The 57,671-nt window shown below is 32.4% G+C and carries 60 protein-coding genes and 1 tRNA gene (1 of these 61 running past the window's edge); 19 read left to right on the top strand and 42 right to left on the bottom strand.

Features of this window, described 5'->3' with window-relative positions:
• Positions 1-258, bottom strand: the 5' portion of a protein-coding gene (locus ACWNT5_RS03165) for a helix-turn-helix domain-containing protein (protein WP_456516578.1). 1,470 nt of this gene lie to the left of the window's left edge; only the first 258 of its 1,728 coding nucleotides appear in the window; its start codon is at positions 256-258; the stop codon falls past the left edge of the window.
• 186 nt (positions 259-444) lie between these two features.
• On the opposite strand from ACWNT5_RS03165, the gene ACWNT5_RS03160 reads away from it, so the two are divergent.
• Positions 445-876, top strand: coding sequence for a tellurite resistance TerB family protein (locus tag ACWNT5_RS03160; protein WP_299894478.1), 432 nt, complete (start codon positions 445-447; stop codon positions 874-876).
• A gap of 53 nt (positions 877-929) precedes the next feature.
• On the opposite strand, the gene ACWNT5_RS03155 is transcribed toward ACWNT5_RS03160, so the two are convergent.
• The 5 genes from ACWNT5_RS03155 to fbp all read right to left on the bottom strand — a co-directional run bounded on the left by ACWNT5_RS03155 (position 930) and on the right by fbp (position 5,426).
• Entirely contained in the window at positions 930-2,468 is a 1,539-nt protein-coding gene (locus ACWNT5_RS03155; protein WP_299894481.1) for an ATP-binding response regulator, read from the bottom strand.
• A 4-nt stretch (positions 2,469-2,472) separates the two neighbouring features.
• The gene (locus ACWNT5_RS03150; protein WP_299604300.1) at positions 2,473-2,964 is read right to left on the bottom strand and encodes a Rab family GTPase; all 492 of its coding nucleotides are present in this window, start codon (positions 2,962-2,964) and stop codon (positions 2,473-2,475) included.
• A complete protein-coding gene (locus ACWNT5_RS03145; protein WP_299604298.1) occupies positions 2,951-3,775 on the bottom strand; it encodes a cell envelope biogenesis protein OmpA in 825 nt (274 codons plus the stop codon). The genes ACWNT5_RS03150 and ACWNT5_RS03145 overlap by 14 nt, the downstream gene beginning before the upstream one ends.
• 17 nt (positions 3,776-3,792) lie before the next feature.
• Positions 3,793-4,143, bottom strand: coding sequence for a fructose 1,6-bisphosphatase (locus ACWNT5_RS03140; RefSeq protein WP_299604297.1), 351 nt, complete (start codon positions 4,141-4,143; stop codon positions 3,793-3,795).
• Between the two features lie 269 nt (positions 4,144-4,412).
• Complete coding sequence (gene fbp / locus ACWNT5_RS03135; RefSeq protein ID WP_299604295.1) at positions 4,413-5,426, bottom strand: class 1 fructose-bisphosphatase; 1,014 nt, start codon at positions 5,424-5,426, stop codon at positions 4,413-4,415.
• Between the two features lie 177 nt (positions 5,427-5,603).
• Here fbp and ACWNT5_RS03130 point away from each other — a divergent pair, with 177 nt between their 5' ends.
• From ACWNT5_RS03130 to ACWNT5_RS03115, 4 genes are all read left to right on the top strand, one after another.
• A complete protein-coding gene (locus ACWNT5_RS03130) occupies positions 5,604-6,086 on the top strand; it encodes a GNAT family N-acetyltransferase (protein ID WP_299604293.1) in 483 nt (160 codons plus the stop codon).
• A 41-nt stretch (positions 6,087-6,127) separates the two neighbouring features.
• Positions 6,128-7,381, top strand: a complete 1,254-nt coding sequence (locus ACWNT5_RS03125) for an aspartate kinase (protein WP_299604291.1) — start codon at positions 6,128-6,130, stop codon at positions 7,379-7,381.
• A gap of 53 nt (positions 7,382-7,434) precedes the next feature.
• Positions 7,435-9,243, top strand: a complete 1,809-nt coding sequence (locus ACWNT5_RS03120) for a lysophospholipid acyltransferase family protein (RefSeq protein ID WP_299604289.1) — start codon at positions 7,435-7,437, stop codon at positions 9,241-9,243.
• A 111-nt stretch (positions 9,244-9,354) separates the two neighbouring features.
• Positions 9,355-10,566 carry a mechanosensitive ion channel family protein gene (locus ACWNT5_RS03115; protein WP_299604287.1) on the top strand — a complete coding sequence of 404 codons (1,212 nt, stop codon included), beginning with the start codon at positions 9,355-9,357 and terminating at the stop codon, positions 10,564-10,566.
• 15 nt (positions 10,567-10,581) lie between these two features.
• Here ACWNT5_RS03115 and ACWNT5_RS03110 read toward each other — a convergent pair whose 3' ends face one another.
• The 12 genes from ACWNT5_RS03110 to ACWNT5_RS03055 form a co-directional block, all read right to left on the bottom strand.
• Entirely contained in the window at positions 10,582-11,004 is a 423-nt protein-coding gene (locus ACWNT5_RS03110) for an arsenate reductase ArsC (protein WP_299604284.1), read from the bottom strand.
• Positions 11,005-11,021: 17 nt separating this feature from the next.
• Entirely contained in the window at positions 11,022-11,519 is a 498-nt protein-coding gene (locus ACWNT5_RS03105; protein WP_299604282.1) for a GNAT family N-acetyltransferase, read from the bottom strand.
• A 5-nt stretch (positions 11,520-11,524) separates the two neighbouring features.
• Positions 11,525-12,007, bottom strand: coding sequence for a DUF6428 family protein (locus tag ACWNT5_RS03100; RefSeq protein ID WP_299604279.1), 483 nt, complete (start codon positions 12,005-12,007; stop codon positions 11,525-11,527).
• Between the two features lie 15 nt (positions 12,008-12,022).
• Positions 12,023-12,346, bottom strand: coding sequence for an ArsR/SmtB family transcription factor (locus tag ACWNT5_RS03095; RefSeq protein ID WP_299604276.1), 324 nt, complete (start codon positions 12,344-12,346; stop codon positions 12,023-12,025).
• Positions 12,347-12,430: 84 nt separating this feature from the next.
• Positions 12,431-12,874: an NINE protein gene (locus tag ACWNT5_RS03090; protein WP_299604273.1), complete on the bottom strand. Its 444-nt coding sequence runs from the start codon at positions 12,872-12,874 to the stop codon at positions 12,431-12,433.
• A 64-nt stretch (positions 12,875-12,938) separates the two neighbouring features.
• Positions 12,939-13,322 carry a VOC family protein gene (locus tag ACWNT5_RS03085; RefSeq protein WP_299604271.1) on the bottom strand — a complete coding sequence of 128 codons (384 nt, stop codon included), beginning with the start codon at positions 13,320-13,322 and terminating at the stop codon, positions 12,939-12,941.
• A 57-nt stretch (positions 13,323-13,379) separates the two neighbouring features.
• Positions 13,380-13,838 (bottom strand): DUF1801 domain-containing protein, encoded by a 459-nt coding sequence (locus tag ACWNT5_RS03080; RefSeq protein WP_299604268.1) that lies wholly within the window; start codon positions 13,836-13,838, stop codon positions 13,380-13,382.
• Between the two features lie 14 nt (positions 13,839-13,852).
• Complete coding sequence (locus tag ACWNT5_RS03075) at positions 13,853-14,374, bottom strand: DUF4199 domain-containing protein (protein ID WP_299604265.1); 522 nt, start codon at positions 14,372-14,374, stop codon at positions 13,853-13,855.
• Between the two features lie 144 nt (positions 14,375-14,518).
• On the bottom strand, positions 14,519-14,935 hold the full coding sequence (locus tag ACWNT5_RS03070; protein WP_299604262.1) for a response regulator transcription factor: 417 nt from the start codon (positions 14,933-14,935) through the stop codon (positions 14,519-14,521).
• 56 nt (positions 14,936-14,991) lie between these two features.
• On the bottom strand, positions 14,992-15,531 hold the full coding sequence (locus ACWNT5_RS03065) for an HD domain-containing protein (protein ID WP_456516577.1): 540 nt from the start codon (positions 15,529-15,531) through the stop codon (positions 14,992-14,994).
• A gap of 75 nt (positions 15,532-15,606) precedes the next feature.
• Positions 15,607-16,548 (bottom strand): 2-hydroxyacid dehydrogenase, encoded by a 942-nt coding sequence (locus tag ACWNT5_RS03060; RefSeq protein WP_299604258.1) that lies wholly within the window; start codon positions 16,546-16,548, stop codon positions 15,607-15,609.
• Between the two features lie 182 nt (positions 16,549-16,730).
• Entirely contained in the window at positions 16,731-17,501 is a 771-nt protein-coding gene (locus tag ACWNT5_RS03055) for a hypothetical protein (RefSeq protein ID WP_456516576.1), read from the bottom strand.
• A 529-nt stretch (positions 17,502-18,030) separates the two neighbouring features.
• Here ACWNT5_RS03055 and ACWNT5_RS03050 point away from each other — a divergent pair.
• Positions 18,031-18,465 (top strand): hypothetical protein, encoded by a 435-nt coding sequence (locus tag ACWNT5_RS03050; RefSeq protein WP_299604254.1) that lies wholly within the window; start codon positions 18,031-18,033, stop codon positions 18,463-18,465.
• Between the two features lie 59 nt (positions 18,466-18,524).
• On the opposite strand, the gene ACWNT5_RS03045 is transcribed toward ACWNT5_RS03050, so the two are convergent.
• From ACWNT5_RS03045 to serS, 9 genes are all read right to left on the bottom strand, one after another.
• Positions 18,525-19,613 (bottom strand): Gfo/Idh/MocA family protein, encoded by a 1,089-nt coding sequence (locus ACWNT5_RS03045; RefSeq protein WP_456516575.1) that lies wholly within the window; start codon positions 19,611-19,613, stop codon positions 18,525-18,527.
• Between the two features lie 55 nt (positions 19,614-19,668).
• On the bottom strand, positions 19,669-20,034 hold the full coding sequence (locus tag ACWNT5_RS03040) for a cupin domain-containing protein (RefSeq protein ID WP_299604250.1): 366 nt from the start codon (positions 20,032-20,034) through the stop codon (positions 19,669-19,671).
• A gap of 16 nt (positions 20,035-20,050) precedes the next feature.
• Positions 20,051-20,452, bottom strand: a complete 402-nt coding sequence (locus ACWNT5_RS03035; RefSeq protein WP_299604248.1) for an acyl-CoA thioesterase — start codon at positions 20,450-20,452, stop codon at positions 20,051-20,053.
• Between the two features lie 59 nt (positions 20,453-20,511).
• Positions 20,512-21,867, bottom strand: a complete 1,356-nt coding sequence (gene mgtE, locus ACWNT5_RS03030) for a magnesium transporter (RefSeq protein ID WP_299604246.1) — start codon at positions 21,865-21,867, stop codon at positions 20,512-20,514.
• 86 nt (positions 21,868-21,953) lie between these two features.
• Positions 21,954-22,820: a 16S rRNA (adenine(1518)-N(6)/adenine(1519)-N(6))-dimethyltransferase RsmA gene (rsmA, locus tag ACWNT5_RS03025; protein ID WP_456516574.1), complete on the bottom strand. Its 867-nt coding sequence runs from the start codon at positions 22,818-22,820 to the stop codon at positions 21,954-21,956.
• A 1-nt stretch (position 22,821) separates the two neighbouring features.
• A complete protein-coding gene (locus tag ACWNT5_RS03020; protein WP_299604242.1) occupies positions 22,822-23,238 on the bottom strand; it encodes a hypothetical protein in 417 nt (138 codons plus the stop codon).
• Positions 23,239-23,270: 32 nt separating this feature from the next.
• On the bottom strand, positions 23,271-23,579 hold the full coding sequence (locus tag ACWNT5_RS03015) for a DUF4286 family protein (RefSeq protein WP_299604239.1): 309 nt from the start codon (positions 23,577-23,579) through the stop codon (positions 23,271-23,273).
• A 125-nt stretch (positions 23,580-23,704) separates the two neighbouring features.
• Positions 23,705-25,492: a tetratricopeptide repeat protein gene (locus ACWNT5_RS03010; protein WP_456516573.1), complete on the bottom strand. Its 1,788-nt coding sequence runs from the start codon at positions 25,490-25,492 to the stop codon at positions 23,705-23,707.
• A 95-nt stretch (positions 25,493-25,587) separates the two neighbouring features.
• Positions 25,588-26,859, bottom strand: coding sequence for a serine--tRNA ligase (gene serS / locus ACWNT5_RS03005; protein ID WP_299604235.1), 1,272 nt, complete (start codon positions 26,857-26,859; stop codon positions 25,588-25,590).
• Between the two features lie 381 nt (positions 26,860-27,240).
• Here serS and ACWNT5_RS03000 point away from each other — a divergent pair, with 381 nt between their 5' ends.
• Positions 27,241-27,618 carry a hypothetical protein gene (locus tag ACWNT5_RS03000; protein WP_299604232.1) on the top strand — a complete coding sequence of 126 codons (378 nt, stop codon included), beginning with the start codon at positions 27,241-27,243 and terminating at the stop codon, positions 27,616-27,618.
• 279 nt (positions 27,619-27,897) lie between these two features.
• A complete protein-coding gene (locus ACWNT5_RS02995; RefSeq protein WP_456516572.1) occupies positions 27,898-30,948 on the top strand; it encodes a CHAT domain-containing protein in 3,051 nt (1,016 codons plus the stop codon).
• Here the strand turns inward: ACWNT5_RS02995 and ACWNT5_RS02990 are convergent.
• Positions 30,937-31,686 (bottom strand): hypothetical protein, encoded by a 750-nt coding sequence (locus ACWNT5_RS02990; RefSeq protein WP_456516571.1) that lies wholly within the window; start codon positions 31,684-31,686, stop codon positions 30,937-30,939. The genes ACWNT5_RS02995 and ACWNT5_RS02990 overlap by 12 nt on opposite strands.
• Before the next feature lies 1 nt (position 31,687).
• Positions 31,688-32,290 (bottom strand): RNA polymerase sigma factor, encoded by a 603-nt coding sequence (locus ACWNT5_RS02985; RefSeq protein WP_299894531.1) that lies wholly within the window; start codon positions 32,288-32,290, stop codon positions 31,688-31,690.
• Positions 32,291-32,562: 272 nt separating this feature from the next.
• On the opposite strand from ACWNT5_RS02985, the gene ACWNT5_RS02980 reads away from it, so the two are divergent.
• From ACWNT5_RS02980 to ACWNT5_RS02955, 6 genes are all read left to right on the top strand, one after another.
• A complete protein-coding gene (locus ACWNT5_RS02980) occupies positions 32,563-32,784 on the top strand; it encodes a hypothetical protein (protein ID WP_299604220.1) in 222 nt (73 codons plus the stop codon).
• Between the two features lie 25 nt (positions 32,785-32,809).
• Positions 32,810-33,046, top strand: coding sequence for a hypothetical protein (locus ACWNT5_RS02975; protein ID WP_299604217.1), 237 nt, complete (start codon positions 32,810-32,812; stop codon positions 33,044-33,046).
• A gap of 41 nt (positions 33,047-33,087) precedes the next feature.
• Positions 33,088-33,246 (top strand): hypothetical protein, encoded by a 159-nt coding sequence (locus ACWNT5_RS02970; protein WP_299604214.1) that lies wholly within the window; start codon positions 33,088-33,090, stop codon positions 33,244-33,246.
• A gap of 459 nt (positions 33,247-33,705) precedes the next feature.
• Positions 33,706-33,939, top strand: a complete 234-nt coding sequence (locus ACWNT5_RS02965; protein WP_299604211.1) for a hypothetical protein — start codon at positions 33,706-33,708, stop codon at positions 33,937-33,939.
• Between the two features lie 100 nt (positions 33,940-34,039).
• Positions 34,040-34,222: a hypothetical protein gene (locus tag ACWNT5_RS02960; protein ID WP_299604209.1), complete on the top strand. Its 183-nt coding sequence runs from the start codon at positions 34,040-34,042 to the stop codon at positions 34,220-34,222.
• Between the two features lie 63 nt (positions 34,223-34,285).
• Positions 34,286-34,462, top strand: a complete 177-nt coding sequence (locus tag ACWNT5_RS02955; RefSeq protein WP_299894543.1) for a hypothetical protein — start codon at positions 34,286-34,288, stop codon at positions 34,460-34,462.
• A 99-nt stretch (positions 34,463-34,561) separates the two neighbouring features.
• Here ACWNT5_RS02955 and ACWNT5_RS02950 read toward each other — a convergent pair whose 3' ends face one another.
• Positions 34,562-35,254: a helix-turn-helix domain-containing protein gene (locus tag ACWNT5_RS02950; RefSeq protein ID WP_299604206.1), complete on the bottom strand. Its 693-nt coding sequence runs from the start codon at positions 35,252-35,254 to the stop codon at positions 34,562-34,564.
• A gap of 823 nt (positions 35,255-36,077) precedes the next feature.
• Here ACWNT5_RS02950 and ACWNT5_RS02945 point away from each other — a divergent pair.
• Positions 36,078-36,629: a M23 family metallopeptidase gene (locus ACWNT5_RS02945; RefSeq protein ID WP_299604204.1), complete on the top strand. Its 552-nt coding sequence runs from the start codon at positions 36,078-36,080 to the stop codon at positions 36,627-36,629.
• Between the two features lie 332 nt (positions 36,630-36,961).
• On the opposite strand, the gene ACWNT5_RS02940 is transcribed toward ACWNT5_RS02945, so the two are convergent.
• The 6 genes from ACWNT5_RS02940 to ACWNT5_RS02915 form a co-directional block, all read right to left on the bottom strand.
• Positions 36,962-38,860: a histidine kinase gene (locus ACWNT5_RS02940; RefSeq protein ID WP_456516570.1), complete on the bottom strand. Its 1,899-nt coding sequence runs from the start codon at positions 38,858-38,860 to the stop codon at positions 36,962-36,964.
• 35 nt (positions 38,861-38,895) lie between these two features.
• On the bottom strand, positions 38,896-40,215 hold the full coding sequence (locus ACWNT5_RS02935) for an HTTM domain-containing protein (protein ID WP_456516569.1): 1,320 nt from the start codon (positions 40,213-40,215) through the stop codon (positions 38,896-38,898).
• Positions 40,212-41,144, bottom strand: a complete 933-nt coding sequence (locus ACWNT5_RS02930) for a bifunctional riboflavin kinase/FAD synthetase (protein ID WP_456516568.1) — start codon at positions 41,142-41,144, stop codon at positions 40,212-40,214. The genes ACWNT5_RS02935 and ACWNT5_RS02930 overlap by 4 nt, the downstream gene beginning before the upstream one ends.
• A 199-nt stretch (positions 41,145-41,343) precedes the next feature.
• Positions 41,344-41,970, bottom strand: a complete 627-nt coding sequence (pth, locus tag ACWNT5_RS02925; RefSeq protein ID WP_456516567.1) for an aminoacyl-tRNA hydrolase — start codon at positions 41,968-41,970, stop codon at positions 41,344-41,346.
• Between the two features lie 231 nt (positions 41,971-42,201).
• The gene (locus ACWNT5_RS02920; RefSeq protein ID WP_456516566.1) at positions 42,202-42,804 is read right to left on the bottom strand and encodes a 50S ribosomal protein L25/general stress protein Ctc; all 603 of its coding nucleotides are present in this window, start codon (positions 42,802-42,804) and stop codon (positions 42,202-42,204) included.
• Positions 42,805-42,829: 25 nt separating this feature from the next.
• Positions 42,830-43,771 carry a ribose-phosphate pyrophosphokinase gene (locus tag ACWNT5_RS02915; protein WP_299604191.1) on the bottom strand — a complete coding sequence of 314 codons (942 nt, stop codon included), beginning with the start codon at positions 43,769-43,771 and terminating at the stop codon, positions 42,830-42,832.
• Positions 43,772-43,927: 156 nt separating this feature from the next.
• Between ACWNT5_RS02915 and ACWNT5_RS02910 the strand changes: the two genes are divergently transcribed.
• Positions 43,928-44,009: transfer RNA gene (locus ACWNT5_RS02910), tRNA-Leu, on the top strand.
• A 94-nt stretch (positions 44,010-44,103) separates the two neighbouring features.
• On the opposite strand, the gene ACWNT5_RS02905 is transcribed toward ACWNT5_RS02910, so the two are convergent.
• The 4 genes from ACWNT5_RS02905 to ACWNT5_RS02890 all read right to left on the bottom strand — a co-directional run bounded on the left by ACWNT5_RS02905 (position 44,104) and on the right by ACWNT5_RS02890 (position 45,807).
• Positions 44,104-44,643 carry a DUF427 domain-containing protein gene (locus ACWNT5_RS02905; RefSeq protein ID WP_456516565.1) on the bottom strand — a complete coding sequence of 180 codons (540 nt, stop codon included), beginning with the start codon at positions 44,641-44,643 and terminating at the stop codon, positions 44,104-44,106.
• Between the two features lie 63 nt (positions 44,644-44,706).
• Positions 44,707-44,931 (bottom strand): DUF7660 family protein, encoded by a 225-nt coding sequence (locus ACWNT5_RS02900; protein WP_456516564.1) that lies wholly within the window; start codon positions 44,929-44,931, stop codon positions 44,707-44,709.
• 54 nt (positions 44,932-44,985) lie between these two features.
• Positions 44,986-45,237 carry a hypothetical protein gene (locus ACWNT5_RS02895; RefSeq protein ID WP_456516563.1) on the bottom strand — a complete coding sequence of 84 codons (252 nt, stop codon included), beginning with the start codon at positions 45,235-45,237 and terminating at the stop codon, positions 44,986-44,988.
• A 93-nt stretch (positions 45,238-45,330) separates the two neighbouring features.
• Positions 45,331-45,807 (bottom strand): hypothetical protein, encoded by a 477-nt coding sequence (locus tag ACWNT5_RS02890; protein ID WP_456516562.1) that lies wholly within the window; start codon positions 45,805-45,807, stop codon positions 45,331-45,333.
• 351 nt (positions 45,808-46,158) lie between these two features.
• Here ACWNT5_RS02890 and ACWNT5_RS02885 point away from each other — a divergent pair, with 351 nt between their 5' ends.
• Entirely contained in the window at positions 46,159-47,598 is a 1,440-nt protein-coding gene (locus tag ACWNT5_RS02885) for a T9SS type A sorting domain-containing protein (RefSeq protein WP_456516561.1), read from the top strand.
• Positions 47,599-47,688: 90 nt separating this feature from the next.
• Here ACWNT5_RS02885 and ACWNT5_RS02880 read toward each other — a convergent pair whose 3' ends face one another.
• Complete coding sequence (locus tag ACWNT5_RS02880) at positions 47,689-47,982, bottom strand: hypothetical protein (protein WP_456516560.1); 294 nt, start codon at positions 47,980-47,982, stop codon at positions 47,689-47,691.
• 159 nt (positions 47,983-48,141) lie between these two features.
• Positions 48,142-49,656 carry an NADP-dependent isocitrate dehydrogenase gene (locus tag ACWNT5_RS02875; RefSeq protein ID WP_456516559.1) on the bottom strand — a complete coding sequence of 505 codons (1,515 nt, stop codon included), beginning with the start codon at positions 49,654-49,656 and terminating at the stop codon, positions 48,142-48,144.
• Between the two features lie 238 nt (positions 49,657-49,894).
• On the opposite strand from ACWNT5_RS02875, the gene ACWNT5_RS02870 reads away from it, so the two are divergent.
• Both ACWNT5_RS02870 and ACWNT5_RS02865 read left to right on the top strand, forming a co-directional pair.
• Positions 49,895-51,520: a tetratricopeptide repeat protein gene (locus tag ACWNT5_RS02870; protein WP_456516558.1), complete on the top strand. Its 1,626-nt coding sequence runs from the start codon at positions 49,895-49,897 to the stop codon at positions 51,518-51,520.
• A gap of 245 nt (positions 51,521-51,765) precedes the next feature.
• On the top strand, positions 51,766-57,671 hold a 5,906-nt coding region (locus tag ACWNT5_RS02865), incomplete at its 3' end, for a BspA family leucine-rich repeat surface protein (RefSeq protein WP_456516557.1).

Genomic DNA, 57,671 nt, shown 5'->3' with positions numbered 1-57,671 from the left:
GAAGGATACTTGAAAATAACCTTTTGCTAATCCTAGATTATCTTTTTTTAGTTTGGCTTTAGCTAATAATATTTCAGCATAAAATGTAACCTTGATAGAGTCTTTCACATTTTTTATTAGAAGATTTTCCAGTTCGTCTAATGTCTTGTTTTGTAAAGAATCAGGTATAGCAGTGTTTTGAGTGTATCCAGTAAGGGTGATGATGAGTATAAAGATCATAAGAATGATCTTTTGTTTTTTGATATGATGAGTTTGCATGTTCCAAAAGTATTAAATTCACTATGGAAACCAATATGCCGTTATTAAAATTATATTTCTATATATTTATTGAGCATCAACGTGTTGAATCCTTTAAATATTTTGTTAACCTTAAAAAAGGACATCTTTATATTTTAAAAGGAATTAAGTTTGGTTATATTTGCGGCAAAATAAACAAAATACATAATGTCAATATCTGATTTATTTGATAGTGGGTTTCAAAAGAGAAATCAAGACCATTTTGCTGCTATCGTAAGAGTAGCAATGAGTGATGGAGTTATTACAGACGAAGAAAGAGCGTTCTTAGATAGATTGGCTCGTAATCTTGATATTTCTGAAAATGATTACAAAGAAATTTCTAAGAATTATGCTGCTCATCCTATCAATCCTCCGACTAGTTATGATGCAAGATTAGAAAGGTTATTTGATTTAGCGAGGATGGTATATGCAGATAACATCAAAGGAGATGATCAGGTAGTTTTATTAGAAAAATTATGTATCGGATTAGGTTTTAAATCTGATAATGCAAAGTATGTTGTGGATAAAGCCTTAACATTAGTAGATCAGGATGTGGATGGAGATACTTTTGCCGAAGAGATTAAAAATATGAACAGATAATTTTCTTTATTTACAAAGAAAATACATCCAACCAAAAATGACAAAAGCCGCTTCTATGAAGCGGCTTTTTTAGCTATTTGTTTAACTATTTTATATAGTAAATCTTCTTGTTCAAAGGGCTTGGCAATAAAATCATCCATTCCAGATCTCAGGCATTTATCTCGTTCTGCTTCGGTAGCTCTGGCAGTAAAACCAATAATTGGCACCTCTGCTATGGCTTTATCTCCATAATTTTTGCGTATCATATGAGTGGCCTTATAGCCATCTATTTTAGATAATTCTAGATCCATAAGAACTAAGTCGTAATTTCTTCGTTCCATATAGCTAATGGCCTGTTCTCCATTCATAGCAACATCTACAAAGAAACTACCGTGACTAATAAGTATTTTCATAATTAAGAATTGCGTAGACTCTTCGTCTTCCACAACTAAAATTCTGAATTTCTTTTTTGATTCGGGTAAACTATATTTTTTCTTTTTCTTTTCTGGCTTAGCTTTCGAAATTTCAAACTTAAATGGTAGTTTAATATCAAAAGTAGTCCCTTTATCCGGTTCGCTAGTTACTTTAATTTCACCATTCAGGAGGTCTACCAAATCTTTTACAATAGCTAGTCCTAATCCTGTTCCCGAAATCTGTTTGTCTCTATTAAAACGGGTAAATCTATCAAAGATATTTTCGAGGTCTTCTTCATGTATTCCTAATCCGGTATCTTCAATTTTGAAACTAACACTTAACTTATTGGTTCGTTGAAAGTTTTTAGTCACAGAAAGGCTTACTTTACCTTCTTCAGTAAATTTGAAGGCATTATTGAGCACATTATTAATAATTTGGAATACTCTTGTTCTATCTCCAATTAAATACTCCTGAATATTAGGATCAATATACGTTTCAAATGCTAATCCTCTATCTTCAGCTAATTTCGAATAGGTTTCTTGGAAACCTTCCATGAGATTTACAAACAAAAAGCGCTCTTCTACAATTTTTATTTTACCAGACTCTATTTTCGAAATATCTACCATATCCTCTATTAAAGAGTTAAGATGTAGACTTTGTCTTTTAATAATTCTAGCTAATTCTTCTTGTTCAAAATTTAAGTTGGTCTTTTGCAATACCTCTATAAATCCCAAAATACTGGTTAAAGGAGTTCTGATTTCATGATTGATATTAGCAATAAAACTGTTTTTAAACTTCTCTTTATCAATAAGAAATTTATTTTTGAGCTCTAATTCTTTAGCTCTAAGAACAGATTCATTTTTTTGTTGTGCTATTTTATTTAACTCGTGATATTTAGACGAGTAATCGAATAAAAGAATAACTACTTCTTTTGTGTTGATTTTAATAGTTACGTCGCATATCTTCTCTAGTTTTCCTTCTTCTAAGTGAATACAAGGAAAATTATAGGTGGTTTCTTCCTGTTCAAATATTTCTAGGAATCCCTTTATGATCTCAAAAAAAGGATGTGCATCATAAATAGAAGTACTGACTTTCCAACTAAAAATATTTGCATCGGTTTCCTTAATCACACCATCATGGCCTGTAATTGTGCATTGCATTTGTTGATCAAAAAACAACTTTTCTTCTTGGTAAGTCATAGGGCTATGATGTTATTTCGATAGAAAGATCAGTAAAGAAATTCTGAACATTTTTGTTTGTTTTAGCACTTGTTAAACAATCTACAGTAATGTTTAACTCATCAAATTTCTTTTGGATTTCTTTTTCGCTTACTAAATCTAACTTATTACCAATTGTTTTGATAATCACTTTTGGGTGATTTTTGGCGAGGTATTCTAAATCTTTAGTAAGATCTTTATAGGTGTCTATTCTTGTAAGGTCAAATACGTAAATAAAAGCGTTAGAGCCAAGAAGATACGATTTTCGCGTGTCTTCTATATCGGTATGACCTTCGGTATCCCAAATGATCATAGAAAGTTCTCTGCCATCTGGCATTTCAACAACTTTCTTTTTTATCTGAACTCCTAATGTTACTTTATAATCTTCAGAAAATTCGTTGTCAACAAAACGTCTAAATAATGATGTTTTCCCAACTCCAAAGTGTCCTAAAAGCACTACTTTTTTAGACAATGTCATCTTCAAAATGTTTTTTTAATTTATTTGTAAAAAGCTCATTATTTTCTAGATCCCTTCTGGAAATATGATTCTTAGCAAATTCAATAATTTGATCTTCCAATACTTCTTTAAACATAATGTTGTAGGCACCCGAAATAACAGCTGCTATATAATAAGAATAAAAATTTTGTATATGTATAGTATATAGTTCGTATTCTATTGTTTCTAGATTTTGATTACCGCCCTGAAAAGCATCTTCGACAAATCCTTTTATAGCGGTAAGCATTCCAGCGACCATATCTTTATCAATAGTACCATCAGAAAGAGGACTATAATCAGCAATAAGTAATCCAGAATCTTTTTCAACGACAAACATTTGGATTAATCTGGGTTTGGCGTAATCCGAAATTGCCAAATCACCGTCACTAATACCTTGTGCTTTTGCTTTGGTTCTTTTAAACCAATTTTTAAAAGAGAAAGCTTGTTTGGTTTTTTTGTTAATATTGTCGCTTAAGAGTTTCATTTCATGAGCGATGTAGCGCTTAATCATCTTTCCAATAATTGGAAATAAAGCTTCTACAACGGCATCCTGAGAATTCTTAATTTCTTCTTTTAGCGTTTGTGTAATCGTTGGGCCTAGTGTTTTAGGAATTTCTTCAACAAATTCTTCTAATTTGTCATCAATAATAGGATCTACTTTCTCAGAAAGCTCTTGCTTCTGATAAACTATTTTACTAAGCTCTTCAACTTTTTTAGCAATGGAATCTGCATACTCCTTCTCATCTGTAAGAAGAAGTTCTTTAAGAATTTTAAATTTGTCCTGCTCTTCCATAATCTTGGATAGGCAGATTACTTATTAATTTTCTCACCCATGGCAATCAAAAGATCACCTAACGTTTTTCTGTCGACTTTTTTATCATCTAACATGGAAACTTTGTCTGCTAAATTATCTTCTAATTCAGTGATTCTAATATTGATATCAGTACTTAAATTATCAATCGCTTGATGTAGCTCTTTTCTAGTGTCTTCAATAAAATCTTCTAGTTCTTTCTTTTTAGAAGAAATGTCTTTTTTTACGGCGTCAAATTCAGAGTTATAAGCCGCAATATTTTCTCCAAAAATTAAATTTTTTATTGCTTCTATCTTTGAAGAAGGATCGTTAGCAACCTGTTCTTGGACAGCTTTAGTTTCTTTAGCCATTATCGGTCAATTTATGTTTATTCTATGAGCTAAAAGTAAATTTAATATAAAAACATTAAAAAATACAGTCAATGAGTAATAATGTTAATCATTATTTCCTTTCAACTCCATTAAAAATATAATCCATCTAATCTATAGTCAAAGGGAAGAGTGAGGGGTAGGCCTACAGACAGATATATTTATTATGCAAGAATACTAAAAAAAAAGCAGTATCCAATTTAAATACAGATCATTGTATTATTATTACTATGTGAGATTAGAAGAATATATTATTTCGCACTCTCCTTTTGCATAAAAGATTCTACTTTCTTGACCATGTTTTTGCTTCCGCAGATAAACGGTGTTCTTTCGTGTAATTCAGTAGGTTTAATTTCTAGTATTCTTCTAAAACCATCACTAGCAAATCCACCAGCTTGTTCTGCTAAAAATGCCATAGGATTACATTCATATAACAATCGTAGTTTTCCATTAGGAGATTTGGAAGTACTAGGATACATATAAATCCCACCTTTTATCATATTTCTATGAATATCACTTACTAATGATCCGATATATCTAGATGTATAAGGACGATCATCTTTTTCTTCCTGGCAGTATTTTATGTAATCTTTAATTCCTTGAGGGAAATGAATATAGTTTCCTTCATTTACAGAATAAATTCTACCATCCTCGGGGAATGTCATATTAGGATGCGAAAGATAATAGGTTCCCAGAGCTGGGTTTAATGTAAAACCATTTACTCCATTTCCGGTTGTGTATACCAACATTGTGGAGGTTCCGTAAATAATGTATCCTGCTGCTACCTGCAAATTTCCAGGTTGTAAAAAATCTTCAATGGTTACGGGTGTTCCTGTTGGAGTAATTCTGCGATAAATAGAAAAGATAGTTCCTACTGAGACATTAACATCGATATTAGAGCTGCCATCTAAAGGATCCATTAAAACTACATAATTATTCCTATGATCGCTTTTTTGACCTTTAATGGTAATGAAATTATCATTTTCCTCAGAGGCAATACCACAAACAATTTCTCTATTGGTTAAGGTATTGATGAACGTTTCATTAGCAAGTACATCTAATTTTTGTTGATCTTCACCTTGTATATTTGTTTCTCCAACAGCTCCAGTTATGTCTACTAAACCTGCCTTGTTTACTTCGTGATTTACCATTTTTGCAGCAAGGCGAATGGAATTGATCAGTCGTGAAAGTTCACCACTTGCATATGGAAAATCTTTTTGGTTTTCTATAATAAATTCTCCTAAGGTTTGGTTTTTTCTTGTCATGTTAGGTTGTGTTGGATTTGTGCAAAAATATTATTTTTTAGACAACTAAAACGTTTTCGTAAGGCTAATTTGTCAAACTTAAGTGAGTTTTGTAAAAACTAAAATTAGTTCTATATAAGATTATAAAATTATCTAGATTCTAACACATATTTTATAGTTTTGATAAACTTTTGACCTATGGACTATATTATACGAGAAGGAGTGGCAGGAGATATGCCACAAGCACTTCAATTAATCAAAGAATTAGCCGTTTTTGAAAAAGAACCCGATGCTGTAGAAGTTACTGTAGATGATTTAGTAAAAGAAGGGTTTGGAAATAAACCATTGTTTCATTGCTTTGTCGCTGAGACATCAGTAGGTGAAATCGTAGGTTTGGCATTAGTTTATTTTAGATTTTCTACTTGGAAAGGAAGAACGGTTCATTTAGAAGATTTGATTGTGAGAGAATCTATGAGAGGTTCAGGTATTGGAATGGCTCTTTATAAAAGAGTGATGCAATATGGAACAGAAAAAGGTGTAAAACGTGTAGAATGGAATGTTTTGGATTGGAATACACCAGCAGTAAATTTTTATCTAAAAAGTGGTGCTAAGATTTTAGAAGGTTGGCAGGTAGTACAAATGGATGAACAAGGGTTACAAGCATTTGTGTCTAAGAATTAAGCTGAATTGTAGTATCGCATATCAGGAAATTAGATAAATCAATGAAAGTTTTTAAGTTTGGAGGAGCATCGGTAAAAGATGCCGAAGGAGTTCAAAATGTAATCAAGGTATTACAAAAAGTTGGGCATGCGGATACAATTATTATTATATCTGCTATGGGTAAGATGACAAATGCACTAGAAACAGTAGTTGCGAATTATCTAAACAAAAATCCTGAATTTAATAATTCTCTAGAGTTTATTAGAACATATCATCATGGGATTTTAAAAGACCTTTTTCCGAATGCACAACATCCAGTTTTTGAAAAAGTTACCTCCTTGATTTCTGATATGGAAACTATGTTGAGAAGAAATAAATCCGTACAATATGATTATGTTTATGATCAGACGGTGAGTTATGGAGAATTAATTTCTACAACTATTGTTAGTGAGTATTTGTCTGAAAAAGGATATACGAATACATTGTTGGATGCTCGTGATGTAATAAAAACGAATGATGATTACAGAGATGCTACTGTAGATTGGAAGCTAACTCAACAATGTATTAATGATAAAGTTGCTAAAACAGGGTTAACAATTACTCAGGGTTTTATTGGTTCCGATAGTAATAACTTTACGACCACTCTAGGAAGGGAAGGTAGTGATTATACTGCGGGGATTTTTGCCTATTGTACCAATGCCGCCAATGTTACTATATGGAAAGATGTTCCTGGTGTTTTAAATGGAGACCCAAGAGTTTTTCAGAACACAGAATTACTTTCACAAATTTCTTACGAAGAAGCAATTGAATTAGCTTTTTATGGAGCGTCTGTAATTCATCCTAAAACATTACAACCTCTACAAAGAAAAGAGATACCTTTATTTGTAAAATCATTTCTTAATCCGGAAAATGAAGGAACATCCGTAAGAAAAGGACAGAGTTTAGTCCCATATATGCCTTGTTTTATTGTTAAAAAAGATCAGATATTGTTATCACTTTCGTCTTTGGATTTTTCTTTCATTGTAGAAGAAAATATCAGCGAAATATTCAGTCTCTTCCATCAATACCATCTAAAAGTAGATCTTATTCAAAACTCTGCTATAAGTTTTTCTGTTTGTTTAGATGATAAATTTCATAATTTTGACGAGCTGTTAATTCACTTAAAAGCAAAATTTCGCGTAATCTATGAAAAGCATGTTTCGTTATTCACGATTAGACATTTTACAAGCAATGCAATTGAGTTTTTAGAAGAAAACAAGGATATTTTACTAAAACAGAGTACAAAAGAAACCTATCAAATGGTTGCAAAACAATAAGATACTCTATTCAATGATTTTGTTATATTTGTAGTTAGCACAAAACTTATTTAATGGCGGTAGTCACCTCAAAAGAAGTAGCCAAAGGGCTCAAATTAGATAAACTTGGTTTTATTGGCACTTTTGTTGGCTGGATGATTTTAAAAATCACAAGGTTATCAAAAATTAATCGTCAATATGACCGAATAAGTCATTTGGGGGGCGAGGATTTTGTAAACACGGTATTGGAGATGTACGGTGTTACTTTTGAAATTCCTCCAGAAGATTTAAAAAGGTTACCCAAAAGCGGTGCATTTATTACCCTTTCTAATCATCCGCTTGGTGGGTTGGACGGAGTTTTATTGCTAAAATTAATGTTAGAACACCGTTCGGATTATAAAATTATAGCGAATTTTTTACTTCATAATTTTGTTCCTTTAAAGCAGTATATCATGCCTGTAAATCCTTTTGAAGGAAGGAAAGAAGCAAAATCAAGCCTTAAAGGAATTAAAGATGCTATTAGGCATCTTAAAGAAGGAAAACCTTTGGGGATTTTTCCTGCTGGAGAAGTTTCTACTATTAAAGAAGGTAAGCAGTATGTAGATAGACCTTGGGAGCCAGGAGCTATGCGATTGGTGAAAAAGGCAAAAGTACCTGTAATTCCGATTTATTTTCATGCCAGAAATAGCCGATTGTTTTATCAATTAGCGTCAATGAACGATACCCTTAGAACTGCTAAATTACCTAGTGAACTATTCTCACAAGAGAATAAGGTAATTAAGGTTAGAATTGGGAATCCTGTTTCTGTAAAAGATCAGGAGGAGTATGCTAATATTGAAGATTTTACCACATTTTTACGTAAAAAGACGTACATGTTGGCAAATCCTTATGAGAAGAAAACATTAAGGGAATCTATTCCACAAAATCTTAAACTTCCTAAATCTCCTAAGCAAATCGCTTTAGAAGGTAGTATCAGTGCCATAGAATTGGAATTGGAGTATTGTAGAGAAAATGATAAGCGTTTACTTGCGAGCAAAAATTATGAGGTTTTCCTGGCAAAAACGGAATGTATTCCAAACGTAGTGCATGAAATAGGAAGATTACGGGAAATTACTTTTAGAGAAATAGGTGAAGGAACAAATCAGTCTATAGATTTAGATCCATTTGATGATTACTATCACCACATGTTTTTATGGGATAAAAGTGCCAAAAAATTAGCTGGTGCCTATAGAATGGGAATGGGTACAGAGATTTATTCTAAATATGGGATAGATGGATTTTACCTGCAAGATCTTTTTAGATTTGAGCCAGAACTGCATAAAATGATGAGCCAATCTATAGAAATGGGAAGGGCTTTTATTATCAAAGAATATCAGCAAAGACCAATGCCATTGTTTTTACTTTGGAAAGGAATTGTTCATTGTACCCTTAGATTTCCTGAGCACAAATATCTAATAGGCGGCGTAAGTATCAGTAATAAGTTTAGTAGCTTCTCTAAATCGTTGATGATAGAATTTATGAAATCTCATTATTATGATCCGTATGTTGCTCAGTATGTACGACCGAAGAAAGAGTTTAAGGTAAAACTAAAAGACGCTGATAAAGATTTTGTTTTTGATGAAAGTAGGAGTGATCTGAATAAGTTTGATAAAATTATTGATGAAATAGAACCTGGAAGCCTTCGTATACCAGTTCTAATAAAGAAATATATCAAGCAGAATGCTAAAGTAGTAGCATTTAATGTGGATCCTCTTTTTAATAATGCTGTAGATGGTTTAATGTATATCAGAATTGCAGATCTTCCTGATAGTACGGTTAAACCAGTGATGGAAGAATTTCAAGCGGAACTGGAGCAGAAGTACTTTAAGAATGCCGACAAATAATGTTATTGTCGGTGGTTTTGTGTATTTGATCGTAATATTCCCTTTTTTTAATAACCTATTTCTTTCAGTTCCTGAGATATTTTCCTAATTTAAAGGTTAAAATATCTAACTGTGGTAGTACAATACATTTATTTTGCAATTGCGCTGTTGGGCGTTATACTTTTTCTATTTCTGAATAAAAAGTTTTTCAAATGGTTACAGAGCAAAATAAGTAAATTAGAAAACAATATTTTCTTCGGAAGAACAAAATTCTCTCAGTTTTTTAGATTCATTACACCTAGGAGAGAAAGGCATATATTAACTTTTATTCTTAGACTACTTAAGATTACTGTTGTTTTAATCTTTTTCGTTTTCTATCTCCCTTTCTTATTTAGTTTGGTGCCGCAAACTAAAGAATATGCAGATGTAGTACTTGGATATATAAAGAAACCATTGATATTTTTATATGAAGGTTTAATTGGATTTATACCCAATCTCTTTTTTATAATTGTAATTTTTTTAGTTACTAAATATCTAATAAGATTCTTAAAATATGTTACTACAGAATTAGAGAAGGAAGCAGTTAGATTAGATGGTTTTCATGCGGATTGGGCGAGACCTACATTTAATCTATTACGTGTTTTTATTATAGCTTTTGCATTGATTATTGTTTTTCCTTATATCCCTGGTTCGGATTCTCCAGCTTTTAAGGGGTTATCTATTTTCTTTGGAATATTATTTTCTTTAGGATCTACATCAGCTATCTCTAATATTGTTGCCGGTGTTGTCATTACCTATATGAGGCCTTTCAAAGTAGGAGATAGGGTGGAGATTGGTAATACTATCGGCGATGTCACGGAAAGAAGTTTATTGGTAACCAGAATTAGAACAATTAAGAATTTAGATGTTACCATTCCTAATTCTTCCATTCTAGGAAATCATATTATCAATTTCACAAAAAATGCATCAGAAGATGTGGGTGTTATTTTACATACTTCGGTAACCATAGGATATGATGTACCAAGTGATGATGTAATTGAAGCTCTTAAAAAAGGAGCAAAGAGTACAGATAGCATATTATCGGAACCTGTACCCTTTGTGTTGATTAAAAGTTTGGATGACTTTTATGTGCATTATGAATTAAATGTTTACACAAAAAATCCAGAAAAGTCATCTAAGATTTATTCTGTATTACACGAAAATATTAAAAATGAACTGCATCAGGCAGGAATTGAGATTTTATCTCCTCACTATCACGCTGTAAGAGATGGAAATTCTCTGACGGTACCTCCTTCTAATATTCCTGAGAATTATGCCAAACCAGGTTTCAAAATTGATCGATAGGGTATTGTTGCATATTTAGGAAGTCTGTAGCACATTTTTAGCTACAAAATCTTTACAATACTCCTTAATCTGATTTCTGGTTTTTGTAAAAGCAGTATGAATTTCTTCTTCTGTCCCTTCTACTTTTGATGGATCAAAGAAGTTATAATGCAAACGTTCAGCTTTTCCAGGAAAGAATGGACATCTTTCCTTAGCGTTGTCACAAACTGTAAGTATATAATCAAATTTAATATCTAAATATTCATCTAGGTTGTTTGATGTATGATTTGATATATCGATATTATCTTCTTTCATAATAGCAATAGCTCTTGGATTAACTCCATGAGTTTCTACTCCTGCACTATACACTGTTGCGTTATCTGTTACAAAGTGTTTTAGATACCCTTCTGCCATTTGACTTCTACAAGAGTTTCCTGTACATAAAACTAAAATATTCATTTTGTGGTGTTTTGCGGTTATATAATTTTTTTACTTCTTCTTTCTAAAATGGTATTGTCATACCAAATGTGATTTAACTTAGCTACTTTTTCTCTATACCCAATGATTCTAAAACCTGCATTGGTGTGTAGTTTGATGCTAGCATAATTTTTACTAAAGATACCAGCTTGTAATGTCCAAAACCCTTCTTTTTCACTTTCGATAATCAAATTGGTCAAAAGTAACTTTCCGATACCTAAATTTCGATGTTTTGATGTTATATAAATGCTAACTTCTGCAACACCTTTATAAACTTCTCTTTTTGATGTAGGTGCTAGTGCTGCCCAACCTACCGTTTCGGTATCTAGAACAGCTTTTAGCCTACAAGAATTAATATGTGATGTATCCCATTGTTCCCATGTTGGAACAGTAGTCTCGAAAGTTGCAATTCCAGTTTCAATACCTTCTTTATAGATTGTAGCGATAGTAGGCCAATCTTGTTTGGTAAAATAAGTTATTTCGACTTCGGTACTCATTATTTCTAGCAACACCCACTTCCAGGTGCACAAGCATTTGCGGTAGCGTTTGTTTCGGGAACGCCACAAGTTTCTTTTGCTTTGCAATCTGTTGGTTGTACTGATAATCGGATGATTAATTTTCCTTCTTGAGCACTAAAACCAGTAATGTGTAAATGAGCGGTATGAAACATAGTATTACCGTATTCAATTTTTACTACCGCATCCATATCATAAGTTGATATTTTTCCCACTTTTTGGAGAATGCCCAACGCTTTATAGGTGGTTAGATAATCTGTTTTTCCTAGTTCTAATGGACTTTCCCATAACTGTATGATAGTTTCTTTCCAAGAATCCTTTCCGGCACCACAGTCTACAGAATCAATAGTAACATGCTTAACTTCGGTAACGTGATAGTTTGCACCTACTAACATTCCTGGTGCATATTCGAAAAGTAACGACTTCTCCTGATGTTCTCCCAATAGAGAGATAAATTCTGATGTATTCATAATGTATTTTTTAGTTTAACAACAATTCTGTTTGGTGGTGTTAAAAAATGAGTTCAAATTTTGTTGTAATGCATTCCAACTGTCAATATCAATACAATAACACATGCTTTTTCCTTCGATCTCTCCTTTTAATAATCCAATACTCTTTAATTCCTTCAAATGTTGGGATATGGTAGCTTGCGCTAAACCTATTTCTTCTACCAGATCATTACATATACAAGCATTTTGTTTACTGATGTATTGTAGTATGGCAATTCTTGCTGGATGTCCAAGTATTTTAAAAAGTTGGGCCAATTCATTTTGCCTTTGATCAAATATTTGCGTTTTAGTAATACCCATATTTAAATTATAATATCGCAATATTACGATAATAAAATAAAACTAAAAAGCCAAAATTGTTTTTTTTGGCTTTTTATCCTATTTCTAGAACCAAGGTTTTCTGCCTACTTGATATGTTTGATAAAATTCGTCATCTGATTTTGTAAGATAAATGATACCTTCTATAATTCCTATAAGACCTCCAGCTCCACAAGTTACTACTGATATTACTAGTTGGATTAAGCCTTCTTTTGTATATCCTAATACGAATTTGTGAATGCCTAAAGAACCAAATAAAATCCCTAAAATACCTGCTAGAACCTTTTTATTGTCTCCAGTTACTTCATTAAAAGTTTCTTTGGCTTCTTTTGCAAACTCATTTGCCGTTTCTTTGGCATCTTCTGCAAAATCACTAATAGCATCTTTGGCATCATCTGCAAATTCACCTGCTTTTTCGGATGCCTTTTTAGCAGCATCTTTTGCACTATCAAAAGCTTCTTCAGCCCCTTTTTTTAGATCGTCACCAAGGTTTTTGTTTTCTTCGCTCATAAATAACAGTTATATAATTGATTAGTGAGTAGAAAGTTACAAAAAATATTTATCTCTTTTTGGCTTATAGAAATGCCTTGTCCACGGGTTCCCAGAGTTCAATTTTATTTCCTTCAGGATCTAGAATCCAACCAAATTTTCCATAGTCATACTCCTCAATTTCTCCTACTATTTGGACTCCTTCTTCCTTTAAGACCTTAAGAAGTTCTTCTAGGTTTTCTACCCTAAAATTCATCATAAACTGTTTTTTACTTGGTGTAAAATAGCTCGTATCTTCTTTAAAAGGACTCCATTGTGTAGAACAATCATTTCCTTCTTTATCTTTCCACCAAAAAGTACAGCCGTAGTCATCAACTGGTAATCCCAGATGTTTTCCATACCATTCTTTAGTAGCTTTTGGATCCTTTGTTTTAAAGAAAAATCCTCCTAATCCAGTTACTCTTTTCATATTTATATGTTTTTAGTAATTCCCTTGAAGAAGGGAATCTTATAAAATCGTTATTACTTACTTCTTTTTTACATTAGCTTCATATAATTCTATCCATTGTTTTGGAGTCATTTTAGAAGCAAGTTCTCCAATTAGTTGCATGGGAATTGTTTCAATTTTTTTAAATCGGACGCAACTTTTGCCCATATCTAGTTTTGTTTTTACATATTTAGGGTATTCTCCAACAAACCAATCCATTAAATTTTTATCCGCATAGATACCAGAATGATATACCGCAATAAAGTTCTTTTGAGATGCAATATTCATAAATGGTAAGGGTAATTTAGGATCACAATGATATCCGTTAGGGTATAGCTCATGAGGAACTACGTACCCTATCATTCCATAACTCATTACTTCTGAGAATCCATCTGGAAGATTCTCCAAAATCACTTTTCTAAGGGTTTGCATGACTTCTTTACGTTCTTCTGGGATGGCATTGATATACTCTTCTGGTGAGTTTGCTTTATACTGCATGATCTGGTTTTGTTTTAGTTATTGGCGGTTGATTTTCTTTGCAAAATGAGACCTGAAATTAACGAAATTATAAATCCTATGATAAGAACAGTAAATGACATTAATAAAAAATTCATGACCGGACTTGAGAACAACTCCTTTTCGGCTTCAAGTTCTGCAAGCTTTATTTTAAATTCTTCTTCAGGAAGCGTTGTTTTCATTTGCTCTACCATATGCCCATAATATTCTGCAGCAAAATCTGGATTTATATATAAAATATAGATGACATCGATAATCCCAAATGCCAATGCGGCAAATAAAGATATTAGCATTCCTATTAGGAGGGCTTTTCCAAAAGAAACAATGCCATTATTCTCATGATCTCTATAATGTTTGATCCCAAAAAAAACGAAAAGTAAAGAAACGACCATGCTTGTGTAGCCAATAACTTCTTGTGCGAAATAGGAAAGATTTCTACCTAAAGTAAGTGCTAATAGAAACAATATAGATATGGTGATAGCACCATAAATTCCATAACGAATAACTGTGTTTTTCATTTGTATATGTATTTATAAGGTTGAGTTCAAAAGTAAATTAGGTGCCCAAAAAACTACTCATACTAAAGTATGAAATCTTATTTTTAGCTAAAAGTGGTGATATTGTTTGTAGTGTACTTAGTAGTACTTTAGTGCTAAGTATTATTAAAAAGAAATGATTTTTAACTCTTTAGCAATTTGTATGGCTTGGGTTCTTCGTTTGGCGCCTAATTTAACTAGAATGTTTGATACGTGTGTTTTTATCGTACTTTCTGAAACAAAAAGTTTGTTGGCAATTTCTTTATTCGATAAACCTAAAGCTATTTCGCATAAAACTTCATACTCTCGTTTACTCAGTCCAAGCTGTGTGATTTTTTTATGATCAATTTCTTTACCAGAAGTTTTGTTTTTATGAAGTACCTTTCTGTTGATCATTACTCCAATAACAAAAAAGATAATTGCTATAGCAGCTAGAATAAATTCAATAGAGGTATTGCCTGAAACAAAACTGTATTTACTTAACTTAAATAGGGTAAGCAATGCCAGTACTAAAGCTCCAAAAATAAAAACGGTTTTCTTCACAATATAAATGTAACAAAACTAAAGTTTAATTGCCTCCAGAAATTACCTTGCTAATTTTATTTTGAAAGTATGACAATTTCCTTTTGAAGATTTTCTTTTGCTTGCCTTTCAAAATTATCAAAGAAATAATCGGTCTTAAAAATACGAGGCATTTTTAGGAAATGTTTTAGCACTTCAATTCTTCCTTTGTTGTAAATAAAATCTGGATAGTATTTGTACTCTTTTCTTACCTGTTTATAATAGGTTTCATAATTATGCCAACTACTTCCTAAAATTGAAAGATCAGCATCGGTAAAGTAATTAATATCATTGATTTCAGATATTTGATGTCCCTTTGTAGCGATGATAATTTCTTTACAGAGTTCAATTCTTTGTGGATCTATTCCTAATGATTCTAGAACTTCTTTTACCTTTAAAGCACTTTGTTCTTCATTATCTTTTTTGAGAACATTATAAATATAATCATGATAGAAAATGGAAAACAAAATCATATCCCAATCAGCTATTTTGTCTTGTACAACTAGTAATTTCTGATATACATTTTCTAGGTGTGATAAGTTATGATAATAGCGATTTTTCTTATTGTGTTTTTTCAATATTTGACTCCAAAGAGTCGTCTATGACTTGAGAGTCATCAGAATAAGTAGAAACAAGTGTTGTGAAAATTTCCTTTAGCAAAATTGGGCTTTGATTTTATCTACAATTGTTTGTGCTAATTTTTCTTTAGATTCAATAGTCCACCCTGCAATATGCGGACTTAAGATAACATTATCGAATTGCAATAATTTTTTTAGAGGCTCTGGCATTTCGTTTTCTGAGGTAAATAGGTTTTCGAATGAAGATTTTTCATATTCTAACACATCCAATCCTGCACCTAAAATTTTACCGGACTCCAAAGCATTCACTAAATCTTTAGTCACTACACTTTTTCCTCTTGCTGTATTAATGAGCCAAAATGGTTTTTTAAAGTTATCGATAAACGAAGCATTGACCATTTTATCGGTTAATGGAGTCCAAGGAGTGTGTAGACTTAATACATCCGTTTTCTCAAAGAGTTCTTCTAAGTCTACTTGTGTAGCATCACTATTTTCCACATCTTCTTTAATATCATAACAAATTACTTCTACATCAAATCCTCTTAGTTTGCGAGCAAATGCTCTTCCCATATTTCCATATCCTATGATACCAACTGTTTTTAGATCCAATTCAATTCCACGATTCTCTTCTCGATTCCAAGCTCCTTTTCTTACCTGTTGGTCTGCGGTGTTTAATTTATTAAAAAGAGACAATAACATTCCTAACGCATGTTCTCCAACAGCATTTCGATTTCCTTCAGGTGCTGAAAAAAGTTGAATCCCTTTTTTCTGAGCATACTCTATATCAATACTTTCTAAACCGGCTCCGACACGTCCTATGAATTTTAGATTTGTTGCCTTATCTATGAATGTTTTGTCAATTTTAAATCTACTTCGTATAATTACGCCATCATATCGATCTATTTTTTCTTCTATTTCAGATTTTATAGCTTGATAATCTTCATCATTTTGAAATCCTAACGCTTCTAATTGTTTAATAAGTAAGGGATGATTTTCATCTATATGTAATATTTTCATGAATAACTATTGGTTGACTTTTGATTTTGTAAAAAGACACTTCGATGCTCAAAAATACTTTTAGTCATACTCCAGCATCCACTTGGTCTACAAGATAAATTAATTCGTAAGGTATTCTTAAAAGGTCAAAAAATAGTTAATAAAAGATTAAAAGTATAACGAGTATTAATTTTGTTGTATTACTATGTAGCTGAGGGAATAAAAATCGTTTTTACCCTATCTATGATTCCTTGGAGAATACTAAAAATTGCATCCGAAGAAAATCCACCTATTAATGCTAATAAACTTTTATTAAATAGATTGATATTCTTACCATCTTCTTGGTAAAAGGAAATGATTTCTGACGAAATAATTCCAGCGATTATACCTAATATAATAAGGGCTGCATAATATATGGTGTCTTCAGGAACTAGAGTTCCGTTTTTAACTGCTGTACTTGCATTTTTTAGCAGATAAAAAAGTACTCCTAATCCTGATATGGATGTTAAAAAACCGAGGTTGAGCAATAAAGAAATACCTTGATTCTCCATGATGCCTTTGTCTAGCGAATCATTATTTACTTCAGGAGAAATTCCTGTAACAATAAATGCGACTAGAAAGATTAAAGATAACAGTACTAGGTTTCTTAGAATCGGTAATTTACTAAGGAAATTTTTCCCTTTACCTTGCTCTCTAATTTTTCTTATAAATTCAATAGATTTTGGAGTAGCAGGAGCAACGTTTTTGCATAATAAATTATGAGCATTAATAAGATCATCTACAGAGCTATTTTGGATTAGTGTGTTTACTTCCGTATTAATTGTAATACCATTAAAAATGGCGTAGGATAACATATTATTTATTTCATCGCTAAGAGTTTGAATGATGTTTTCCGATATTCCAGGAATTATTTTTGTTGTATTTGTCTTATTTGGTGTATTCGAAGTAGGATTTTTTTCAACTGTAGTGGTCATATTGTTTTGAATTTTGAGCGTAGGTTTTAATAAGGTTAAAACTATAAAATAAGAATGAGGGAAAATATCGTATTTATACGTGTTTTTAGCGTTATGAAGATTATGCTTTTGAATAATAAGTGGTTTATGAAAACAATAATAATAGAGAGTTTATTCAATAAGTAAAGGGTACATCAGAGATCTGAGTTCTGGAGCTTATTTTGTTAAATTAGGCATACCAAATAGTAAAAGATATATGTTGATTAAAAACTAAAGAAAACCACATTTTTGGTAAGTATAATTTTATCGATAGCACTATTAATGAACTAATAATTCCTAGCAAACCACTTAAATTTTTAGGTGGTTTACAGGTTTTTAAGATGAATTGATGAAGAAATTACTCTATTTTAACATATTATAAAAAAACACTACCTAAGTTATGTGAAACAAGTAATTTTATTTTGTAACTTGACCAAGATTTATAAAAAATAGCGGAAATTTTAGTTTTTTTTACTATACTTATAATGTACAAACCCAAAATTACTATACTATGAGAGTACTACTACTATTATCATTTGTTTTATCCCTACTTGTTTCTTGCAAGTCGCAACAGAAAAGCGAAGGCCTTACTGAAAATGAAGGCATCGAGTCGATAACTGAGGATGAACTACTTACTGGAAAAGTTCTAGGTAAGCGCAAGAAGAAAATGCAGTATGTTGCTGTAAAACTGGTCGTCGACGAGAATACTTGTATGAAAGCCTACACTGACGAAGATGGACTGTATGATTTTTTGGTAAATCCTAGTAAGTTAAATGAGAATAGTTATTTCGAATTTGTATACAAGGGATATGTAAAAAAGCAAGTTCCTTATAGCGAAATAGCAAAAAATGGAACGGTTACATTAAGTACAAAGGGAGAGGTCGTAACCACTACAGATTATAGACTTTTTTATGAAGCCGTAAGGTCTTGTAAAGAAGAGCTATAAATTCTATATCAATACTATCTTATTGATTTTAGGATCAGCATAATATGTGTGTTTACTTATTATGTTAAGGATATTTTATGCTTAGTTTTGGCGGATTTATAAATAGCTTCCACAATTCTAATATCTTTTATTCCTTCTTCTCCAGGAACAATCATATCAGTATTGTTTATGATAGAAAGTGCGTCATCATCCATCTGTTTGGCCTGCTGGTTAGCAATATAAGTATTCAGTTGTTTTCCATCACTTGTCGTTCCCTTTACGCCAGAATACATAGAAAATGGTTGCAATTGATACCAACCGTTGGCTGCATCAACATGAAGTCTATGCATATCATGACCTAAACTTGTTTTTCCGTATGCAATTGCGCCTGATGGAAATTCTAATGTAAAATGAGTAGTTTCATCAGTTTCTGTAAATATGTTTGGTCTAGTAGTCATTTGTTCAGCTACTACAGAAATAGGTTCTTCACCAGTGGCATATCGCGCAGCGTTTAAAGAATAAACTCCCAAGTCATACATTGTTCCACCACCTAATTTTGCGTCTAATCGCCAGCTTTTTTTGGGATTTCCTACGTAATAACCTATTTCGGCATGAACGGTTTTTATTTTACCGTAAGGTTTAGTCGATGCCCATTGTATAACTTTTTGAGTATTAGGTTCATGCTGCATACGATATCCAATAGCTAGTTTCACTTTATTCTTTTGACATGCATTTATAATGGATTGGCATTCTTCTTCGGTTTTCGCCATTGGTTTTTCACACCAAACGTGTTTTCCAGTATTAGCAGCTTTAATCGCATATTTAGCATGTAAACCTGTGGGTAAAACGATGTAAATAACATCTATATCTGGATTGTTCGCTATGCGATCCATCGTTTCGTAGTTGTAAACATTTTTGTCGGGTATGCCATATTTTTGTTGCCAAATAGGAATTTTAGAAGGCGTTCCAGTAACGATTCCAGTAAGTTTGCAATGCTTGGTTAATTGTAAAGCAGGTGCTAACACAGTAGTACTATAGTTTCCAAGCGCGACAAGACATACGCCTAACTTTTTTTCAGATGAATTAGCAAGTAAATATTGAGAAGGAATAAGACTATATCCAGCAGCTAAACCAATATTACGTATAAAAGTTCTTCTATTTAAACTCATAACTCCAATAATTTAAGATTCAAGATAGATGCTTTTTATAAATCAAAAGCGTTTTCTAAATGTCAATATATTCAGATACAGTTCGTTCGGAAATGGTTTCTCCAGTATGTTTAGTGCTTGCCTTTTCGAATAGCAATAGGTGTACTTCTTCATTATCTTTTGTCGTAGGACAATGTTCAACACCTTTTGGGACCACAATAATTTCACCAGCTTCAACCTTTACAGTTTTATCTCTAAATTTCATATAAAGAGTTCCTTTTACTACCTGAAAAAGTTCATCTTCATCATCGTGTTTATGCCATACGAAATCACCACATACTTTTGCTAGGTAAATTTGATTATCATCTACGGTAGCAATACGATGTGGATGCCATTGTTTATTAAATTGCGAAAGTTTGTCTTTTATGTTTATCGCTTCCATGTTTTCGATTGATAAATTATTGATACGAAAACAAGGTACTTATTTCTTCGGTGATTCTGGTGGGTCTTAACGTTTCTTTATGTAGCAAACACCAAGAGGTTTTGGCTGTTATAATTACCTTTTTGGTTACTTTATTTACGATTTTGGTATGTCGTTCGCTTTTTGCACCACGATGATGATCAATCCAGGTGGTTATGATCAATTTTTCATTTTCAAAAGATGGATGGTGATATTCTATGTAATGATTAAGAACAACCCAAACATAGGTGTTTCTTAATTCGTTACTCGTTTTGGCTTCCCAATGTTTTTTGGCAATATCTTGTACCCATTGAAGATAGGTTACGTTATTTACGTGATTCATATCATCAATTGCCGATGCAGGAACAGTAATATTATATTCAAATATTTCAGTATTCATATAAGAAGTAATGCATTGTTCTTCTGGAATAAGATACAATACTTAGTCGAATGTTATGGCTAAAATTCGAGGATTAATTTGGCAATATAAAAGAATAAGAAAATTCCAAAAATATCATTACTAGTGGTGATAAAAGGTCCGGTAGCAATGGCGGGATCTATTCCTCTTTTGTCTAAAATAATTGGTACGAAAGTGCCTATTAGAGCAGCTACAATAATTACGCTCATTAGCGAGATAGCAATGGTAAGACTAAAGGATATTTCGTATCCCATGATCATACCAAAAAGAATAATCAATAAAGCAAGAGCAGCACCGTTGATTAAGCTTAATCCAATTTCTTTTAATAAACGGTTCCAAAGACTTCCTTTTACGTTATCGTTGGCTAAACCTTGAACGATAATAGCAGAAGACTGAACGCCTACATTACCTGCCATAGCGGCAATAAGAGGTGTGTAAAAGAATAGGTCTCGTATTTGAGGGTTGTTCATGACATCTTCAAAATCTTGCATGATAAACACACTACCTAAACCACCAAAAAGTCCTAAAACTAACCATGGTAATCTTGCTCTTGTAAGCTCCCATACATTATCATCGGCTTCCACATCCTGAGAAATACCAGCTGCCATTTGATAATCTTTTTCAGCTTCATCTTTGATAAAATCAACCATATCATCAATGGTAATTCTACCTAATAAAACGGTCTCATTATCAACAACCGGAATTGCTTCCAAATCATATTTTTGCATAATCCTAGCAACTTCTTCTCCTTCAGTTGCTACATTTACATAATCTACTTTTGGAATATATACATCTTTAATATATGCCTTGGCAGAAGCAGTAAGTAAATCCTTTAGAGATAATCGTCCTTTAAGTCTACCTTCTTTATCAACTACATAAATAGAATGTACTCGGGTAACTTTTTCTGCTTGCCTACGCATTTCACGCACGCAACCCGCTACTGTCCAAGTTTCTTTTACCTTCACTAATTCTTTAGCCATTAATCCACCAGCAGTATCTTCTTCATATAACAGCAGTTCTTTAATATCTTCTGCATGTTTTTCATCTTCTATTTCGGCAATTACTTCTTCTGCACGATGATCAGGCAATTCGGCAATAATATCAGCGGCATCATCCGTATCCATTTCTTCTAACTCTTCCGCAATTTCTTTTACAGATAAGTTTTCTAAAATACGTTCACGAAAATCTTCTTCTAACTCCATAAGAGCCTCAGAAGTTTTTTCACTATCTAGTAGTTTTATAATGTAGGTTGCCTGATAAAGGTTGAGTTCGCCTATTATTTCTGCGATATCCGCAAAATGAATTTCTTCAAGCATTTCTTGCAAATGAACATTCCCTTCTGTTTCCACAAGGTGCTTCACTTGGTCAATAAATTTATCGGAAATCTCAAATGCCATAGGATATTCGTTTATAGGAATTCTTTACAAACGCTCACAAAGATAACCAAAGAAATGAATTGCACTTTACAATGATGTTAAATGAATTAATTCACCGTTTTTTCTATGAGTAAGGTAAGCTCTATAAATTGAGTGACATCTAATTGTTCAGGTCTTTTGGTGAACAAGTCCATTTCTTTAATATTATCGGGTAGTTGAAATGTTTTTAAACTATTTCTTAAGGTTTTTCTACGTTGACCAAAAGCCGTCTTTACCACACTAAAAAATAGTTTTTCGTTACATGGAAGTGTATAGTTTTCCTTTCTGATCAAACGCAAGACTCCACTATCCACCTTTGGTGGAGGATTAAAAACAGATGGAGGCACGGTAAATAGGTACTCAGCATCATAAAATGCTTGAGTTAATACAGATAAAATACCATATGTTTTACTTCCTGGTTTTTCACAAATACGTTGGGCAACTTCTTTTTGAAACATGCCTGTAAATTCTGGAATTATTTCTCTCCTTTCTAAGGTCTTAAAGACTATTTGTGAGGATATATTATACGGAAAATTACCAGTTATCGCAAAAGGTTCGTTATCAAATAAAGTATCGAGATCAAATCGTAAAAAATCTGCTTCAATCACTGTAAAGCTACCTTTTCCAGTCCTTATTTCTGGATGTTCCAAAGGGAAATTTGTATTGAGATAAGCAATAGATTCTGTGTCCAAATCCATAGCAACCAGATTGAGATCTTTTTGAAGAATGTATTTCGTAAGTACTCCCATTCCAGGGCCAATCTCAATAACATTAGTATAGTTATTTAGCGTTAGGGTGTCACCTATTTTTCTCGCTATATTTTCATCTTTTAAAAAATGCTGGCCCAAATGTTTTTTAGCACGTACAGCAGTTTTCTCATAATTGATTTTATCATGAGAACTATGCTTTTTATTTTTTTTAAATTTTGATGACATGCTATGATGGATTGATTTTCTCTACAAGAGTCTTTTCGATTTCTAATCGATCTTTTTTTCTAAACCAGGAAATTTCAAGATCAATCTTATTACCCTGTTTGGTTAGTAAATACGGTTCTGAACCTCCTTTTGCGCTATGAAAACTAGCTATAATTTCATAAGGAATTTCCTGACGTCCAATACGTATATACTTCTCATGAAAGCTTATTGATGGATTATTAGATCTAATAATTAAAAATGCTGCTATTAAAAATGAAGTACCAAGAATACCAACAACAATTTTTTCGAATAGTGAACTTTCTATAAAAAATGAGACGATATTAATGAATAGGCTTATAATAAATACCGCAAAGCCAGCACAAACAATGAGACCGAAAATTTTGATAGCATATAGTATGGACGCATGATATGTCTTCACAAATCTATTTTTAATTGTTTTTTAGGTATGAATTAGTGTTCACTAATAATTTCTAGTTCCGTTCTGAAAGCAACAAAGTGACCAGCAAACCTATTGGATTTGGCACGCAATTGCTCGGCATTTTCTTGATAGTATTTCTCTAAAGTTTGCTTACTATCGGTAGTATACTGCACCGAATAAGTAATACCACCCATTTCTTCATCTACCAAAACTTTAGTCATTAGTGCTTTACTAAATTTTCCTGTTGCCAACATATCTGGAATATGCTCGCTTTTCATCCATTGTAACCATTCTTCGTTTTTGGATTCTTCAATATTGATAGTTACGTTATATATGTACATGCGAATATTCTTCTTTATTATTGCTACACCAAAAATTATTGGTAGCAGGCAAAGGTACGAAGAAGCTAAGACCTACTATTACTTCTTAGTTAATATTTAAAAGTGACAAGGGATTAAAAGCGAATCTAATTTATAGCATCACCACGTAGTGCACGATATTTTTTTCTCGCATCTACAAAATAGATACTATCTGCATGATTAAAGATGAGCTTTTCATACAATTCTTTTGCTTTCTCTGGTTGGTTTAGTTGGTTTACGTAGAGCTCAGCCAACCAATAATAAGCATCATCTACTAAAATGTCATCAGGATAGAATTCTATAATTTTTAGATAATTCACCTTCGCTTTTTCAAATTCCTGTTCTTTTTCGAATAATTTAGCCTGTCTCAGAAAGGCTTCATCTTCTATCTTTTCTCCTTTATGATTGACCAAAATTTCTTCATATTTGGCAATAGCTTCTAGGTTTTTATTCTGAAAAGATAATAAGTCTCCCTTTGCAAAAATTTTAAGAGCTGTTTGTGTAGAATCTTCTAATGAATTGTCACTAATAATGAGACTCAATTCCATTGCATCATTTGCGATCAACTGAGAAGTTGATGATTTTAAAACATCCAGTTGAGTTTGCGCCCATGCAAAATCCCCTTTATAATAGCTGGTTTTTGCGACTTTAAAACGTGCATCTTGAGCAAGAAAATTATTTTTTAGGGCATTTTGTACCTGAGAATAATAAATCAATGCTTGATTAAACTTTTGGTCCAATACCAAGATATCCGCAATTTTCATTTTTGCTCTAGATGACTGAAATCTGGATAGTTTTTCTTCCTTTAGTAGGCGTTTTAAAAAATCAATTGCTTGTTGCTTTTCATCCTGATTAAAAGCTAAGAAATGAGCATAGTCTATTTGTAATCCGATAGTCTCTCGAGATTTTCCATAGGTGTTAAATACTTCGGTATACTGTTTATTAATTTCTTTATAGTCTTTTTTCTCTGCCAGATCTGTTTTTGCTTTTAGAATAATCTTATGAGCAGTAAGTTTCATGTCGTTTCCAGCTGGAGCTTTAAGGATATAATCCAAAATTTGCGTTGCTGATTTAATGTCTTTATCGCCAATGGCAATTCTAGCAAGACCGATAATACCTTGCAGGCCTTCATCTTTACGTTTGTAAATTGCTTTTTCTTGCACGAAAGCTTTTTTAAAATCCTTTTGCTGCACAAAAAGCCAACTGAGCATTTCGTTATAGATAATATCTGGATTTTGTTGTAGTTTTTTAATCAATAATTTTCTGAATATAACATTAGCTTCGTTAAAAGGATCTTCAGTTATATATTGACTAAAATTTCGCTGAACAATATTTTTGTAATTAGGTTGTAAAATGAGTAACGAAAGGTAACTACTAAACATCTTCTCTAGTTTTCCTTGTTCTCCATAGATTTTAGCAAGTTGTACGTTGAAATTAGAACCTGGATTAGAGGCCATACCTCTCTCATATATCAAAGCAGCTTGATCCAAAAGGTTATATTTTTCAAAAGTCTGTGCTAGAGAATAAGCAGCATTTACATTATTACTATTAAATATTTTAATAGCCTTATCATAATACATTTTTGCCTTTTCTGGGTTTCCCTGAACTTCATAATGATGCCCAAGTTCTACTAACAATTGTGCATTACTGGGTTTTCGCTCAATCTGCTTTTTCAGAATTTCTTCTGCTTTATCAAATTGTTCTAACTGCTGGTGAGCTTCTACAAGACCTAATAAATAAGTAGTTCTATTTGGGTTTCTAGAATGAAGCTTTTGATAAATAGAAAGTGCTTTTTCATATTGGCCTTGCTGCACATAGTTCTTTGCCAATTGTTCGGATTGACCGAAAACAGGTGTTAAGAAAGCAAAAAATATAATGATAGCAATAAAGCGCATTCTGCAAGTTTTTTTGTAAATATAGCAAAATGCGCTTTGATATAATGTTATAGATACTGTTAAACTAGTATGCTAGCAATCCAATATAGTATGTGTTAATCAATGTATTCGAATCCACAATAAGGAACCAACACATCCGGAATTTTGATTCCATTAGGTGTTTGATAGTTTTCTAGAATTCCAGCAAGTACTCTCGGTAAAGCTAAAGAACTACCATTTAGGGTATGCGCTAATTGGTTTTTACCATTACTATCTTTGTATCTAAGTTTTAAACGATTTGCCTGATAAGATTCAAAATTTGATACAGAACTAATTTCTAACCAACGATCCTGAGCGGTAGAAAAAACTTCAAAATCGTAAGTTAGTGCAGAAGTAAAACCAATATCACCACCGCATAATCTCAAAATTCTGTAAGGTAATTTAAGTTCGTTCAAAATTTCTTTTACATGAGCGACCATTCCATCTAATGCTTCATAAGAGTTTTCTGGTTTTTCAATACGAACAATCTCTACTTTGTCAAATTGATGTAAACGGTTTAATCCTCTTACATGAGCTCCATAAGACCCTGCTTCTCTTCTAAAACAAGGTGTGTATCCAGTACAAGTAATCGGAAGATCATTTTCATTTACCAAATTATCTCTAAATAAATTTGTTACAGGCACTTCTGCCGTAGGTATCAGGTATAGATCATCTGCAGTTACATGATACATCTGACCTTCCTTATCTGGTAATTGACCGGTTCCATATCCAGAAGCTTCATTTACCAAGTGAGGTACTTGGTACTCTTTATAACCAGCCGCAGTGTTTTTATCTAAAAAGTAACTAATTAGTGCACGTTGTAGTCGCGCTCCTTTTCCTTTATATACTGGGAACCCAGCTCCTGTAATTTTTACTCCAAGCTCGAAATCGATAATATCATATTTCTTCGCCAATTCCCAATGTGGTAATGCGCCTTCTTCTAGCACAGGAATTTCTCCTTCTCTAAACACTTCTTCATTATCTTCATCACTTTGTCCATTAGGTACAGAATCATGAGGGATATTTGGAATCGTATACAAAAGTTCTGTAAGTTCTGTTTTTACCTCTGGAAGTCGCTGTTCCAGAGAATTCATACTTTCCTTTATTTGAGAAGCTTTTTCTTTTAAAATATTAGCCTTTTGTTGTTCTCCATTTTTAAATAAAAAACCAATTTCTTTATTTAATTTATTAGAATCAGCTTTTATGGTATCTAATTTAGATTGCGTAGCACGACGCTCTTCATCTAGACTGATGACTTTTTCTAATATCTCAGCAGCATCAAAATTTCTTTTGGCTAGAGCTTTAACATACTCTTCTTTATTGGCTATGATTTGTTGTGCAAGTAACATGTGTTTTGTTTTGGGCGATTCCACTCGCTTTCCTCGTGGTCGGGCTATTCGCTATATCTTTTGTTTTTTCCTTCGACAAGCTCAGAATTATAAAACAAAAGGATGTCGCTACTATCCCTTTCGCATTAAAGAAGCAAATTTAAATAAAGATAGAAAACGAGCATAGTATTATGTGGGTAAAAATTAGTATGGATCGTTGAAAAATGTAATCAAGTAAACCAGACTTTATCTTTTTATAATTTTTGATGATATTCAAGGGGTAATACTTTGATTTACGTATTCTTTTAATCGATAAAAAATGTTTTTTATCGATTAAATAATCTTTTATTTCGAAGTTTTTTCTTACATTTATACAAAGAATAATCAATACACACCCCCAACATGAAACCATTATATTTTTTATTTACCGTATTTTTTATTCACACAATCTCTGCTCAGAATCTGGATGATAAGGACGTAATTATTGCAGATTTCACCAAAGGATATAATTATCTTTCTCCATCGATGATTTTTGATCTATTAGACGAAAAGTATCAAGAGAAAATGACTATGGAAGAAATTGATCGTTTTCTAGACAGTACGAATCAGACTTTAGGAATGATAGAAGACTGTCGAATGATTTCTGAAAAAGATGGAGAAAAATCATACATTATGCAAGCAGAAAAATCCTCAATGATCATGAAGTTTGAGTTTTCTGAAGACAATAAAATCACGCATTACGAAAAAGAAGTTTTAGCAGCTTCTATTCCGACTTTCTAATATTCTTTGTCTTATAAATATTTTAATAAAGAAAAAGAGATCGTAAGTAAAAGATTATGTTCTCTTTTGTAATGCTTTTACAAGTATAAATATTTAGATTTTACTTCTTTCTTTGTCTGTGTAATACTACTTTTGAAAGGAAATTAAATTATCTAATGGTAAGTTTTTAAAAACTCACTATTAGATAACTCGTTTCATCAAATCATTTATATCAGGCTTATGAAATTCAGGAATTCTTTATTAAATATTACATGTATATTGTTGTTATTTAGTTTAGTAGTGAATTCTCAAGCAGTAGAAAAAACAACTGCGGAGGAGTATTTCAAATTAGGAGACGTGTTATTGTTGCAGAATAAGTTCAAAGAGTCTATACTTAATTTTGAACAAGCATTAGTAATACATCAGAAAAATAATCAGTGGGAAAAAGTTGTAGCATGCTATAATAAAATTTCGGAAAGTCAATGGAAGAATGTTCAGCTTAATAAGGCTTTGCAAACGGCAAATAAAGCGCTTGATATTAGTTCTAAAAAGTTAGGATCGGATCATCTTCAATATGCCATTGCATTAGAGAATAAAGGTACTTGCTATCGATTGAAAGGGTCTGATTTAAAAATATCATTATCATATTATGAAAAAGCGTTAAAGCTTAAATCTAAAGTTCTACCTAATGATGATTTGGAATTTTCAAATTCCTATTTTAACCTAGGAAATATCTATGGAACTAAGGGAGATTATGAGCTAGCACTTGAATATTATGATAAAACATTGGGAATAAGGGAAAATAAACTCGGTAAGAATCATATTCAAATTGCTGATGTTTATGAAGCAATAGGTCGAATATTATATGCCGTAGGTAACTATGATAAAGCTCTTGGGTATTTTGAAAACGCTTATAAAATTGCAAGCCAAACATTTGATAAAAACAACCTCTATTTTGTAAAAATATATAACAAAATAGGGATTATTCATTACTATAAAAAAGCCTACAACAAAAGTTTAAAATATTATCAAAGAGCTTTTCAAATTAGTATTCATAATTTAGGTGATAATCATCCAGATCAGGCTAGACTACATCATAATCTCGGGACGGTCTATATAGAATTAGGACAAAGAGAAAAGGCTTTGTACCATGTAGAGAAAACAATTGAAATTGGTGTAAATACTTATGGAGAAGGTTATAAGGATTTGTTTTATCCATATTCATTTGTTGCACAAATTTATGGTGGACAAAAAGGGATTTATTATGCTAAGAAAGCTTTAGATATTTGTCTTAATAATTTTGGAGAAAACCATATAAGAACTTCCGAGGTCTATAGTACAATAGGTTTATTGTATCAGGAAGCTAATGCTTTTGATATGGCTCAAAAGTATTTGGAAAAATCATTAAAAATTCACCAGAATATTTTTGAAAGTGGAAATTCAAATATTGTTTATTCTTATAATTTACTAGTCGATTTATTTCTGTCACAAAAAAAGTATGAGGAATCACTTGTTTATTCAGAAAAAGCTATAGAAGCCAATAAAAAAGCATATAGGAATAATGATAATTCACAACTAATATTTGAAGATTTTATTTCGCCAGTCAGATTATTAAATTCATTAGAAAAAAAAGCATATTCATTACAGAAAATTTATCTACAAAAAAAGGAGGATACTATTCTGAATGAAAGTATAAAAACCTATAATACGGCAAAGAAACTTATAGAAGTTTTAAGAAGAGAATATGATCCTAAAGATGTAGAGGTCTTGGCAAAAAATACTAAAAGAGTATATAGTGGAGCCATTGCTGCATATTTATTAAAATATGAAAAAAGTAATGATGAAAAATGGATTCGAAAGGCTTTTTATTTTTCAGAAAGTAGTAAATATAATATCCTTAAAGGGCTTTTAAATGATGAAAAGGCTAAAACTTATGCTGGATTACCTAACAAACTTTTAGAAATTGAACATAAGATTAAAGCAGAATTATCAGCACTCAAATCTAGTTTGATAAATACGAAGGATAAGGATACGATTAACTTTTTGGAATCAAAATTCTTAACTATTTCAAGAAGGCAGGACTCTTTGATTAAGGTGCTTGAAGCAAAATATCCTAAGTATTATAACCTAAAATTCAATTATACTCCTTTGGTTGTTAATGATATTCAGAATTACCTTCCTACAAAAACCACGTTGATAGAGTACTTTATAGAAGATGATATTTTGTATGCTTTTGTCATCACTAAAAATGGGATTACAATAAATCAAGAATCAATTTCTGATCTGAATAAAAAAATAAACCAATTTAGAGAGCATATTTTGTCTAAAGATATAGAAGCTTTTAAAAAAATAAGTTTTGAATTATACCAAAAATTAATAGCTCCAATAAAAGATAATATCGAAGGCAATCAGTTAATTATTATCCCTGATGAATCTTTATGGCATCTTAATTTCGATCTTTTGCTAACTAAAAATTTAGAAACAAAAGACCCGAAAAAACAACCCTATTTGATAAAAGAATTTGCGATCAGTTATGCGAATTCTGCCAGTTTGTTATTGGATCAATCAAATCAAAAGGTGATAAATACTGATGTTCGAAAAGAATGCTTGGCATTTTCATTTTCTAATCAAGATTCCTTATTGGCTGGAGATCAAATGGAGTTGAAAGTATTAAGAAATATAGATGACGATTTGCCCGGGACAAGAAATGAGATTAAAAAAATAGCAGAACTTGTTAAAGGAAGATATTTCTTTGGTTCCAAGGCAATTGAACGTAATTTTAAAAATAACCTTTCCAATTATAATGTACTACATCTTGCGTTGCATGGAGAAGTGGATCATCAAAACCCAGATAATTCCAGAATTTATTTTACCAAAACCAAAGATTCATTAGAAGATAATGTTCTTTATAGTCATGAATTGTACTCACTCGAGATTCCTGCGGAGTTAACCGTGTTAAGTGCTTGTAATACTGGAATGGGGAAGGTCGCTAAAGGAGAAGGGATTTTAAGCTTAGGGACCGCTTTTCAATATGCAGGAACAAAAAGTTTATTGCTTACTAGTTGGGAAGTATCAGATAAAACTACGCCCATAATAATACAAAGCTTTTACAGTAACCTTACTAAAGGAATGAATAAAGCTATAGCCTTGCAACAAGCAAAATTAGAATATCTGGAAACTACAGATGTTTTTACAAAAGACCCTTTTTATTGGGGAGGCTTTTTTTTATTAGGGGATTATAGTACTATTACATTTGAAACACCCAGTACAAATAACTGGAAGTGGTTCTTTTTGTTAGGATTTTTAGTTATAGGCATATTTTTCTTCCTGAAAAGAAAATTAATAAGATGATTCGCTTAATTGTATCTCATGATCTTTGTGATTAGGAATTACGAGATATCTTTTAGCGGCTATAAGATCATCTTGATCTAAATAAATTAATCCCATATACCACTGCGCTTCTTTGGATAGCTTTTCTGAGGGATAATTTTTCAAAGAATCTAATATCTGCAATGCTTTTTTGGAATGTCCTGTTTTATACGTAGCAAGAGCTTTTATTAAAAGAACATCTTCATAATATCTATACGAATTATCTAAATCTTTTAATTGCTCAAGCACTGACTGATAATTTTTCTTTTTATAAGATTTAAAGGCATTAATTACTAGTTTTTTTGGATTGTCTTCAACATTGTTTCTTACTAGATAATCACTAAAACCGACATTCTTATCCCAAGCATTTTTTGCTAAAACTTTGAGATTAATTTCGGATGATGAAACCGAGAAATACCAAGATGTTACTAATATTACAATTGTAGCAGCAATAGCCGCAATTAATTTCCAGGATTGTTTTTGGTTCACTGACGGATTCTCAGAAATTAATTGTTTCCATTTTTCAGAGCGTTCTTCTTGCTCTTGGTTAGGATAATGTTCTTTAATAAGACCTATACTAAGACGATATTTCGTTACCTTAATCGCAAAGTCAGGATCATTTTGAAATCTTTGATCAAACGCCTCCATTTCTTTTTCAGAAAGGTCAAGGTCAAAATACCGAGTAATTAATGCAATATCGTTATCCTCTATCTTCTTCATCTTAACGTTGTTTATGAGCTATTAGTTGATCAAATATTTCATATACCTTTTTAATAAGTCTTTTTTTGCAATTATATTTTGCTTGCACAAGAGCTTGATAATTTCCAAATCCTAATTCTTGTTGTAAATCTTTTAATTTAATTTCAGGATTTATTTCTGACTGCATTAGCATTTTACATTTGTCGGATAAGGCATCTAATGCTTGTGATAATGCTTTGTTTTGTAGCCATTCCTGTTCGAGATCTTCTATAGAGTCATTGCTATATGTATTATTAGATTGTTCTCGGTTACTCAACAAATGTAAATCGTCTTTTAATGCAAAGGAATTCCATGGATTCCTCTTATTCATTAGCCAGTTGTTTTTACACATTTGATAAATGTATCCCAAACTATTTATTGGTAAGTTTTCTTCTTGAATAACGAAACGTTCCCAAAACTTTTGCATAGCCGAAATAAAGATCTCTTCAGTTTCTTGTGGAGATTTAGTTAGTGATAAAAGTCTTGGTTGTAATCGCTTAAAAAGATCCTTGAAAAAGTAGTCAAATGGCAGTTCATTTCCTTGCCTCGCTTGTTCAACAATCTTTTCAAGTTTATTTCTATTCATATAAGGGTAAATTTCTTTAAAACAATTAAACGGTGATCAAATCTATTGATTAAAGACAACCTTTATGGATCATTGTTTCAAAAGGATACAAAGCTAATCAAAAAATAAAAATCAAAAAATATTGATAAAAGCTGTTATGTTTTTTAGTTCCTGCATTACTACCATAGAACCCTATCTGAAAATTCATTTTGTAGGGGATTGATAAATGAATTGACATATACCTTGAGTGTCATAAAATGTTCAAGGATTTAATCATTTTAAAATAATTACTAATGAAGAAATCATTGTTAAACTTAGGAAGAGCTTTAAACAGAAACGAACAAAAACAAATCAAAGGAGGTATTTCGTTTACCGATTCTGAAGATATCTGTGCAGGTGGAGGAGATGTATATAATGGAACAGGGCTTCCTAGAGGATGTGCTTGTACAAGTTCTTCTCAATGTGGTACTGGAAGGTGCGATATGTCTGGTTTTTACGGAGGAGTTTGCGCTTAATTTTTAAATCAAAACTTTTAGAATCATGAAAAAAACATTGTTAGAGTTTGGTAAAACAATCAGTAAATCAGAACAAAAAGAGATCCATGGAGGAAGACTTGCTTTCGTTGCTTGTGGATGTTCTTCAGATTACATTTTAGAAGGTGGAGAGTTTGTTAATGGAAGAGAATGTTCTTTCGTTGCAAATGGAACTGCTTGGGGAGATCCTTTTCCAGGAGGACGTTGTTTTGGTAGTGTTGTTAATGGACAATGCTGCGTTTAAAACCATATAATTCTTAAATAAACAAATAAACTATTAAAACCATGAAAAAGTCATTATTAGAATTTGGCAAGAAATTGAGTAAATCAGAGCAATTACAAATTAATGGAAAAGGAAACATTTACTGGTGTGCTGGCGGGAACGCACATACTACAAATCAGTGGTGTCCTGTTCGATGCTTTATGGGTAATTGTCTATTATAATTAATGTAGTAAATAAGAGCTTCGATTTATGAAGCTCTTATCTTAAAAAATTATTATAAACATCACAACAAGTTAGGTCTATGGCGACCTAAAAGATGGTTTTAGATTTGAAACCACACTTTAAATGCAGTAGAATAGTAAAATTTTAAAATAGAAAATAAAAGTTATTGAGTTCTCACTTCTTTATTTTTTAAATTATTATTTCTAAGCATTCTTAAAATTACTTCAAATACATATTCGAAACTATAATCGAATAAAAAAGGTGCCACATCTTCTTTTGGTACGATTTTCAAGGAATTTACACTTTACTTCGGGGAGTTTTACGTTTATATCATAATAATTTATCTCATTGGTTTTGTAGGATATAGCCATTTTTGAGAGTGTATTGTGAAAAAAAAGACACAGCCCTGAGTGTCGAAAAAGGGTCAGGGATTAATTAACTCACTAAATTGTTTAGGAATGAAAAAATCATTGTCCACTTTAGGTAAAGTATTGACTAGAAAAGAACAACAACAAATCGCAGGAAGTCGTCTAATCGCTATAGTTACAACTTGTATCGGAACAGGTACTGGTGGAGTGGGTTCTGTTGGGCACTCAAGTGCTTGCGTAGGTCGTGAACAGGATGAGAGTTGTACCATCAACGGACATGCCGCAGCTTGCACAGGTATCGGTGGAGGTTTTTGGTTCTATTAATAAAAAGACTAAGCATCTTTAATAAAATACCGTTTTGAAAGATGGTAATTAACAGGGATTATTATGCGAAATGTTTTAATAACAAATAAACTAGTACATTATGAAAAAATCATTATTAAGCTTCGGAATGGTGCTTACTAAAAATGCTCAAAAACAAATCAATGGAGGTTTTTCGCAAGATTGTCCAACCGTAGATTTTATTTGTGACAATGTAAGTTGTTGTTACCTTTTTAGTGATACTACACCTATTCAGTGTATTCCAGAATTTTGTTTGTATTCTTAATAAGATTCATAGTCAAATCATCAAACAACAGTAATTATATACAAATCATTAATTCATCATTTTATGAAAAAATCAATTCAAGCTTTAGGTAAAATTTTAGAGAAATCAGAACAAAAAAATATTAATGGAGGGTTACTTCCTATAGCAGTGGACAGATGCAGAGCTCCATATTTTTCTTCGGATGGAACTTGCGAGCCTGGCTATTATATCACAGGGCATTGTATATGTTGTAAATTATAGTAGGAGAATACTTTAATTTATTATTGCCGCCTGCTATATGAAGGCGGCTTTTTTATGTGAAATAGATTTGGTATTTAAGTTTATCACAAGTTGTAAATATTACAATTCGGTTAAGTCATAATTACTTTTTGATTTCAAAACTTGGGTTCTAAATTTTGAAGGTGTGATTTTTTCAAAGCGTTGAAAAGTTCTGTTAAAACTGGTCTTAGAGTTAAAACCGCATTCCAGAGCAATAGCCAATAGTGTGTATTTAGAAAATGAAGGATTCATAATTTTTTTCTTTACTTCTTCTACTCTAAATTGATTTACATAATCATAAAAACTAACATTCATATGTTGGTTCAATAAGTAGGATAGCTTTTTGTCAGAGATGTTGAGTTTTTCAGATACTGATTTTAAGGATAATTCGGGTGTTAGATAACATTTTTGTTCGCGAATAATGATTTCTAGTCGTTTGAATAAAATATCCAATTCTTCTGGATCATGTGTGATTTTGGTTTGATGAGAAATAAGTCTAGATTCTTCTGTACTCTGTTCGTGTATGACATCTTCTTTTTTTAATAAGAATTCTGGTAATAATACCTTTGTTTGTGAAATACCTTTGTATGCTAAATACACAATTAAAAAGACCACGAAAACGGCAATAATTCCGATTGCAGAAGTGATATCACCGAATAGTACTTCGTAAATAGTTATAGAAATATCAATACCTATAATAACAATTGTACCATATAAAAAAATCTGTAACCAGTCTAAATCGTTGGAGTTGATATTTGAATAATAGAACTTCACAAGTTTTTTTGTTTTTGACAAAATGATAAGTGCTAGTATACAATAAATTAGTGAGTAGATATTGCTAAGTGCCCAAAGGTTTTCGAGACCAATTCTAAGATGGGTAAAGGGTTCAGAGCTATTTATGAGACTAATTAGCTTAGGAATACTAGCAAAAAGAAGATAGAGGAAAGGAATAATGAAGTGTTTGTAATTGTTTTTAAAAACATGCTTACTAGGAAAAAAGATTGTTTTTACATATAGATATAAACAGGGGCCTACGCTTGTTGGAAGAGTATCTTGAAACAAGAACATAGCATAAAAAATAATTTTACTTTCGTTAATAAAGCCTAAAAAACTTATTTGCGTAAAAAGTATCCATAAAAAGATCATAAAAAGTACTTTGAAATGAAGTTCTTTTCTACCATTTTTCCATAAAATATAAAGAAGTAAAGAGTTCGAAAGAATTCCTAAGTGTAGTGTGAAAATCATTTAAAATTTGTTCAAAATATGAATGCGATAGGTTCGTTAATAATAACATACTTAGTTAACAAGCTATGCACTATAGACAAACTGTTTTAATCTATCGGACCATCCTTATTAACTAGACCTCTTAACCAAGGCCTACTTTTAGTTTATGCAAAAACCTAATAATATGTTACCGTAAATTTCCCCTTTTGTATTTTGGGATTTTTCTAGAAGAACAATATTGAAAGTTTACCTTTATTAAAGAGGATTAAAAACCGCTATAAAGTCATTTGTAATATAGCTCATTAAAATAGCTGTGTTTTAATATTGTATATTTATCTATAATATGATCACATCCACAACAAAAAACTTTCTGGTGTCATTATTTTCTTGGATGGGTTTTCTATATAGAAATCGTAAAACCAGAAAATATACTTTGTTGCCTCTTATAGTAATAGCTATTGGCTTTTTGATCCCTCAAAAAATGGTAATTCCTGTTCATGGTGCAACCATAAAAGATTGGGATGATAATTCTTTTTGGGCGTATCCTTGGGGAAGTTCTGTAACACACAAGGGAATCGATATATTTAAAGAGAAGGGAACCGATGTAATATCTGCTACTTACGGTTTAGTGATTTACACTTATGAAGGTGGGAAAGGAGGGAAAACGGTTATGGTGTTAGGACCTAAGTGGCGTTTTCATTATTATGCGCATTTAGATCAAGTGGAGGCTTTTCCTTTTCAGCCGTTAAAATTAGGAACCAAATTAGGAACTGTTGGTAATACTGGGAATGCTATCGGGAAACCACCACATTTACATTATTCAATTACAACACCTTTTCCTTATTGGTGGTTAAGAGATCCAAACGTTATTCAAGGAAATCGTAAGATGTTTTATCTAGATCCTGATACTTGGTTGAGACCCTAAACTATATAAAAAAAGCTATGCGAGATGCATAGCTTTGACATAATATGACGATGCGAAATTTTGGGGATCAATATGTTTAAGTATTACTGTATGTTTCTTTCTAGTGGCAACTCTTGGTTACTTATTTTATGTTTCATACAAACTGTACTATTTTTTATAACTCTGGTATAAAAGTAAGAAGCATTTATATGATTTATGTGTCCAAAAAGATGAGTGTATGATTATTATAGATCAGTCTGTGTTTTCTGTCGATCAATGGATATTTACTACTATTAACTTGAAAATGATATCTAAAGAAATCGAATTAAAGCAAAGAAGAATCCATAGTGAGATTAAGAAACGGGAATTTCGATATTGATCACTGTACCTCTATCAATAGTGGAGTCTATCATTAAACTGCCTGAAAGAAGTTTTAGTCTGTTTCTAATATTTTCAAAACCAATTCCTTCTCTGGTTTTTGAAGTGTCAAACCCAACACCATTATCTTCAAAAAGGAGTTGTAGAATCGTTTGATATCTATTCAAATATATATCTACTTGATCTGCTTGGGCGTGTTTTAATGTATTGGTGAGTAATTCCTGTATGATTTTGAATAGTTCTTCTTTTAATGGACTTTCAATTTCATTAATCTTCTCTTCGGGATAAGGATTGAATGAAATTTTTTGATTACTACCGTTTTCTATGTTGTTCACATATTCTTTAATAAGGGAAGACACACCATTATCCTGAAACTTCTTGGAAGCCAAATTATGAGAAATATCGCGCACCTGATGGTAGGTTTCATCAATTTGTTTGATGATCTTAGATTGAAAACTTTCTTGATCATCTACGCCAGAAAGTTGCAGTTTTATACTGGCTAGATTTCCTCCTATACTATCATGTAATTCTCGTGCTAATCGTTTTCGTTCATTATTCTGACCTTCCATGGTAGCATTGATAAGATTTAATTCTTGGTCAATCATTAATGCGTGAACTCTTTGAGAGTTTACTTCTTCTTGTGATTTGTTCAGCGCAATTTGTGTTTTTAGTTTTTGAAAATAAACAAATAATAGAGCAATGACTGGGAGTAAAACAATTAGAAAACCTATCAAAAAGGCTTTTTTGATAGTACGTTGTCTTTCAATTTCACTTTCTTTTAATAGTTGTTCTTCCTTAAGAGCAAGTATTTCCTTTTCTTTTTCTAGAGTCTGATACTTTACCTCCATTTCTTTTACAATAGCTTTGTTCTGATCTTTAAGAATCTGGTTGGAAACAGAAAGATATTGCGTCATCAGATTGTAAGCGTTTTCATAATCGTTGTCTGCAACTTTTAAGTTTCTAAGTACATTGATTACGTCGCGTTGTAGTTCTAGTTTATTCCATTGTACCGTATTTACATAAGCAGAGGATAGTATTATTTCTGCATCTTGTGTATAACCTTGATTATAATAAACGATACCCATTTGGATAACCGCATCGATATATAAGTCATAGAATTTGCTTTCTAAGGCGATATCTTTTACTGAAGAAAAATAGGTTAGCGCATGAGAAAGATTTTTTTCGAAAAGATCTATTCGCCCTAATTTTAATTGGGTCTGTAGTCTTATTTTATTATTCTCATAAAGTTTCAGCCCTTCTAATACTTCAAGATATATCGACTTAGCTTCAGAAAACTCATTTTTAAAAAAGAATGTATCTGCTAGTAACTTGTTGGCTAAAAGCAATAGGCTCGTATCTTTTGTGTTATTGATACAATTTTCAAAAATAGGTTGTGCTTTGTCATATTCCTTTTGATATAAATACACTGTTCCTAGACCTAGTTGATGAGAATAGTGCATTCTCTCCATATTTGAAATGGGTGAGATCTCAATACCATCGAGATGGTGTTTCATAGCATCATCAAAAAGACCTTTCTGTAGCTTTCCTTTTCCGAGGATATGATAGGATTTAGAAAGATAAATATTGAATTCTTCGAATGCGCTTTTTTCTGATAAAATATGCTCTTGCAATAAGTTACCGTAATAAATAATCGAATCCGTATTTCCGGATTGGATGTGTATCGTAGCAATCGTATCCATTATTCTAGCCTTGTCTAATGGATTTTCTGAGTTTTTTAATTTCTGATAATAATGCTTTGAAACTGTATTGGGTATTTTTCCAAAAAAAGAGTACCAATCTTTCTTCTCTTGGCTATTCGCCAGAAAAGAAAGTAGTATACATACAAGTAATATTCTTTTAGTAGAAACCCCCATTACACACTAAAATATTGCTATACAATAATAAAGAATTATTCTTTATCATATTTAATTACCCAAGGATTGGTTGTAAAGTAGTTCCAATCAACACTGGTAAGGTCCACATCTGGGTCTATGAGGACTCTAGATTTTTTGCCATTTACAGATACACGACTTTTTACATATACCGCAATATCTTTCCCCTGTTTTTTGTGTTCTTTTTTAAGGAATTGAGCAAACTGCCATATGGCATCAGGTTTTGTATTTACGATTCGACGTTGTTTTTTAGACAAATATTGATTTTTGTCTACTCGTATTCTCTTAGAATTTTCATCTTTAAATTCTATGTAGAAGTTAGTATGTCCTGATCTTCCTCTCAACATCATTCTCCAACTTAATTTATGACCTTCTTCGGTCCATAAAACATCACCAGGAATAAACCAATGCCGAACAGGTAAGGCAAGTTGAATAAGAAACCATATCGATAGTGCGGGTATCAAAAGATTTTTATAAGAAGGTACAATAATTTCGTTATCGATATAGAATTCTTTTTTGGGCATGAAAATTTTATGTATTCTTTCTTTGGAAAAGAAGAATACACTGAATGCTAGCGATAAATACGGAAATATGCCTATTTGAAATACGAATGAATTAAAAAGGTGAAAAAATATGCTTATACAAAAAGCAGCTAATCGTGTCCTTTTCCATAATAATAATGGTATAATTAGAAGGTCGAATAGAATGCCAAAATATGTAATGCTAACGTGCGTCCAGTGTTTTTGTAAGATACTTCCAACAATTGGATAGTCTGCTCTAGAGAGCATCAAATTTCTTGCAACGGTATAATCCAGCCAATCCGGATATAATTTTGCTACAGAAGCATAGGTATAAACGATCCATAATTGAATGATAATAAATAAAACACACCATCTAGGCATTGATATTTTTTTGAGCAAGGGATTTCGTTTTACATCTATGGAAAAGTAATTACCAGCAGGTAATGTACTCATGAGAATGCAAAGTAATAACAAGAGGTAATAATGGTTATTGTATGATGATTTCTGCATGTAGTATACACCAGCCCAAAGTACGGTGTATGCAATCATGCTCCATCGATATTTGAAACCTATCATTACAAAGATTCCAAAGATTCCCATGAGCGCAAAATAGAAATACATCCCATTACCAGGTAATGGCTGTAAAAACTCAAAACCAATGAAATTAAATGTAAATTGGGGTTCTACTAATGTACGTCGTACCCATCCAGTTAAGATCGCTCCAAACGACTCTGCAGCAATTAAAAATCCAAAAAAGACTCTAAAAATTATTAATGCACTATTGTCGATTTGTGTAAATAACCAACGATTGATCATACCATAGAATTTATATATTCTCTAGAAAAATCCTCATCTTCTTGCATTGCAATTTTTAAATCTTCCAAAGAATTAAATTTCTTTTCGTCTCTTATGCGTTTTAAAAGTTCTATCTGAATTTTCTTTTCATATAAATTAAAAGAAGCATCAAAAAAGTGAGTTTCGATGGTCTGATGTTGTCCGTTAACCGTTGGGTTATTACCGATATTCATCATCCCAAAGTATATTTTATTATTAATTTGAGATTTTACTACGTATACTCCTCGTTTAGGGATTAGTTTATATTCTTCTTTTATATAAAGATTGGCTGTTGGATATTCTAGTTTTCTACCAAGCTCTTTTCCTTTTACAATTTTACCTGTAAGCATAAAATTATACCCTAAGTACTTATTCGCTTTGGTAATATCTCCTTCTAGCAAAGCTTCTCTAATTTTGGTAGAGCTAACAGCGACATCGTCAATATCTTGTTTTGAAATTTCTTCGACAGTAAAATTATTTTGAATTCCGAAGGATGCCAAATCAGTTATATTAGAATTCCGATTCCGGCCAAAACGGTGGTCATATCCTATAATTACATGGCGAATATTCAACGTATCAACAAGCATTTGTTCTACATATTCTTTGGCAGTAAGTCTAGAAAATTCTGTTGTGAATGGGTGGATTACCAAGTTGTCCAACCCTGTTTTTTCTAAAATTTGAATACGTTCGTCAATTGTATTGATCAATTTTATATTAGTATCCTTTTGTAATACCATTCTAGGATGGGGAAAAAATGTAAGAATAACTGATTCTAGATTATCTCGATTTGCGGCTTCAATTAACCGATCAATTATTTTTTTATGTCCAATATGAACTCCATCAAAAGTTCCGATAGTAACAACTGAAGGAGAATGATTATCATATGTTTTTGCGTCATTATAAAGTTTCATCCGCTTTTCTTATTGATTTTTAGGGGTAAGATGGAATTTATATAGATGAGCAACAACTGTGGTATGTGTTATGTGTTTGTCTGATTTCAAGAAGATTAATTTTGATACAACCATGTGGCTATTCTAGTTTTATAACTCATAATTAGATACATAATGCTAGATAGCTATAAAATTAAGCAAATGTTGCGAGATCTACTATTTATTTTCCGTTAAAGGTGTTCATTGTATTGGCTAATCCTGCACCTGCAAAAGATTTAATAAGTGCTATGGATTTATCCAATCTTTCTGGCATGGCAGCTTCTTCTTCAGAATTCCATTCTCCTAACACATAATCTACTTGTCTGCCTTTGCTAAACTCTGCTCCAACACCAAATCTATACCTACTATATTTGGAAGTATTTAGTTGTGCTTCTATATCTTTTAAACCATTATGGCCACCAGCACTTCCTTTAGCTTTTAATCGAATTGTACCAAATGATAGATTGATATCATCTGTTATGACTAAAAGATTTTCGATAGCTATTTTTTCTTTGGTAAGCCAATAGCGAACTGCTTTTCCGCTGAGGTTCATATATGTATTAGGCTTTAGTAATAATAAAGTACGCCCCTTATATTTATAGGTGGTTAGATCTCCTAATTTTTCAGTTTCGAAAGTAAGATTTTCCTCTTTTGCGAGAGCGTCTAAAATTTTAAAACCAATATTATGGCGCGTATTGTGATATTTAGGTCCAATATTACCAAGACCTACAACAAGAAATTTTTTCATAAGATCTTCTTGAGTTTCTTCTTCTTTTTTTGAAAAAAGGTTTCTAAAAATAGCAAACATAGCTCTTCTTTTGCGTGAGGGATAGTAGTGAGCACCCCGCAGATTATAGATTTTGCGGTACTGCAGTGAGCTTGTCGAAGTGCTCTCGATAGATAAATAATCGAGGAGTAAAACGAATAGCCCGACCGAAGTATAGCGGAGGACACGCCCTCATAAAATCATTGCAAAAATAAAAAAAGCACTCTGAAAAAATAATCAGAGCGCTTTTGATTGTTTTCTATGAAGAAAAGATTAAGCTTCAGCTGCTGCCGCTTCTTCTTCTTCCTCATCATCAGTATCTGCAACTGCGTTACGCGAAGTTTTCACTTGACAGATTACTGTGTTATCAGGATGAAGAATTGTATAATCTTCACTAGCTACATCAGTAACATATAATTTATTACCGATTTTTAATTCTGTAATATCTCCTTCGATTACATCTGGTAATTTTGATGCTAAACCTTTTACTTTGATACGTCTTAAGTTAAAACGTAACACACCACCAGATCGTACACCACGAGAATTTCCAGTAGTTTTAAATGGAATTTCCATCGTAATTGGTTTGTCATCGAAAATCTCAACAAAGTCGATGTGTAAAATTTTATCCGTTACAGGATGAAATTGAATATCCTGTAGGATTGCATTTATTTTTTGACCATTATCCAACGCTATTACCACGGTATGAACGTCTGGAGTGTACACTAAATTTTTGAAAGCAATTTCTGGCGCTGCAAAGTGTACAATAGTGTCTCCACCATAAATAACACAAGGTACCTGTCCAGCATTACGTAAGGCTTTTGTTGCTTTCTTGCCTACGCTTTCTCTTTGAGATGCATTGATTGTTAATGACTTCATTTTAAATATATTAATAGTTATTAATTTACATTATAAATTTAGAGCTGATAGACTCATTATTATGAACTCTATTCATTACATCTGCAAATAAATTTGCACAAGTAATCACTCTAATTTTGTTACTTTCTTGTTTTAAAGGAATAGAATCTGTAACGATTAATTCCTCTAGTTTAGAATTTTGTAATCTTTCATAAGCAGTACCAGATAAAATAGGGTGAGTACAAATAGCTCTTACGCTTTTTGCTCCTCGTTCCATCATTAAATCGGCAGCTTTGGTAAGTGTTCCGGCAGTATCTACCATATCATCTACCAACACAACATTTTTTCCGGTTACATCACCAATTAATTCCATGTGAGAAATCACATTGGCTTTGGCACGCTGCTTATAACAGATTACCACATCGCTTTGCAGTGCTTTCGAATATGCATATGCTCTTTTAGAACCACCCATATCTGGAGAAGCTATGGTAAGATTGTCCAGGTTTAAGGATTGTAAGTACGGTAAAAATATAGTAGAAGCGAACAAATGATCTACGGGCTTTTCGAAGAATCCTTGGATCTGATCTGCATGTAAATCCATAGTGATAATTCTTGTGGCACCAGCAGTTTCTAGCATTTTTGCAATTAACTTTGCTGCAATCGGAACTCTCGGTTTGTCCTTTCTGTCCTGACGTGCCCAACCATAATATGGCATTACTGCTGTAATATGTCTGGCAGAAGCCCTTTTTGCAGCATCTAACATTAACAGCATCTCCATTAGATGATCAGAGCTAGGATGAGTAGATCCAATAATAAAAACTCTAGATCCTCTTACCGATTCTTCAAAAGACGGTTGAAACTCACCATCACTATACGTTGATGTAATAACATTACCTAATTTCGCCCCATACGCATGTACGATCTTCTCAGCTAATTCTGTACTTTGGGTACACGCAAAAAATTGCGCTTCTGTAATTGATTTAGGCATAGGGTAAATAGTTGTTTTGTAATGAGTTAAAACTTATTTTTTTAAAACAAGGTGCAAATTTAAAAATTTATTTCTACTCTGGTGAGTATTTTATTACTTATTTAATGGATCTGATGAATTATTTTTTTAATTTTGCCGTCCAATTCGATTAAAAATGCTCAAGTGGCGGAATTGGTAGACGCGCTGGATTCAAAATCCAGTTCTTTCGGGAGTGTGGGTTCGATTCCCACCTTGAGTACAAAGGCCTTTAGGATTTAATTCTGAAGGCTTTTTTTATTATTAATCTTTTTGGTTTGGCTTTTAGATTAAAAATAGTTATTCCATTTTATGAATTACCATCCTTCGGTTCCAGGTTCGCCTTTAAAAGGTCCAACCACATCTGGTGTGATCCATCCTGCATAAAATTTACTGTTTTGAGCTTTTACTAAATTCCCATCGACAAAGCATTGTAGATCTTGTGGATAGAACGCGATAAGGTCTTTTAATAAGGTAAATTCAGGAAATGGTTTAGGATATGACCAGGCTATTGATTGATGAGGATTGGTGCGTAAAGCATAGTATATTGCCTTTCCTTTCCACTCACAAAAAGAAGTTTTTCTTGGTATTAGTAGTAACCTTGACATATTTACATCAGATTTTGGAATATAATATGTAGGAGGACTGGCTGTTTCTAATACTGCTAATGCGTTTTTTGAATCCGCAATTATGTGATCATGATCTTTGACTAGTATTGGTTTATTGACTTTTTCAATAATGGGTGGTCTAGGAAAATCCCAAACAGATCTTTGTCCTTTTTTAGGTTCTATTGCGAAAGGAGGCCTTTTGTCACCTCTATTTTTCCAATGATTACGCGCATTATCTAACCAATTCATAGTTGTCTTATAAAGGTTTTAGTTCTACATTAAATTCTTGAAACTTCATTGTGTTTAACTTGGTTATTCATACATAGAGGCTCCCTTAAGTAAGTCGGCAAATACTTTCCAGCTTGATATAGCCACATCTATTTTTTGATTTGTATTATCATAAAAACCTTGGATGTCTTCTGAATATTTACTTAGAGCTTCCAAAAATGATTCGAGCGTATTGTTTTCCCAATGTATGTGTTCGGTTTTGAAGTCTTCCAAAAAAAATCTAAAATCTTCTATTGTTTTAATTTTCATAACGCATAAGGGTTTTTAAAAAGATGGGTGTTTTTATTTAAACATTTGCAATAATTAATCTGCTTCACTATTTTCATCATATTTAGATCTTACACTCCATTTATGATTACATATACGACATTTATAAGTTTCACGATCTGTTCTTAAATCTGGGTTTTCTAAATCATATCCAACAACCTCTTTGTCTATTTTAACAATGTCTAATGGGCTCGCATCGCATGAAGGACATTTCTTTAGATTCCAATAGTTTATTAAGAAATCTATTATTGCTATTGAAAATAATATTATAATAGCTATTATTATCATCTAGTTTGTTTTGACTTTTATGTAAAGGGTTGAGTATATTGATACATACCAATTATTCATATAATTTTTAAGGATAGAGTTATATGAAGACAACTAATCTTTAAGCTTATAAAGTTGCTTCAATAACTCTAATTCTTTTTTATTTACATTTTCTAATATTCGATTTCTACGGCAAAGACTGGTAGCGAACTTTGATGCTATATTTGCTTTTTTACTGAAATATCTGGAAATACCAGAGTACACCAAATAAGATTCTCCTAACTTAAAATTATAGCCACAACTTGCTTCACTTTTGGATGATAAAATTTGTACGTAGTGTTTTTTTGTATCTCCTTTATATTTTTGGATAATTTCAAAAGTATAGATAATAGGATCTGATGAAGATTGATGCGTCGAATTGGGATTAACATCTTTTACATCTATGACCTTACCAGTAAATATTAAATCGGCATCATAATAGGCTTCTCTTACCTTTTTTACTAGGGATTCGTCCTTTTCTAAACAGCTGCAAGCTTTTGAATTTTGTATTGAAGCTATAGTTATCAGTAATATTAAAAAGATGATTTTCATTATTATTTTATTAGATCTGTTGTAATTTAATAAAATTTGAACCTTATCAAATATCTAAAGCGCCAATTCTTCTAAAAGATAAAGGGAAATGTCGATAGAAATTATAATTACTGGGATTTCTAGTTTTGAATTGCGTGAAAAGATTTTGGTATTTTTAAAAGTTTAGCCAGACCATTACTTATTTTTCTCAATAAGATGGTACGATTAAAGAATGGTGTTATCTTCCTACAATTATTGTATGGGCAATTCTTTTCACCATATATTTGCCAAAATATAAAATGAGCTGAAATAAATTATAACTAAGAGCAAGATATTATGAATATAAAACTACTTTACTTATTATTTTTTATCATGACTTTAACACAGGCCCAGATTACTCAAGTAGGGGAAACGCTTTACGGATCTGGGGGAGGTCAATGGTTTGGATTTTCTTTAAGTACTAGTGCCGATGGAAAACGAATAGTAATAGGAAATCCTACGGAAAGGAGTTCTGGATTTGTTCAGGTATTTGAAAATATTTCTGATAATTGGGTCCAAGTTGGAGAGGATATCCAAAGTATTTTAGAAGATGAAATAAGTGATCTCGGATCAGGATTATCTGTTAGCATCAACAACGATGGAACCGTTATTGCTTTTGGAACACCAAGCCGCAGGAATGAAGAAAATCTTTTTAGAGCAGGTCGAGTTAGAATTTACAGAGAACAAGCTGGAACTTGGATCAAAGTCGGTAATGATATTAATGGAGAAGCTGAAAGAGATTATTTAGGAACATCCATTAGCTTGAGTTCGGATGGTAATATTATTGCTGTTGGTGTTCCTGAAAATGATGATAACGGGAATAATAGTGGGAAAGTAGTTGTGTATAAAAATATTGAAGGGACTTGGACTCAAATGGGGAATGACATTTCAGGAAAGGTAGCATACCAACTTTTTGGTCAGTCGATTGAATTAAGTTTAGATGGAACTACAGTAGTGGCAGGAGGTCCAGGTTCATTTAGCCAAGATGTATTAGGAAAAGCATATGTGTATAAATTTAGTGAGGGTGATTGGATTCAAATAGGAGCCGATTTGGAAGGAACTTATACTGGAGCTGGTTTTGGGACTTCTGTAAGTATCAATAATAATGGAACTATGGCTGCAGTTGGATCGCCTTATGGAAGTAGAGTGTTGGTGTTTGAATATGAAGATAATACTTGGAAATTAGTTGGCGATGTCATTAGAGTTGGAGCAAACGATCGTTTTGGAATAGCAATTAGTCTTAATGATTCTGGTAATATTTTGGCCGTTGGAGCATCCTACAAGGATGGACCGCCTTCTCAAATAGGAATGGTTCAAGTTTACGAAAAAATTGATGAATCCTGGATTCAAATTGGCAATGATATTTTAGGGACTGAAGATTTCGATCAATTGGGATCCGCTGTTAGTTTAAATGGTAAAGGTGATATTCTGACAGTAGCTACACCTTATAGCAATGAAAATGGTGATAATTCTGGAAATGTACAGATATTTCAGATTGAAAGTAATATTCTAAATATAGAAGAATATGATATCATTTCAAATTCTTTGAAAATTTTTCCCAATCCAACAAATAATAAAATTAACATTTCAGGAATTGGTAAAGCGATAGACAAGATTCAGCTTTACGATATGAAAAATAGTTTGATTGAAGAGGTTAAGTCAAATAACACAACAAAGGTATTGGATGTTTCAAAATGTCTTAATGGGATTTATCTTGTTCGAATAATTTTTGATGACGGAAATGAGATTATTAAAAAAGTTGTGAAAAATTAGAATGAAGATTTTAATATAATTTTTCGGATTAAGAATTAAAACTAAGCATCCATAATGACTTGCTGAGATTAAAGGATGATGTTTAGTAAATCAGATTTTCATCGGTTTAAACAACTCAATATTTACAGTTCCGTCAATTTTCATATGAAAATTTTGATCACGCGCATGGATTATTAAATTGGTTATGAGTTTTCTGGATTCTTTTAGTTCTGATATTCTCTTTTTTGCATGAATTACATTCGGGTCATCTTCGTTTTTTGAACTAAGGATTTGTAAGTTGTGAAATTTGATTTTATCAGCAATAAGAGATAAAAGCACATCTGCAGAGTTGATAGGAGAATAAATTCCTTCTACCAATTTTATATTGTTATACATGGAATTCATAGGTAAATAGGTTGGTGTAACTAACTGTTTTTGGAAGATAATAGATAATGTTGTTTTGGATTCATAACAACGAAAAAGGCACTTATTCATTTTTTAATTATTCTTTTGCAATGTATAGTGCCTTTTATGAATGTATATGTTTTAATATGAAATATCTTACTACTCTCCTTGACCTAGAGAGAAACCTCTTTTTCCATCAAATTCATAGAGGTTTTCCGTTTTTATAACATCAAAGCCTTGATTGTTAAGTTTGGATAAAAGTGCGAGTATTTGTTCTTGGTCAATACAATTATAAGATGGAATCGCTTTTTTTATGTCAGAATCATAGGCAACAAATCTACATCTCCAATGATCCGTACAGTAGGTTTCTTCCATACCATTTGGATATACCTTCACTCCTCGATTTGTAATCATCTTAAGTTTTAACTTGTAAGCCTGAATTTTAGATAACATATCACCGATTTTTTTGGGGTCAGAACCTTGCCAATCAATGAATACATCAACTCCCACGAGTTCTTTTTTGGATTTCTTACGTTTGTAGGCAAACGTCCTGATTATTCCTGATCCTTTATTAATTTTGCTTGGAGCTAATTTTTTAGGCTTTTGTCCTAGTCGTGATATTATTTCATTTGCGAACTCTCGAGTGGATACTTTCTTACAACTTGAGTCTTGTTGATAGATGTCTGCCGTATGGTATCCTGCTTCAATAGTTGATAACAAGGCATTTTTTATTTTGTCGGCAATTTTTAATTCTCCAATATGCGCTAACATAAGAATTGCTGCATTTATAAGTCCAGAGGGATTGGCAATTTGTTGTCCCGCAATATCTGGTGCCGAACCATGTATGGCTTCAAACATGGCTATATTATCTCCAATATTAGCAGAACCTGCTAGTCCAACAGATCCGGCAATTTCTGCAGCAATATCAGAAATGATATCTCCATACAGATTAGAGGTTACAATTACATCATAGTTCTCTGGATTGGCAGCAAGTTTTGCGGATCCTATATCGATTATTTGAGTTTCAGATTGTATATCAGGATAGTCTAAAGATATTTCTTTAAACACACGATGAAACAGTCCATCGGTTAATTTCATGATGTTATCCTTAACCATACAAGTAACCTTTTTTCTGTTATATGCTTTTGCATACTCAAAGGCATATCTAATAATACGTTCACATCCAGGTTTTGTTATTAACTTAAGACATTGCACAACATCTTCAGTTTGTTGGTGCTCTATTCCAGCATATAAATCTTCTTCATTTTCTCTTATGATAACAACATCCATTTGAGGGAAATGGGTTTTTACAAATGGATAAAAAGAATTTACGGGTCGTACATTTGCGTATAATCCTAATGATTTCCTAAGAGTAACATTTAGACTTTTAAACCCTTTACCTTGTGGGGTAGTTATTGGAGCTTTTAGAATAAGTTTATTTCTATTAATGATTTCCCAGGATCTGTTATCTATACCTGCAGAATTTCCAGATAAATAGACTTTTTCCCCTAATTCAATAAATTCTGGTTCAATTTTAGCTCCAGCTTTATCAAGAATATCTAGTGTAGCAGCCATTATTTCTGGTCCAATACCATCTCCTTTAGCAACGGCTACTTTGATAGTTTTGTTAGTATCTGTTTTCGAGATCTCTTGAGTTAATATATTGTTTTTCATATAATTAATTTTTATCCAGTACAAATATCTAGATAATTATTCATAAATTTTTATTTATATATATTATGAATTAAATAAATATAATTTATGAAAAACTGTTTTCTCATTAGTTCTTGCCTGTTTGATGGGAATTAATGAACAATAGTGGTTTTCAGGGTTGATTCAACTTATTTCTATATTTAGTTTCGTTAATTGGTAAAGTTTTAACTAACTTAACGTACGATCCCAATTGATTACTATGTATCCTTCTAGAGTATTTCTTTTATTTTTTATTTCCATTTTTTATACCGGTTTACTAGCTCAATCTTCTCATAAAGATTCTGTAGCACTTAAGAAGATAAGAGATCTTCAACAAATCTCCCAAGCCACTTATAGAAAAGGTAATTTTGAATTGTATAAAAAATACGTAGACTCATTACAACAAATAACGGAAGATTACGGTTTTTTGGAGGATGAGATTTTGGCTATTGTAGGTCAAGGAATTTATTATAGCAATTTGGATGTATATCACGAATCTCTGAAGAGGTATCTGGTTGCTTTGGATAAGGCAAAAGAGTTACCCGAAAATTCTAAAACCAAGATCATTGTTTTAGCTAATTTGGGAAATATTTATAATAACCTTTCTCAATACGATAAGGCTTCTGAAACTTTTAAAAAAGTAATACGATTAGCAAAACAGCATGATAATCCAGAGCGTGTTTTGATTGCATCATATAATGCTTTGGGGATTACAGCCATGCATCAAAAGAATTATGAAGAATCCTTAGCGTATGCTAAAAAGGTAGATAGTTTTGCGACAGCATTGGCTAGAAATGACATGAAGATTATAGCACTTAATAATATCGCAGATTGTTACACAAAGCTAAAGAAATATGAGAAAGCAAAACAAAATGCTACTGAAGCTTTAGCATTAATAACTAAAGAGGAATCTATAGAAAGTAAGGCGAATTCTTATTTACATCTTGGTGTAGCACATGTAGGATTGAAAGAATCTGAAAAAGCAATCGAGAACCTTTTGCAAGTGGAAAGAATTGCAACTGAGAATAGTTTTTTAAGGTTGACAATGTATTCAAATAAGTATTTGGCAAAAGCATACGAGTTACAGGAAGAATTGCAAAAAAGTATCAATGCATATAAAAAGTATGAGGAAGTTAAAGATGAGTATCTAAATAGTCTTTCTGAAGGGAAACGTATTATTGCCGAAAGAGATTTGGAAGAGCAAGAACTACAATTCGCAGAGGAGAAAGAGGTTTTGGAAAGCAGGAATAAAAGGGCACTATTTTTTGGTGCCCTAATAATCCTTCTAATAGCCTTAGGTATTTGGGTGTATTTTTATAAACGAAAGGTTGTACTAAAAAAGGAATCCGAAAGTCTAGCAAAGGATAAAGAACTTTTGGAAAATGAAAATCAAAGTCTAAGAGATAAGTTGAATGAAATTAGGATTCGAGAACAAAATCAAGAACTTGAAACAAGTGTCTCTAATACTTCCAATAAATACCAAAATTCTTCATTGAGTATTGAAGATAGAAACGCGTATGCAGAAAGAATCCTAAAATATATGGAAGAAGAAAAACCCTATCTTAATGAGGATCTAAAACAATCAGATTTTGCTACAGCACTGGAAATGAATATACCGCAGGTTTCTGAAGTTTTAAATGCTTGCTTTCAAAAGAATTTTAATAATTTTTTGAATCTATACAGAATAAATGAGGTTAAAGAATTAATGAAAAACCCAATCTACGAGGAGTATAAAATTGTAGCCATTGGCTATGAAGCAGGTTTTAAAAGCAAGACTTCTTTTAATAGAGCTTTTAAGAACCTTGTAGGAGTAACACCTTCTGAATACAGGAAAAAGAGCGCTTAAAGGACTATTTACACGTTTCAAATTATAATTTGAAACCTCTTCCCAAACATTTATAGCTAGTTTTGAAATGAACATTTTTAGAGGTGATCTTTTATCAATGCACAACTATGTTAAGGAAATCTAAAAACAGTGGTTTTCAAGGTTGATAGAAAAGTACACACCAGCTAGTTTTGTTTAAATCAACTGAAGAATTTCTATGAACACGAATTTTTCAATGTATAAACAAGGGAAAATAGATCTTATATATGATTAAAAAAATACACCAACGTATCTTATTGTATGTATGCGGCTTATTTATTAGTATAACTTTATTTAGTTTTTCTAATAGGAATTCTAGTGAGTTAGACTTGACAGCATTTGTTGGAGAGTTTACCTCTATTTGGGATACTACGCAAGAAGGTACTTCTGCAGATAATGAAATCACAATTCCTACGAATCCTGGATTTACGTATAATTATATAGTGGATTGGGGAGATGGATCTACAGATACGAATATTACGGGAGATATAACCCATACCTATGCCACGGCTGGCACCTATACTGTAAAAATAAGTGGAGACTTTCCTGCTATCTATTTTAATGATGGTGGAGATAGGAGAAAAATCATTGAAATCTTGGAGTGGGGAATTATCGAGTGGCAAACTATGGAGGACGCTTTTCATGGTTGTGAAAACTTAAATTTTGACGCCATTGATGCTCCTGATTTATCTAGAGTGACAAGTTTAAGAAACATGTTTAGAGACTGTATTTCGTTTAACGGAATTGTAAACAATTGGGATGTAAGTGCCATCGTAGATATGTCCGGTCTTTTTGCAGGTGCTCGTATTTTTAATAGACCGTTAGATAACTGGAATACAATTTCAGTAACAGACTTGTCTGAAACTTTTTTGGGAGCAAATTCCTTTAATGAACCTTTAGACAACTGGAATACAGCTTCGGTAACTACATTGTCTAGCACATTTGCTGCTGCCGGTAGATTCAATCAAAATATTAATAATTGGGATGTAAGTCAGGTAGCTACTATGAATAGTACATTTCAAGATGCTAATGATTTTAATCAACCTTTGAATAACTGGAATGTATCTAATGTTACCACTATGGCTCGCATGTTTGATGATGCCAGAGATTTTAATCAACCTCTGAATAATTGGAATGTGAGTAATGTAACTGATATGACAAGGATGTTTTATGGTTTTATTGGTATGGATTTTAATCAGCCTCTAGATAATTGGGATGTTGGTAATGTAACCAATATGCAGGAAATGTTTAGAGAATGTGAGTTCTTTAATCAATCTATTAATAATTGGAACGTATCTAATGTGACTAATATGAGTGGGATGTTTGAAAGAGCTAACTCATTTAATCAACCGCTTGACAATTGGAATGTGAGTGCGGTGACTGATATGAGTAATATGTTTGATAGTGCGATTGCGTTTGCACAGCCAATTGACAATTGGGATGTGAGTAATGTTACCAATATGTCTGAGATGTTCAGATCCTCTAGCTATAATCAACCAATCAATGCTTGGAATGTGAGTAGCGTTACCGATATGTCTGGAATGTTTAGTGGTGTCAGGTCAGATCTTTTACATCCATTCAATCAACCATTAGATAATTGGAATGTTTCTAATGTTACAAATATGAGTGGTATGTTTCGCTTTTGCGAATTTAATCAGCCCATAAATAATTGGACTGTTTCTTTAGTTAGTAATATGAGTAATATGTTCCAAGGATCACCTGCCTTCAACCAACCTTTAGATACATGGGATGTTGGTTTGGTTTCTAATTTTCGAGAAACATTTTCTAGTGCTTCAAGCTTTAATCAAAATTTATCGGTTTGGAATATTATGACCGCTACTAATATGACAAATATGTTGTCTAATAGTGGAATTTCTCAAGAGAATTATGATAATATTTTAATAGGTTGGGCCGCTAAGGCAGTTCAAAGTAATGTAAACTTGGGTGCTACTAATCTTGAGTATTGTGATGGAAGAGATGCTAGACAAGATTTAATAGATACTCATAATTGGAATATAACTGGCGATAGTGTTAATTGTACATTTGTACTCTGTACTCAAATCACTTCTCCAGTGGATGGGGATACCAATGTACCCGCTAATTCCGATATTCGATGGGATCCAGCACCAAATGCTACAGGATATAGAGTTAGTATACGAAGAGAAAATGGTGGAACCACCCAAATAATTTATGACAATCAAGATTTTGGTAATGTGGTAGGATTGGATTTTACCAATGAATTCATTCCAGGAGATACGGTATATGTAACTGTAGTACCTTATAATGATGACGGACCAGCAACAGGATGCCCTGAAATTAGTTTTACCGTAGTTGAAAGTTGGGTTAATAGCCCTGATGCTTTTAAATTGACTTATGACACCAGAATTCAGGAAGCAAATCAGTCTACACCAACGAACCAATTGAGAATTCAAACTACTTCTGGATTAGCATATAATTATTCAATAGATTGGGGAGATGGACAATATGATAATAATGTAACAGGAGAAATTATACATACTTATTTAGTACCTGGAATTTATACAGTAAGTATTATTGGTACTTTTCCTTCTATTAGACATGCAGAGTTTAATAGTGATTCCATAAAATTACTTTCCATTGATCAATGGGGAACTCGAGTTTGGGAAAGTATGCAAAGTGCATTTGCAGGTTGCGAAAACATGGAATACAATGCTACAGATATTCCTGATCTTTCCAATGTTACTAGTATGAGTTCCATGTTTATTGTATGTAGAAATTTTAATGGAAATATCAATAATTGGGATGTTAGTAATGTAACCAATATGTCTGCTATGTTTGGAGTAACAGATCTATATAACCAACCTTTGGACAATTGGAATGTTAGTAATGTAACAAGTATGAGGTTGATGTTCTTTAGAACTACTCTTTTTAATCAGGATATCAGTAATTGGGACACAACAAATGTACTTAATACTTCTAGAATGTTTGAAGGAGCTGAAGCTTTTGATCAACCTTTAAATAACTGGGATGTTAGTAACGTAACGGACATGTCCGAAATGTTTCAGGATACAAATGCATTTAATCAACCATTAGATAACTGGGATGTAAGTAATGTTACTACGATGGAAGAAATGTTTGATAGCGCCGCTGTTTTTAATCAAAACATTGATAATTGGGATGTAAGTAGTGTAACCAATATGAATGATATGTTTGATAGCGCTACTGTATTCAATCAACCTTTAAATTCTTGGAATGTAGCAAATGTGACTTCTATGGATAGGATGTTTTATAATGCTACGGCTTTTAATCAACCACTAGATAATTGGGATGTTTCTGGAGCCGTAATTATGAGCAGTATGTTTTCACGTTCGTCCTCATTTAACCAAAATATCAATGGTTGGAATGTTACAAATGTAACTACTATGCGTGCCATGTTTAGTAATGCAGATGTATTTAATGAACCCTTAGATAATTGGGATGTTAATTCTGTAGTGGATATGTCAAGTATGTTCCAAGGAGCAGATGTTTTTAATCAACCTTTAAATACCTGGAATGTTAGTGCGGTAGCAAATATGACTTCGATGTTTGAGGATACTTTGCTATTCAACCAACCCTTAGATAATTGGGATGTAAGTTCTGTAACCATAATGAATTCTATGTTTGAAGGAGCTTCCGTGTTTAATCAAAATATTAATTCTTGGAATGTTGGCGTAGTTACGAATATGCAATCGATGTTTCAGGATGCTATAACTTTTAATGAATCTTTAAATTCCTGGAATACAGGAGAATTGCAGAACACACAGGAAATGTTTAGTGGAGCAGTTGCCTTTAATCAAAATATTGATGTATGGAATGTTTCTTTTGTCACTACCATGGAAGAAATGTTTCGAGATGCAACAAGTTATAACCAAGGAATGGACTCATGGAATGTTGCTTCGGTAACCACAATGGAAGGGATGTTCCGTAATGCAACGGCTTTCAATGAAAATATAAGTAGTTGGAATGTTAGAGGTGTAAATACCATGGAATCTATGTTTGACGGTGCTACTTCTTTTAATCAACTTCTGAACAATTGGAGAGTAAGTGGAGCTGAAAATATGGATTATATGTTTCGAAATGCTTCCAGTTATAATCAGGAAATGAATATGTGGATTATTGGGAACGTAAGTATGCGATCTATGTTTGAGGATGCAACGATCTTTGATCAATTCTTAGGAGATTGGAATGTGAGTAATGTGAGCAATATGCAAGATATGCTTGATAATACAGCCTTATCTAGAGAAAATTATGATAATACTTTGATTTCTTGGTCAGAGCAATCACTAACTCCAGGGATTAATCTCGGTGCAGAGACCTTACTCTATTGTGAAAGTATAGCCCAAAGACAATCCATGATCGATAATTATGGATGGATTTTTACAGATGATATTCTTGATTGTCCCATACCAGTGTGTACACAACTTACTTCTCCAGAAAATGGTGATGTAGATGTTCCTGTAAATACTAATTTGGTATGGGAATCTGTGCTATATGCAACATCTTATGATCTTACGATTACTTTACAACCAAGTGGCACAGTTATTACTGAAACTGTAACTACTACATCTTATGAATTTGCGGCTAATGCATTAGTAGGCTCTACTAGTGTGACTGTTTTGATAGAACCCAGAAATGATGAAGGAGTTGCAACAGGTTGTGTTTCCGAATCATTTAGTTTATCTACAGATGTTGCATCCGTACCTGAATGTACTTCATTAGTAGAACCTGTAAATGGAAGTGCTGATATAGTCATTGATACTAATCTTTCGTGGGATGCTATTCCAGATGCAGATGGTTATTTGATTACAGTTGGAACAACTTCTGGAGGAAACGATATTATCAATAATCAAGACGTTGGTAATATTACCACCTATGATTTACCAACGGATTTACCAGAGGATACTGAGATTTTTGTGTCGATAACCCCTTACAATGAAGAAGGAAATGCTACAGGATGTGTGGAAGAAAGTTTTACAACAGAATTAATTCCAGTTGTGCCTTCTTGTACAACTATTTCAGAGCCATTAAACGGTGCTACAAATGTCCCCATAGACACCAATTTAAGTTGGAATAGTGTAGATGGAGCAAATGGTTATTTAGTTTCAGTTGGGACTACTCAAGGAGGTATTGAAATTGCCAATAGCATTGATGTCGGTAATACAACTACCTATGATTTTCCTGTTGACCTTATAGAAAATAGAACGTTTTATGTTACGATTATTCCGTATAATGATGTGGGAGATGCAGTAGCTTGTACTGAAGAAAGTTTTAGAACTGGAGACTCTACATTAAATGATCCTCCGAGTTGTACAACTCTTTCAGATCCTCTTAATGGAGCTATTGATGTTTTATTAACGACAAACCTTACCTGGAATAGTAGTTCGAATACAGATGGTTATAGGTTAACTGTTGGAACTACATCGGGTGGAAGCGATATCGTAAATAATTTGGATGTTGGTAATACGACAACATACGATTTACCAGCAGATTTGCCTGAAACTACAGAAATATATGTGACTATCATTCCTTACAATGGTTTTGGTGATGCTACTGGCTGTATCGAAGAAAGTTTTACTACCGAAACTTTGGCAACCATTCCAGTTTGTACCAATTTATCGAGTCCGTTGAATGGAGCTACTGATGTTTCCATTGCCACAGACCTAAGTTGGAATGTTGTTGCGGATGCAACAGGTTATAGATTAATTGTTGGAACTACATCGGGAGGAAGCGATATTGTAAATAATTTGGATGTTGGTAATGTAATAACATATGATGTTCCAACTGATTTGCCCGAAAACACCCAGATATTTGTAACTATCATTCCTTATAATGCTGTAGGCGACGCTACTGGCTGTACCGAAGAGAATTTTACTACCGAAACTTTGGCAACCATTCCAGTTTGTACCAATTTATCGAGTCCATTAAATGGAGCTACTGATGTTTCCATTGCCACGGATCTAAATTGGAATACGGTTACAGATGCAACAGGTTATAGATTAATTGTTGGAACTACATCGAATGGAAGTGATATTGTAAATAATTTGGATGTTGGTAATGTAACAACATATGATGTTCCAACTGATTTGCCCGAAAACACCCAGATATTTGTAACTAT

Source organism: Aquimarina sp. 433, assembly GCF_054054605.1.
This window is presented reverse-complemented; position numbering and strand designations above follow the sequence as displayed.

Excerpts from the sequence above, each read along its gene's own strand:
- rsmA (WP_456516574.1), bottom strand. The coding sequence starts at position 22,820 with ATGTCATCAAAATTTAAAAAAAATAAAAAGCATAGTTCTCATGATAAA.
- ACWNT5_RS02920 (WP_456516566.1), bottom strand. The coding sequence starts at position 42,804 with ATGAAGTCATTAACAATCAATGCATCTCAAAGAGAAAGCGTAGGCAAG.
- ACWNT5_RS02985 (WP_299894531.1), bottom strand. The coding sequence starts at position 32,290 with ATGAATAGAAATAAACTTGAAAAGATTGTTGAACAAGCGAGGCAAGGA.
- ACWNT5_RS03125 (WP_299604291.1), top strand. The coding sequence starts at position 6,128 with ATGAAAGTTTTTAAGTTTGGAGGAGCATCGGTAAAAGATGCCGAAGGA.
- serS (WP_299604235.1), bottom strand. The coding sequence starts at position 26,859 with ATGTTACTTGCACAACAAATCATAGCCAATAAAGAAGAGTATGTTAAA.
- ACWNT5_RS02890 (WP_456516562.1), bottom strand. The coding sequence starts at position 45,807 with ATGAAAATCATCTTTTTAATATTACTGATAACTATAGCTTCAATACAA.
- ACWNT5_RS03130 (WP_299604293.1), top strand. The coding sequence starts at position 5,604 with ATGGACTATATTATACGAGAAGGAGTGGCAGGAGATATGCCACAAGCA.
- ACWNT5_RS03050 (WP_299604254.1), top strand. The coding sequence starts at position 18,031 with ATGAGAGTACTACTACTATTATCATTTGTTTTATCCCTACTTGTTTCT.
- ACWNT5_RS02875 (WP_456516559.1), bottom strand. The coding sequence starts at position 49,656 with ATGAAAAACAATATATTAACTCAAGAGATCTCGAAAACAGATACTAAC.
- ACWNT5_RS03080 (WP_299604268.1), bottom strand. The coding sequence starts at position 13,838 with ATGCAGTATAAAGCAAACTCACCAGAAGAGTATATCAATGCCATCCCA.
- ACWNT5_RS03160 (WP_299894478.1), top strand. The coding sequence starts at position 445 with ATGTCAATATCTGATTTATTTGATAGTGGGTTTCAAAAGAGAAATCAA.
- ACWNT5_RS02975 (WP_299604217.1), top strand. The coding sequence starts at position 32,810 with ATGAAAAAAACATTGTTAGAGTTTGGTAAAACAATCAGTAAATCAGAA.
- ACWNT5_RS03040 (WP_299604250.1), bottom strand. The coding sequence starts at position 20,034 with ATGGAAGCGATAAACATAAAAGACAAACTTTCGCAATTTAATAAACAA.
- ACWNT5_RS03155 (WP_299894481.1), bottom strand. The coding sequence starts at position 2,468 with ATGACTTACCAAGAAGAAAAGTTGTTTTTTGATCAACAAATGCAATGC.
- ACWNT5_RS03010 (WP_456516573.1), bottom strand. The coding sequence starts at position 25,492 with ATGCGCTTTATTGCTATCATTATATTTTTTGCTTTCTTAACACCTGTT.
- ACWNT5_RS02990 (WP_456516571.1), bottom strand. The coding sequence starts at position 31,686 with ATGAAGAAGATAGAGGATAACGATATTGCATTAATTACTCGGTATTTT.
- fbp (WP_299604295.1), bottom strand. The coding sequence starts at position 5,426 with ATGACAAGAAAAAACCAAACCTTAGGAGAATTTATTATAGAAAACCAA.
- ACWNT5_RS03060 (WP_299604258.1), bottom strand. The coding sequence starts at position 16,548 with ATGAAAATATTACATATAGATGAAAATCATCCCTTACTTATTAAACAA.
- ACWNT5_RS02880 (WP_456516560.1), bottom strand. The coding sequence starts at position 47,982 with ATGAATTCCATGTATAACAATATAAAATTGGTAGAAGGAATTTATTCT.
- ACWNT5_RS03145 (WP_299604298.1), bottom strand. The coding sequence starts at position 3,775 with ATGGAAGAGCAGGACAAATTTAAAATTCTTAAAGAACTTCTTCTTACA.
- ACWNT5_RS02915 (WP_299604191.1), bottom strand. The coding sequence starts at position 43,771 with ATGCCTAAATCAATTACAGAAGCGCAATTTTTTGCGTGTACCCAAAGT.
- ACWNT5_RS02980 (WP_299604220.1), top strand. The coding sequence starts at position 32,563 with ATGAAGAAATCATTGTTAAACTTAGGAAGAGCTTTAAACAGAAACGAA.
- ACWNT5_RS03055 (WP_456516576.1), bottom strand. The coding sequence starts at position 17,501 with ATGACCACTACAGTTGAAAAAAATCCTACTTCGAATACACCAAATAAG.
- ACWNT5_RS02970 (WP_299604214.1), top strand. The coding sequence starts at position 33,088 with ATGAAAAAGTCATTATTAGAATTTGGCAAGAAATTGAGTAAATCAGAG.
- ACWNT5_RS02965 (WP_299604211.1), top strand. The coding sequence starts at position 33,706 with ATGAAAAAATCATTGTCCACTTTAGGTAAAGTATTGACTAGAAAAGAA.
- ACWNT5_RS03140 (WP_299604297.1), bottom strand. The coding sequence starts at position 4,143 with ATGGCTAAAGAAACTAAAGCTGTCCAAGAACAGGTTGCTAACGATCCT.
- ACWNT5_RS02935 (WP_456516569.1), bottom strand. The coding sequence starts at position 40,215 with ATGATCAATCGTTGGTTATTTACACAAATCGACAATAGTGCATTAATA.
- ACWNT5_RS02940 (WP_456516570.1), bottom strand. The coding sequence starts at position 38,860 with ATGGGGGTTTCTACTAAAAGAATATTACTTGTATGTATACTACTTTCT.
- ACWNT5_RS03100 (WP_299604279.1), bottom strand. The coding sequence starts at position 12,007 with ATGAATACATCAGAATTTATCTCTCTATTGGGAGAACATCAGGAGAAG.
- ACWNT5_RS03075 (WP_299604265.1), bottom strand. The coding sequence starts at position 14,374 with ATGAAAAACACAGTTATTCGTTATGGAATTTATGGTGCTATCACCATA.
- ACWNT5_RS03105 (WP_299604282.1), bottom strand. The coding sequence starts at position 11,519 with ATGAGTACCGAAGTCGAAATAACTTATTTTACCAAACAAGATTGGCCT.
- ACWNT5_RS03150 (WP_299604300.1), bottom strand. The coding sequence starts at position 2,964 with ATGACATTGTCTAAAAAAGTAGTGCTTTTAGGACACTTTGGAGTTGGG.
- ACWNT5_RS03000 (WP_299604232.1), top strand. The coding sequence starts at position 27,241 with ATGAAACCATTATATTTTTTATTTACCGTATTTTTTATTCACACAATC.
- ACWNT5_RS03085 (WP_299604271.1), bottom strand. The coding sequence starts at position 13,322 with ATGAAAAGAGTAACTGGATTAGGAGGATTTTTCTTTAAAACAAAGGAT.
- ACWNT5_RS02870 (WP_456516558.1), top strand. The coding sequence starts at position 49,895 with ATGTATCCTTCTAGAGTATTTCTTTTATTTTTTATTTCCATTTTTTAT.
- mgtE (WP_299604246.1), bottom strand. The coding sequence starts at position 21,867 with ATGGCATTTGAGATTTCCGATAAATTTATTGACCAAGTGAAGCACCTT.
- ACWNT5_RS03095 (WP_299604276.1), bottom strand. The coding sequence starts at position 12,346 with ATGGGTATTACTAAAACGCAAATATTTGATCAAAGGCAAAATGAATTG.
- ACWNT5_RS03120 (WP_299604289.1), top strand. The coding sequence starts at position 7,435 with ATGGCGGTAGTCACCTCAAAAGAAGTAGCCAAAGGGCTCAAATTAGAT.
- ACWNT5_RS02930 (WP_456516568.1), bottom strand. The coding sequence starts at position 41,144 with ATGAAACTTTATAATGACGCAAAAACATATGATAATCATTCTCCTTCA.
- ACWNT5_RS02895 (WP_456516563.1), bottom strand. The coding sequence starts at position 45,237 with ATGATAATAATAGCTATTATAATATTATTTTCAATAGCAATAATAGAT.
- ACWNT5_RS03035 (WP_299604248.1), bottom strand. The coding sequence starts at position 20,452 with ATGAATACTGAAATATTTGAATATAATATTACTGTTCCTGCATCGGCA.
- ACWNT5_RS03110 (WP_299604284.1), bottom strand. The coding sequence starts at position 11,004 with ATGAATATTTTAGTTTTATGTACAGGAAACTCTTGTAGAAGTCAAATG.
- ACWNT5_RS03045 (WP_456516575.1), bottom strand. The coding sequence starts at position 19,613 with ATGAGTTTAAATAGAAGAACTTTTATACGTAATATTGGTTTAGCTGCT.
- ACWNT5_RS03015 (WP_299604239.1), bottom strand. The coding sequence starts at position 23,579 with ATGTACATATATAACGTAACTATCAATATTGAAGAATCCAAAAACGAA.
- pth (WP_456516567.1), bottom strand. The coding sequence starts at position 41,970 with ATGTTTGCTATTTTTAGAAACCTTTTTTCAAAAAAAGAAGAAGAAACT.
- ACWNT5_RS02900 (WP_456516564.1), bottom strand. The coding sequence starts at position 44,931 with ATGAAAATTAAAACAATAGAAGATTTTAGATTTTTTTTGGAAGACTTC.
- ACWNT5_RS03090 (WP_299604273.1), bottom strand. The coding sequence starts at position 12,874 with ATGAGCGAAGAAAACAAAAACCTTGGTGACGATCTAAAAAAAGGGGCT.
- ACWNT5_RS02905 (WP_456516565.1), bottom strand. The coding sequence starts at position 44,643 with ATGAATTGGTTAGATAATGCGCGTAATCATTGGAAAAATAGAGGTGAC.
- ACWNT5_RS02960 (WP_299604209.1), top strand. The coding sequence starts at position 34,040 with ATGAAAAAATCATTATTAAGCTTCGGAATGGTGCTTACTAAAAATGCT.
- ACWNT5_RS02885 (WP_456516561.1), top strand. The coding sequence starts at position 46,159 with ATGACTTTAACACAGGCCCAGATTACTCAAGTAGGGGAAACGCTTTAC.
- ACWNT5_RS02955 (WP_299894543.1), top strand. The coding sequence starts at position 34,286 with ATGAAAAAATCAATTCAAGCTTTAGGTAAAATTTTAGAGAAATCAGAA.